Here is a 56668-nt window from a genome sequence, read left to right as displayed (position 1 = left end):
TGCTTCGGATCGATCACGAGCATGTCGCGGATAGCTTGATTAGCTTTACAAAACGCGAGCGCTTGAAGCGCAGTTGGGATAAGAAATATAGCGATTAAAGAAAGCAGGGGAGCAATGATCATTTGGAATGACATACCGGACGACCCGAATCGGTTGCCCGCATTAACGGACGACGTATTGACTGAAGTGGAAGGGCGCCTCGGGGTGAAGCTGCCGGACGATTATCTTGAGTCGCTTCGTATCCAAAACGGGGGATATGTCGTACAACGCGATTTGCCGATTATATGGAATGGACAAGATGACATCGCCCTCGTTGATTCGATTGCCGGGGTCGGATTACATAAAGGGATAATTGAATCGAAAACCTTATTGACCGAATGGGGTGTTAAGGATGAACGTTTGATTGCGTTCGCCGGGGATGGGCACTTTTTCCTCGCGTTTGATTACCGCGATGGGTCAAATCCGAACATCGCTTTCATCGATACGGACACTGAACAGATTGATATTTTATTCGATTCGTTTCACCAGTTAGCCGAAGCACTCACGACGGTCGATCTGGGAATGTATGAAGAAGTGATGCCGGAACCGGTCACGGGAATGGCTGACGGGGAGCCTTTCCCTGATTACGCGCGACGCTTACTCTATAGCAATCATCCGGAAGAAAAAATCGATGGTGCGGTTATTTGGTTCAATGGGGTGGATTCGTTCGGAGCGGACGAACTCGTTCGCGAGTTGTTGACATGGATGGATGACGAGACGTTACGAGATTCGGCGACAAGCATCATTCAAGAAATCATCATTCGCCGGAAACCGCTCAACCAACAACTGTTCGAAGCATTTTTTGAAACGCTTCTCAGGCAAGACGATACCTATAGTAAACAACGCTACGAAGAGACGATATACATTCTCGATAACGATATTCAAGTCGAATGAAACAATTTGTCGTTTACGTTCGTAAAGGAAGGCTATGAGATTCATTTAGGAGGAGTTACATGATTCCAAAGACTGAACGATTAAAACAAATGGTCGAGAACGACCGTAAAGTGAACCGGACGGCACTCCTGCTCACGTTCGCGATTTTAGGAATCGCCTTTTACTTCATCTTCACGCAAGAAATCTCGTTATTGACGTTTGCCGTCATCATCATGGCGACGCAGCTGCCAAGTCTCTATCGGGCATGGCACCGGATGAAGTTACTGCTCACCTTCAATGACGAGGCACGCTATCAAAAGTTCGTGCGCCTCGAGTTCGGTATCGTCCTCGCGAACGTCATCTTGCTAGGCATCTTTATCGCCATTGCTTGGGCGATTGAAGGCTCGCTCGTCGTCTTCGCGATCCTGCTGATTGCCTTGTTCATCCCATTCATCTTCATGTCAGTGTGGGTGAATCGGAAAATCGAGTTGATTGATTCGGAGCACGTGACGAATCACGAACTGCGGACGGCTCATCGCGACGCGTCCAATAATCGTTTCAAGTAAAACGGAGGGACGTGCAGATGAATGAGACGAAGACTAATCTTCTTTCTAATTGTCGGGTTGTTGTTTTTGAATGCGTGTAATGCGAATGGTCGTGAACTCGTCGTCGGGACGTATACAGATGAAAGCACCATCGTCTATTCTGGCGATACGCTCACGGACGAAGCAGAAATTGGACGGTTTCTTGAGTTGATTGAGACGAGTCCTTTGTCTGAATCAACAGTCACAGGTTTGCCCGACTACGTCATCACGGTGAACAACCGGTCCGAGTCGACGATGGAAGCGACGGTGAACGTCTGGGTACTAGATGATAACAAGATGCTCTTCACTCGTGGATTGGAAGGAACCGATGTATTTGAAGTCGATTCGATGTACACCGAAGAAGTGAACGAGATCTTGAGTCTAAATAACTTTTAAATGGAGTGAGTAGATTAAGGTGGATATGCGAGTGTTTGACATGCTCTGGTCGCTTGGAACCTATTCTGTCGTGTTAGGCGGAATCATTTTTGTATTGAAACTCATTGTCGGAAAATCGAATACAGGCAACTAAAAGAAGCATCTGACACGACGTCAGATGCTTCTTTTCATGAAAACATGCCCACCAAGATTCCGCAGATGACCATGCCAATCGTATAGAACTTGAAGCGGTGTCGTTCCCAAAACGAGTCGGTCATCGATTTGTGACTCCGTCACGTTTCGCAATCTTATCGCTCACTTGCTGGCCGCTCAATGTCACCATTGGCATGCCGCCGCCGGGATTGACCGTGCCGCCGACGAAGTAGAGGTTGTCATACAGCTCGCTCTGCTTCTTGTGCTTGAAGCCGCCGTTTCGTTTCTTATCGGCGACGGTCCCATAAATCGCGCCTCGATCCGAGCCGTACGTCCGCTCGATATCATGCGGCGTCCAGACGTCACGCGTCACCGTGTGTTCGCGCAACCCGTCCAAGCCCATCCGCTCGAGCTTATCGAGGACACGCTCTTCAAACGCGGCGTAGTCCTCTGGCGTGAATGGGTTGTCTTGGATGTACGGGATATGCGGCAAAATTTTAATGTTCTCGTGCCCGGGCGGTGCCTGTGTCGGGTCGGTCTTATTGACGTTCACCAAGTAAATCGTCGGGTCGTCCGGCAACTCGTGCTGCTCGAAAATCTTGTCCATCTGTTCATGCAAGTTCTCCGAGAAGAAGAAGTTGTGGTGGCCGAGCGCCGGATACTCTTTGTTCACGCCGAGGTGGAGCACGAAACCAGAACTGGCCGGCTCATATTTCTCGACGAGCTTGTCGACGAACTGTTCGTCCGCCTCGACCATCTTTTGATAGAACGGGATGACTTCCATATTGGAGACGAAATAGTCGGCCGAACGGAGCCGTCCGTCCTCGAGCTCGATTGCCGTCAGTTGACCATTCAGCGTGTGCGCGCGGACGACGCCCTGCCCGGTATGGAGCTGGACGCCAATCTCCTCCGCAAGTTTCGTCAGTCCTTCCGCCAGTTTATGCGTGCCACCTTCGACGTACCAACAGCCTTGTGCGTGCTGCATATAAATCATCATGTTGAGGACGGCCGGCGCGCTATACGGGGACGACCCGACATACTTGACGTAATACGACAACATCGTCCGTAAATGCGGATTGCTGATCCGTTTGGCGATGCCGTCGTACATCGTCGACGTCAAATCGAAGCCGAACAACGTCGAGAAGAGACCATTCTTCGCAACCGCTTCGCGCGGTGATTCAAACCCTTCTTTCAAGTACGCCTTCTCTGTCGTGTTATAAATCCGCTCGGCATATTTCAACAGCTCGCGGTATTCATACATGTCTTTCCGAGACAACGTCGGGTTAGCGCGCTCCATCTTGTCCAAGTCATGATAGAGATCGAGCACGGTGCCGTCCGGGAAGAACGAGCGCCACTCGAGGTCGAGCCGTTTGATTGGCACGTAGTCTTCCATCCGCTTGCCGCTACCTGCGAACAGCTTCTCGAAAATTTGTGGCATCGTTAAAATCGACGGGCCGAGGTCAAAGCCGAAGCCGTCTTGTTCGAGCCGATTCACTTTCCCGCCGATATGGTCGTTCTTTTCGTACAAGGAGACGTCGTATCCTTTTTGTGTGAGCGAGATGGCCGCGGAAATCCCGCCGAGCCCACCGCCAATCACAATCACAGACTTGTTCACATTTTGCATAGACGAGCCACCCTTCTTTCGCCAGTTAAATTTTATAAATCTAAGACATTCTTCTCCGTATACATACCCATTCAAGAAGTATTTTATCCAAATATTAACGTACAAGAAGGAACGGTAAAAGTTTCAATGTGCACGGAGACCACCCGCGACGAGCGGCCCTTCGAACGTGATCGTATAGATGATGCGGGCGATGTCCTCGGCCGTTTCGGGTCGGTCGTTGTACAGCCATTCGTAAATGACCCCCATATGGGCCGAGGAAATATAGGACACGAGATAATCGGCCGGCACGAGCGCCTTCGTCTCGTCGAATAAGACTGTCGGGGAACGATGGAACAGCGCCGCATGCATGTACGACCGGAGCCGGGCCTGGAACTGCGGGTCCCCGTTCGGTCTGAGGAGCGGCTTCATCAAGATTTTATTGTCTTCGATGAAACGGATGAACGGGACGAGCAATTGATAGGATGATTCACCACGCTCTTCACCGAAGACGTGAGGGAGGTTTTTGACGAGTTTAAGTTCGGCCTCATGGAAAATCGCTTCAATCGACTTCTCCATCAAGTCGAACTTATCCACATAGTGACTGTAAAACGTCCCGCGATTGATGCCGGCCCGTTCGGTGATCGCTTTCACGGTGACCGCCTCGAACCCATGCTCGTCAATCAACTCGAGGAAGGCACTTTTAATCAATTGTTTCGTTCGTGTGATGCGTAAATCTTCATGTCCCATCTGAATATTCTCCTTTATCCAACACTTGAGTGAAAACTGTCTGATAACCGACACGATGGCCGATATTGCCGATTGTTGGGCTGTCGACTGAGGTCTATACTGAACCTATAAACCAACACGGTGTCTATTAATTCAGTGTACTCGAACAAGGCATCGAAAAGGAGAATGAATATGGATATTCAACTGAACGACATCAGTAAATCGTTCGGTGACCAGTTGGCCATCGACCACGTCGGCTTCACCATCAACTCAGGGGACATCTGTTGCCTGCTGGGCCCATCCGGTTCGGGAAAGACGACGCTCATCCGGCTGATGATTGGTGCCTTGGCCGCAGACACAGGTTCGATTCAAATCGGAGAGACGATCATGCCAAACATGAGCATGCTCCACAAGATCGGCTTCATGCCCCAGAACGACGGATTGTATGACGACTTGTCGGCCGAGGGGAATCTTGAATTTTTCGGCTCCATCTATAAGCTCGGCAAACCGAAGCTCCAACAACGCATCACGGAAGTGCTCACGCTCGTCGATTTGACGGCCGACCGCAAGAAACTCGTCCGAAACTTCTCGGGCGGGATGAAAAAACGGTTGTCACTCGCAATCGCAATCCTGCATCAACCGGACGTCTTGTTTTTAGACGAGCCGACGGTCGGAATCGATCCAATCTTACGCCGTCAGATTTGGGATCAGTTTCAAGCGATTCGGGCGAACGGGACGACGATCATCGTCTCGACGCACGTCATGGACGAGGTGCTCGAGTGTGACCGGGCCGCGCTCATCTATAACGGCCGTTTGATCGCTTACGACACCGTGCCGCATCTGTTAGATCAGACGGAGAACGGTCGCGTCGAGGAACTGTTCCTCATCGCCGGTCGAGAAGGAGGGACGGATCATGCGTAACTTGGCGAAACGCGTCATCTTTCAGACGCTCAATGATAAACGGAGTGTCGCCTTGATTTTGATCGCACCACTCTTGATTTTGACGCTCGTTTACTTCCTCCTCGGTGACTCGGATTACGTGCCGGTCGTCGTGCTCGATGAGAACGCGCAAACGCAACTCGTCGAAGCGTTCGAAGCCGAGACACTCGACGTCCGGTTGGATACGGTCGACAATCCGTTCGGGTATTTAGAGGACAATAAAGACGTCGATGCGATTTTTGAAGCGACGCAGGAAGGGACGACCATCACGCTCCGAGAGCCGTCGACGAAGTCCTCGAAGGCGGTACGAGAGATTCAAGCGGCGTTGTCGGCATTGAATCCGGCGGCCGATATCGAGATGAACTATGTATATGGGGAAGAAGGCCAATCGACGTTCGATTCGTTCGGTTACGTGTTCTTGTCACTGTTCTCGTTCTTCTTCGTCTTCATTCTATCCGCGATGGCGCTCGTCAAAGAGCGGAGCGGTGGCACGCTCGAACGTCTACTCATGACACCGATTAAACGTGGACAGGTCATCTTAGGGTATACGCTCGGCTACGGCGTGTTCGCGGTCGTTCAGTCCGTTTTCATCGTTCTGTATACGATTTACGTGCTCGGGCTGACCTCGCTCGGCAATATCGGTTGGGTGTTTCTCGTGATGATTTTAATGGCGGGGACGGCCGTCTTGTTCGGCGCGACGATTTCAGTGTTCGCCCGTTCGGAACTTCAAGTCGTCCAAATGATTCCGTTCACAATCATTCCGCAAGTGTTTTTCTCAGGGTTAATCCCGCTCGACTTGATTCCGTACGGACTTGGCAACTTGAGCTATATTATGCCGATCTTTTACGGGGCGACCGCGATTAAAGAAGTCATGGTGTACGGCAGCGGGTTTGCCGGGATATGGGGCTATGTGCTCGGCTTAATCGTTTACGCCGCTGTGCTCTACTTGTTGAATATGCGGGCGCTCGGGAAGTATCGGGGGCACTAAAATGGGATTCGAGCGCTATGCTCAAATCCCGTTCAGGCGACCCATTAAAATTGTATCGTAGTAGTGACCGTCACGTAGTCGCTTGTCGTGTCGCAATCTGCCTTCCTGTTCAAAGCCGTAACGCTCATAGAGTGCGACGGCTTTTTCATTCGCCTCGATGACGCTCAAATTGATTTTATGAATTCCGTTCGTCTCGGCCCAATCGATTGAAGCGCGCAATAGTGCCGAGCCGAGGCCGAATCCCCAATAGGCTTGCAACACCCCGACGCCGAACTCGACGGCATGCACTTTCCGTTTCAACGAACTGCCTTCGCAACGGGCAAACCCGACAAGGTTTCCATCGACTTCGGCGACTAGGAAGACACGGTTGGCTGTTTCGCGGTCTAGTTGAATGAGTCGTTTGAACGCAGGAGCGTCGAGATAGCCCTCGCCCGGCTCGCGGTCTAAAAATTCGGTTTCGCTGTCGATTTGAAGACGAATCAATTCAAGTCGCTTCGCATCGTTCGTCTCGGCCAGTCGAACGGTACATCGTTGACCCTCTCGGATATACGTGCGTGGTTTCATTGAGGTAGCTCCTCTTTATTGTTGATTGCGTCAAAAAAGCATCCGGGCATTCCCGGATGCAGCTTAACGTTTAAGTAGTAAAGCGACGCCGGTCACGAGAAGTGCGAGTCCGCTAAACAATCGTACTTGGTTGCAAGTCACTATCTTTCACCCCTGTAAGTCATTGTAGTCGTTCATTTTTTGGCGACGCGAAGTTTTGTCCGTCCCATCTCTTTGTAGATTGCAAGGACGTCGTTGCCATAGTTGCCTCTCGGTTGCATCGCCCATTTGCCTTGAAGGGCAGGCCAAGTTGGTGCAGATCCTCGTTTCACGTAACGGAAGCGAGGGTCCACGAGCTTCATGTTCAGTTTGTCTTTCGAAGCGTATGCTTTCAGGTGCTGAATATGGGCCGTGACGCCTTGGAAGGGCGAGCGGAACGTATGGCCTTTTACCCCGTTACCGACCGTTCCGATGCCCGCATAATTATGTTGCCTCGGGAGCACGTCACCTTTGTAACTGAAGTAGCCGGTCTCCTTCAACGCTTGCGCGAACGCGACATCGCCACGGACACCTTCTTTTGCTCCGATGACGACGAACAGCTTGGCGAGCTCTTCGACGGTCACACCTTGAAGCCGGACGTTTTTCGGATTTTTCTTTTTGACAAAGTCCGCCATCTGTTGAGGTGTTAATGCTGACGTTCCCATAATAGCACGATTTTCTTTTTTTGACGCAGCTGAAACAGATGGCATCGATATAATCAACGAAAATAGGATTAAAGCAATTCCGATCGAATAAACGAACACGTTTTTCATCCTTGTTCCTCCCTATTCAATAAATAAACTATGCAAATAATACCATATATTAGGCTTTTTAATTATTTCATTTTGATTAAGCGGGAGGAATCATCCAAATTTATGCAACTAAATCGTGAAGTGCTATTTTGTAAGTGGCGAGTTTCCATTCATTCAGGTATTTTTGAAACAGGAAGAATCATCATCAGAAAAAGAAGCGACCGAAACGAAATTAGGAGGAATCGACTTTATGTTCAAAGCGTATCAGTTCCACATTCAACTTCTCGACAGCCCAACACCGGTCTGGCGCCGCTTTAGCATCCCGGCCGAGACGAACTTCAAACGGCTCCATGACGCGATTCAAATCGTTATGTGGTGGGACGACTCTCACTTGGCAAAGTTTGAAAATGATTTACGAAAGCCGACGTTCCGGTTCGTCTTATCTTCAGATGAAGCCGAGGAGCATAAGGCTCGGTTGTCTTACTTCAAGTCTAAGTCGCAATTACAAGCATTCGAACAACAGATTTATGAAATGTATCGGCAATTATCCATTCGCCAGATGAAGAACGTAAAATTGCCGACCGTCATCGAGTCGAATCCGAAACTTTACTATACGTATGACTACGGGGACGACTGGAAGCATGAACTGACGTTAGAGAAAGTCATCGACGACTATCCGTATCCATATCCGATGGTGACAGAATGGGAAGGGGAGACGCCATTCGAAGACGTGGGCGGGATGACTGGAAATCAGATGATTCAAGACATCCTAAACGATTCGTCTCATCCGCAACACGAGGAGTATGTGGAAGCGTCTAAAGAAGTACAATTCTATCAAAAGGATAAAATCAATTTCCTATTGCAAGAATATGTGACTGTGAAGAGAGTGAAATGAGAAAAGCGGCTAATGTCGCTTTTTTTGATGAAGAACTATAAAATTAAGTTCAACACTTCAAAATGAACACAATAAAGCCCATAACGATGGCCTCGTTTAGAATGAAGTTATCACACAAACATTCAGAAGGGGTAATCGCTATGAGCCAGATCCATATTATTACACTGAAAGGGTGAAAACAGAGAACTACCTGGAACTTGGAATGTCTATCTGGCCCATCGAGAAATGTTCAGGCGTTGAGAGCTAGACACCGTCGTCTTCGGATGTTGCAAGGTGTGCCGAAAAATACACTTTTGTTTCAAAAGTTCAAATCCATGTAAATATTTTTAAAAGGATTATTATTTGATTGAATTTGAGGAGATAGTTCGATAAACACACTATTACCTTGATTCATTAGTTCAAATCCTTGTTCAATAAGGGCAATGTCAAAACTTCTCACACCATTAAAACTATCTCGAGCCCCTTTTGCAATTTTTTCAGATGCACGCTCCAGTTTACTATGAAAAGGTTCCTCGCTTCTCGGAGGGAAGATGTTAAGTATTTCTTGATGATTTTCTTCGATTGAAAGAACTTGTGCTTCTAAAGCGTTATTCAAATCTTCATTTAAAAACATATCTAAAGATCCGTGTATGCCGTCATAAGTTTCGGACATAGCTGTCAAATCTGATGAGTATTTATCTACGACTGGAACAAGTTTCAACTGGTAGGATTCTAACTCGATTTCTTCTTCAGTTTTTTTAGGTTCAGTTTCGTATTCTTTATCTCCTATAACACTCGCTTGTAATGTTTTTAGTGGATGTTGAAATGGTTCGATCAAAAATATTGAAACAACCAATAATGTAAATAATATACCAATACCCATGAAAATACGTTTAATCCACTTATACATGAAATCAACTCCAATCATTATATGGTTATATTATACACTAATTTACATATATCTCGTTCTGGAAATTAATGAGTTAATTTTATTTCTTTCTTTTTTTGACTGATTAAGTTCTCTATAAAAAAAGACAATCTTCTCGCACAATGAGAGAAGATTGTCATTTCGACTAGGTGTATTAGTTAATTCGCTTTTTTGAGTTCTGATTCTTCTTCCTTGAAGTCGAGCTTGCGTACATCGACTCGTTTTACGAAAAATGCCAGTACAAGCGCAAGTAGGTTCATCCCAAGTGCGACATAGAACGAAACTTGAATCCCTGACAGTAACGCTTGTTGCGTCAACGCGCCCATCGCACTTTCGGTGAGTGTCGCTGGGTCGACGCCGGTCATGAGTGATTCGGCTTCTGTCTTCGTCACCGAGTTCATGATGGTGACGAGTACTGCCGTCCCAATCGCACCGGATACTTGTTGGGCCGTGTTGTTGATGGCCGTTCCGTGCGGGTTGAGGCTCGTCGGCAACTGGTTGAGACCGTTAGTCATGATCGGCATCATGACCATCGACATCCCGAACATGCGGAGCGTGTACGTCGTCACGATGTACGTGTACGTCGAATCGAGTTGAACGTTAGCGAGCATATACGTCGAAATCGCTGTGATGGTGAGACCTGTGATCGAGAGCAACTTCGGTCCGAACTTATCGAACAGTTTCCCCGTAATCGGTGACATAATCCCCATGATGATGGCACCCGGTAACAGCATGAGCCCAGAGTCGAGCGGCGAGATGCCGCGGACGCTTTGCACGTAAGCCGGTGTCAAAATCATGCCGGAGAACATGGCGACGGCGTTGACGATTGCGATGATGGAAGCGAGTGCGAACATCGGGTATTTATACGCCCGAAGGTCGAGCAGCGGTTTCTCCATGTTGAGTTGACGGATGACGAAGGCGATTAACGCGACGAATCCGACAATCATCGTCGTCAAGACAATCGGGTTGTCCCAGCCATCCGAACTCGCCGAGCTGACACCGTACAAGACGCCACCAAAACCGAGCGTCGATAAGACGAGTGACAAATAGTCGAGCGATTGATCTTTATTCTGGACCATGACGTTCTCAGCTTTCCAAATGGCGAGACCGAGACCGATGATAGCGAGCGGGAGAATCATCTCAAACAAAACGCGCCAGTCGTAATACTCGACAATGTAACCTGAAAGCGTCGGTCCAATGGCTGGTGCAGAAATCATGACGAGACCGAAAATCCCCATCGCCGTTCCACGTTTTTCACGCGGGAAACTGACGAGCATGACGTTCATGAGGAGTGGCCCCATCGTCGAGGCACCGACCGCTTGAATCATCCGACCGGCGAGCAAGATGCCGAAGTTCGGTGAAAACGCGGCGATGGCCGTCCCGACAGCGAAAATCGCCATCGAGGTGATGAAGAGGCTTCGGTTCGAGAACCGGGTGATCAAGTAGGCCGATGCTGGGACGAGCACACCCGTCACGAGCATGAAGCCGGTCGCGAGCCATTGGACGGTCGAGTAGTCGGCAATCTCCAAATCGACCATGATCGATGGGAGTGCGACGTTAAGTAACGAGTTGTTGAGGAAGGCGATGAACGCCCCGGCAAAGAGGACCGCGAGCATGAGATACGGCGGTTTCTTTTGGAATTCTGGTTTCATACGAGTTGCTCCTTTATGTTCTGAATAGTTATATACTAGTAAGTGTCGATGTAGTGATTTTATACCCGTCGTATAAATAAATCAACCATTTTGTACTATCAGTTCAAAATGATATACTGAATCTATAAATGAAACAGAACGGAGCAGGAAATGATATGAAAGATAAGAAACGAAAAGTCGCCGATGTCGCCATGAACCTCTTCATTGAGAACGGGGTGCAACAGACGTCGGTCCAAGAAATCATTGAACGGGCGAACATCTCGAAAGGGACGTTCTACAATTACTTCGCCTCGAAGACGGACTGTGTCGCCAATATCCTTGAGAACTTGCGCTATGACGCCGGCCAGCGCCGCATCGAGATGCAGATGGGGCGGGACAAGCGTGACAAGGACGTCTTTATCGAGCAGATTTCCATCCTCATTCAATTAAATGAAGAGCGGAACCTCCACGCCTTATTTGAGTCGATCATGTCGGCGAATGAGCCCGAGCTGAAGAAGCTCGTCTTGCAGCACCGTGTTTATGAGATCGAGTGGCTCGCCATGCGCTTGACCGAGATTATCGGTGAGGAGATTCGTCCGTACTCGGTCGAGTTGACCGTGCTCTTCAATGGGATGTTGCAACACATCTTGTTCACGCTCCGCATCACGAACACGGCCTATTCGATTCAGAAACTGATTCGTAACTTATACGCCTACGTCGAGCTGATGGCGGCCCGTATGGTCGAGACGAACGAGCATATTTTAAATCCGGTCACGGTCGATCAGATGCGTGGTACGACCGATAAAAACCTCGTCACAAAAGACGAACTGATTGAGATGGCGGAACGGATTCGCGCACACGTCAAGATGACCGAAGAACAAGCGGATTTGTTTGAGGCGATCACATATGAGTTGCATCAAGACCGGCTTCGTAAAATTGTCATCGAGCAATTGCTCAAGCCGTTCCAACGTCTGTTCAAAGGTGTGACGGGGGAGACGGAAGTTCAGAAATTTACGAATCTCGTTTGGCTGTATACACGGACACACTAACGACAAAAAAAGATTGGTTGCTGTAATATAGAAGAAACACGGTACGAAAATAAATCTCAAAATATTCCACGAAAAAGAATTGATTCCTACAAATTCATGCGCTACAATCAAATTACCGAAAGCGCTTTCGGGAAGAGGAGAATGACATGGGTACGATTTATGATTTAGCAAAAATAACCGGCTTTTCGATTACGACCGTCTCCAAAGCGTTGAACAACTACAAGGACGTCAGCGAAAAGACGAGAGCCAAAATATTACAAGCCGCGGCTGAGATGGACTATCTGCCGAACGCGCACGCGCAGTCGTTATCGACGAAGAAGTCGTGGGCGATCGGGGTCATGTTCTCAGAAGCGAATGAAGTCGGAATGAAACATCCGTTCTTTAACGGCATCATCGAAAGTTTCCGTCACGCGACCGAGGAGCACGGCTATGATTTGATTTTCGCCTCGCGTAACCTTCGCAATCGTGACATGAGTTACCTCGAGCACTTCAAACATCGAGCGGTCGACGGCATCGTCGTCATTTGCTCGGACCGGATGGACGAACAAGTACAAGAACTCATGCAAAGCGACATCCCGATCGTCGTGGTCGACATGGACAGCGCCAACTGTAGCGTCGTCTACTCGGACAATACGGAAGGTGCCCGCATGGCTGTGAACTACTTGTATGAGTTAGGCCATCGCCACATCGCTCACATCGCCGGAGATTCGTCGATTGACGCTGGGGCGGCCCGGGTGAAAGGGTACGAGCTCGCCATGCAAACGCTCGACTTGCCGATTCAGCCAGGATACTTGGTCAACGCCGGGTTCTTCTCGGTCGAAGAAGGCAAGCAGGCGATGGAGAAGTTGTTACAATTGGCGTCACCGCCGACGGCTGTCTTTGTGGCAGGCGATCAAATGGCAATCGGGGCAATCGAAGCCGTCCATGAACACGGTCTCCGGGTCCCGGAAGACATCTCGATTATCGGCTACGATGACATCGAGATGATCAAGTACATCACGCCGAAACTGACGACAATCCGGCAAGACACGGACGAAATTGGAGAGGCGGCGGCCGAGCTGCTCATCGAGCAGATGACAGCCAAAGAACGACGGACTGAACGTCGCGTCATCCCGGTCACATTGATTGAACGGGCATCGTGCGCGCCAGTCAAAAAGTAAACAAGTCACAATGATGTTTCGAAGTCGCTCTGTTCGCTTCAGCGGAATGGAGAGAAGAGAGCGATTTCGAAAATCATTCACCCCAAATCGAAACCGCTTTCGATATTTTATTTCGACTCTTTCGAAAGCGCTTTCGACAATTATTTACCTCTTCTTGTAAACGCTTTCTCAAAAACACTTATAAAGGATGGTTCACACATGCGTAAAAAATTAGTTAGCTTACTCTCTATCGGAGCACTATCAGTCGGTGTCTTGGGCGCATGCTCAAATGACGAAGGGTCTTCAGAATCGTCAAACGGCAAAGACGACGTACTTAAAGTTTGGTCGTTCACGGATGAGCTCAAAGAACCAATCAAAACATACGAAGAGAAGAACGGCGTCAAGGTCGAATTGACAATCGTTCCAATCGCGGACTATCCGACAAAACTTAAGCCGGCACTTGAAAGCGGCGTTGGGGCACCGGACGTCTTCACAGGCGAAATCGCGTTCCTCAAGCAATGGGTTGACGCAGGCTACTGGGAAAACCTTTCAGACGAGCCTTACAACGTCAATGAAATCTCAGACGACTATATTCCTTACGTCTTCGACCTCGGGAAAGACAAAGATGGCAACGTGCGCGCTCTCTCATGGCAAACGACACCAGGTGGCGTCTACTACAAACGTAGCTTAGCGAAAGAAGTCCTCGGTACGGACGATCCGACTGAAATCGGCAACATGATGAGCTCGATGGACGGCGTTTTCGAAGTTGCTGAGAAGATGAAGCAAAAAGGCTACAAAATGTTCCCAGACGAAGGCGCGATCCGTTGGTTCTCACAAGGCGCGAACCCAGAAGCATGGGTAAACGACAAGAACGAACTCGTGTTGACAGAAGACAAAATCAACTACATGGACTACGCGAAAGAACTTCGTGAGAAACAATACACGGCGCTCGCTCCAGAATGGTCACCATCTTGGTTCGAAGGCATGTCGAAGCCGATCAAAGTTAAAGAAGGCGGCAAAGAGACAGAGACACAAGTCTTCTCTTACGTCCTCCCAACATGGGGTCTTCACAGCGTCTTGAAAGACAGCGCGAAAGACACAGCCGGTGACTGGGCAGTCACGAACGGTCCAAGCCCGTACTTCTGGGGCGGCACATGGCTCGGCGTTTATGAAGGATCGAAAAACAAAGAAGCTGCTTATGATTTCGTTAAGCTCATGACACAAGACGAAGAGTTCTTGACTGGCTGGGCTGAAGAGACAGGCGACGTCCTCGCTTACAAACCAGTTACCGACAAAATCAAAGACGACTTCAGCGATGAGTTCCTCGGCGGACAGAACAACTATGACTTCTTCCTCGACCAAGCGGATGAAATCACACCAGGAATCGTCACGAAATACGACCAACAGCTCGACACGCTCTACGGCGCTTCAGTCCTTCAGTACGTAGAAGGTAAGAAGTCGAAAGAAGAAGCAATCGAAGAGTTCAAAAAACAAGCGAAGAACGCTTACCCAGACATTACAGTTGACTGAAGCAAGCTAACCCGTGGGGGGATTTCCCCCCTTAAGGGTTGCTATGGAAGGAGTAACACGACGTGAAAAAACTAGACCGTTACGGCTATGCGTTTATTGCCCCATTTTGGGTCGTCTTTTTGACATTCAGTATCTACCCGGTCTTCTTGACCCTGTACTACAGTTTCACCAACTATACCGGCAGCCAAGGAGAAGAGGTCGTCGGCTTTGCGAACTACACGCGCCTGTTGACAGACACATACTTCATCGAGGCGTTCGTCAATACGATCAAGATTTGGGGAATAAACTTTGTCTTGCAAATCGGTCTCGCACTGGCTCTCGCGCTCTTGTTCTCTGATTTACGTTTGAAATTGAAGGGCCTCGCGTTCTTCCGTTCATTCTTCTATCTTCCTAACTTGATCACAATCAGTTCGGTCGCGCTCTTGTTCGGAATCTTGCTCGACTGGCAGCATGGATCACTCAACATGATGCTCTTGAAACTCGGTATCATCTCTGACCCGATCAATTGGTTATCGCAACCGGTGACGGCACAACTGTCCGTCTCACTCATTTTGACATGGATGTGGTTCGGTCACTCGTTCATCATCGTCATGGCCGGTGTATCGGGGATTTCACAAGATTTCTTCGAAGCCGCCCATATCGATGGCGCGAACCGTTGGCAGATGTTCACGAACGTCACGGTCCCATTACTCAAACCGATTCTTTTGTACATCATGATCACATCGCTCATCGGTGGTCTTCAACTGTTCGATCTTCCGCTCTTATTGACGGATGGAATCGGCGCACCAGATGGCTCACTGAACACGATGGTTCTCTACTTGTACAACCAAGCATTCAAGTATAACAACTATGGCTATGCGGCAGCGGTCGCTTACGGCTTGTTCTTGATTACACTCGTCTTCTCGGCGATCGTCTTCAAAGGGATGTTCCGTAAAGAACGCGCTGCGCAGAAGGGAGCATAAGCAATGGAACAAAATGCAGAATCACGGCGTATGCTCGCCGACAGCGAAGTCCAGCCGCCGCGCGAGGAGAAACCGCTTCGCGTGCTACCGCCAAGTAAGAAACCGAAAAAGAAATGGTTCAGCCGTGGCTTGATTTACACGGGCTTGATTATCTTGACGATTGTCTGCTTCATCCCGTTCTTGATGATGCTCGTCAACGCGACGCGGACGAACGGTGAAATCATGTCTGGTTTCTCGCTCATCCCCGGATCGGCACTCGTCGACAACTATGCGATTTTGAGCGACTATATCAACATTTGGACCGGCTTCAAAAACAGTTTGATCGTCGCGGTGCTCGTGACGTTGCTCTCTGGTTATTTCTCAGCGATGACTGCATTTGGATTCGCCTTCTACAACTTCAAAGGGAAAAACGTGATGTTCATCTTCATGCTTGTCATGATGATGGTCCCAGGGCAACTCGGACTTATCGGGTTCTACGAGATTTCGAAAACGCTCGGAATTCTCGATTCGTTCATCCCGTTGATCATCCCGTCAATCGCCAGTCCGTTCGTTGTCTTCTTCATCCGTCAGTACACGCAAGCGACGCTGCACGTCAGTATGATTGAAGCGGCGCGCATCGATGGAGCGAGCGAACTGCGCATCTTCCATACGATTGCGCTCCCGATGATGATGCCGGCCGTTGCGACGATGTCGATCTTCACGTTCATCGGCTCATGGAACAACTACTTGATGCCGCTCGTGCTCTTGTTCTCACCAGAGAAATACACATTGCCGGTACTCATGGGCTTCTTGAAAGGTTCACAAGTCGCCGAGAATCTCGGTGCCCTTTACCTCGGTATCGCCATCTCGGTCGTACCGATCATGATCGCCTTCTTGTTCTTGTCGAAATACATCGTCAGCAGTATCTCGGCTGGTGCGGTCAAAGAATAACTAGAGAGAAAAGAGGAATTGACTATGCAGTTTAACAAAGACTTCGTCTTCGGGACCGCGACTTCGTCGTATCAGATTGAAGGCGCGCATAACGAAGACGGGCGCACCCCGTCGATTTGGGACATGTTCTGTGACATCGACGGACGTGTGTTCGAGAAGCATAATGGTGATGTCGCGTGCGACCACTACCACCGCTTCGAAGAAGACATCCAGCACATCAAACAGCTCGGTGTCGACACGTACCGCTTCTCAATCGCTTGGCCGCGTATTTTCCCTGCAAAGGGGGAGTTCAATCCGGCTGGGATGGCGTTCTACAAGACACTTGCGACACGTCTCCGTAAGGAAGGCATCAAGCCGGCCGTCACGCTCTACCACTGGGATCTCCCGATGTGGGCACATGAAGAAGGTGGCTGGGTGAACCGCGACTCGGTCGACTGGTTCCTCGACTACGCCAAAGTGTGCTTCGATGAGCTCGACGGCATCGTCGACTCGTGGATCACGCACAACGAGCCATGGTGTGCCGGCTTCCTCGGCTACCATCTCGGTGTTCACGCACCGGGACATCGTGACATGAACGAAGCGGTTCGCGCCGTGCACCATATGTTGCTCTCGCACGGGAAAGCGGTCGAACTGTTGAAACAAGAGTTGAAGTCGACGACGCCAATCGGCATCACGCTCAACTTGTCACCGGTCTATGCGAAGACGGACTCGGTGAATGACCGACTCGCACAAAACAACTCGGACGGTTACTCGAATCGCTGGTTCCTCGATCCAGTGTTCAAAGGTCAATATCCGGTCGATATGATGAACTTGTTCGCGAAATATGTTCACACGTACGATTTCATCAAACCAGGTGACATGGAGACGATTTCGACAGAGTGCGACTTCTTCGGCATCAACTTCTACAGCCGCGGACTCGTTGAGTTCAGCGCGGCGAACGACTTCATGACGGTGGCTGCGTACTCCGATTACGACAAGACGGGCATGGGCTGGGATATCGCCCCGAACGAATTCAAAGACCTGATCCGTCGCTTACGTAACGAGTACACAGACCTTCCAATCATCATCACAGAGAACGGCGCGGCTTACGACGACGTGCTTGAGAACGGCGAAGTCCATGACGTGAAACGCATCGACTACGTTAAAAAGCACCTCACAGCCGTATCCGACTTGAACGCCGAAGGCATGAACATCGCCGGATATTATCTCTGGTCGCTCATGGACAACTTCGAATGGAGCTTCGGTTATGAGAAACGCTTCGGCATTCTCTACATCGACTTCGACACGCAAGAGCGCGTCTGGAAAGACAGCGCGAAATGGTACGCTGGAGTCATCGGCGATCATAAAGCCAAACACGCGGATAGCGTCGAGGCGTAAGATGGATCCATCCCTGCCGCTACAGGGATGGATTTTTTGTGTGGAACGTATTCGGTCAGGGAACGTATAGAAGAGGACAACAAATGAAAGGGGCCGTTCAAATGAAACGCGAGTATGCGACGTACGAAGTGACAGGGTATGACGACAAAGGGAAAATCAAGTTCATCCATTTGAAGGAAGGTGAGTTTATCCTGCCGGTCGAGATTAAAGGAGACGACTTGACGAAAATCAAAAAGATGATGGAGCTCAACCCAGGAGTGACGGTCATCGTCCACGCAGCGGTGGATCAGAAACGGATGCGTTTGCAGGAGATTGACGGTTATTCGCTCAGGAAGGACGGATAACGATGCCCATCGCTAAATTGATGTCGCGTGACGAGTCATGTGATATGACGATCGAGAGCTATGCGTATGCCTATCCGGACGCCGACAACATCCATGATGCGGCCTGGCATCGTAATTGGGTCGGGCTCCATACGCCGGACCATCGCATCACGTTCGATGACGTCATGCTCGACAGTCTGCTCGTGGCTCACTACATACCAATGTTCGAGTCATTCGTAGCGGGCGACGTATCCGAAGTTGAGTTTGAGCCGACCGAACCGTTCGTCAGCTTGAAGGTGACGAGAAGGGACGGGGATGGGGATGAGGTCATGGTAAAGGGATATCTCGAACATCCGCTTGAAGGAGAGTCTGAGGAGCTTGCGTTCACGTTTGAGACGTCTGTGAGCAATGTGACGCGTTTTTTGGAAGGGTTACATGCCATCGCCGACGCGTACCCGATTCGTGATCTGTAATCGAAAGCAGCCAGCGCTACGAATAGGCTGGCTGCTTGTTAATGAATGATTTCTTTTCTAGCTTGAACGCCAGCTGCGAACAGAAAGACGACTCCTAGTACGAACGGGACGACAGACTCTAGAGCGATGCCGGCGAGGAACGAGGCGCTCATCAATAAGCAGAACGTGACCGTATAATTTCGTTTCATCTATGTACCAACTCTCATACTCATTTTCCTAAATATAACAGCCCTTCTCATCGCTGAGAAGGGCTGTCGTTATTTGCTTAGGCTGACGCTTTGTCTGCGTCTTCTTGTGCTTTCAACTCTTCGCCGTACGAGACGCGGTCTTGCATGCGGACGAACGGGAGGTAGACGGCTACGGCCATCGCAATCGTAACGATTTGCAAGAGCGCTGCACGCCATCCGCCGATTAAGAAACCAGAGATGATCGGTGGTGTTGTCCATGGCACTTGAAGTGCGTTGAACGGGTCGACCCAGCCCCAAAGGATTGAGAAGTACACCATGAACGATGCGATGGCAGGAACGATAACGAACGGTACGAACATGATCGGGTTGAACACGATCGGCATCCCGAAGATGACCGGCTCGTTGATGTTGAAGAGACTTGGTGCAAGCGAGAGCTTACCGAGTTGCTTCAAGTGAGCCGAACGGGCGACGATGAGTGTCGCGATGATGAAACCGATTGTGATTCCTGATCCACCGAGCTTCGTGAAGACGTCGAGGAACTGGATGGTAACGATTTTCGCGTTCTCACCGGCAACGAGTGTTTCACCCGCATCGATGAGTGCTTGGTTTTGAAGCGCGTTTGCTGTAAGGAGTGGTCCCATAATCCCCATGAGGATGGCAGCACCGTGAATTCCACACCACCACATGACTGACATGAGCACCATGATGATAACGGCTCCAGCAAGTGTGTCTGTCAAGTTTTGAAGTGGTGCTTGAAGCACGTCATAGACGACTTCTGTGAACGTACGATCTGCAACCGCTTGGAAAATCGCGAATGTCGCGACCGCCAGTGTGATAATCGCAAGACCAGGAACGAGTGCTGAGAATGAGTTCGATACGCCTGGTGGAACACCGTCAGGCATTTTGATGCTGATGCCGCGTTTGATGAACTGCGAATAAATGAATCCAACGACCAATCCGACGACGATGGCAGCGAGGACACCTTGTCCACCTGTCCATACTTTCGGGATGACTCCGCCGACTGTTTCTCCACCTTCAGAGAGGACAGACGCTTGCGTGATGATCAAGAACGAGATGATTCCGAGGATACCAGCTGGTACACCTTCGATTTTTTCGTTTTTAACATACGAGTAAGCGATTCCGAATACACCGATTAAAGCGAGAATATCGAACGTCGCACCGACGACTTGCGTGAGTGGAAGCGTCCAATCGGCTCCGAACAATCCTGACATGAAGTCAGCCCAACCTGGAATTGGGAGAGCAAGAATGAGCAAGAACAATGATCCGATGATTGTCATCGGCATCGTCAGGATGAACCCGTCCTTAATAGCAAGGACGGGCTTGGCGTTCGCGAAACGAACGAACCCTGGCGTGAATTTTTCAAATACGGTTTCTAAGCGGCTCATGGGGAACCTCCTTATAGGTTTTCAGCGCGAGTAGCGATAATGTCTTTGTACCAGTAGAACGATTTTTTCTTCTTACGAGCAAGCCCGTTGGCGTGGTCAACATAGATGAAGCCATACTGCTTCTTATATCCGTTGAGCCAGCTGAGAAGATCGATGGCCGACCAAGCGTAGTAACCTGCGACGTTGACACCCTGTTCGACAGCGTGTTTCACGGCGCGGATATGACCTTCGATGTATTCGATGCGAGCGTCGTCGACGATTTCTCCGTCTACGATCGGGTCGACATCACCGAGACCGTTCTCTGTGATGTAGATTTTCACATCGCCGTAACGATCTTTGAGCATGTGCATGCCGTCAAGGAACGCTTCCGGTGAGATTTCCCAAGCCCATTTCGTGTAGACTTTGTCATCCATCATGACCGTCTTGTAGACGCCATCGAATGATGGGTTACCCGGGCGGCCTGTCGAGTTCTCGCGGCCACCGGCCATGACGAGCGCCGAGTCATTTTTCATGACGCGTTGCGGGCTGTAGTAGTTGAGGCCGATGAAGTCGTTCATCGAAGCCGTGCGCTTCAAGAGGTCGAGCTCTTCGTCTGTCATTTCAGGGAGAAGCCCTTGCTCCTCGAGTCCTTTCACCACGTACGCTGGGTATTCACCTTTCAAGATCGGATCATAGAACCAATGCGTCGAGTAAGCGTTCGCGTGCATTTCAGCGAACTTGTTCTCTTCGGCGTCATCGATGCTGAAAGCCGGGTTGAACACGTGTGTGATTCCGATTTCGCCAACGTATCCGTTTTGTTTGAACAACTCGACGGCACGAGCGTGAGCGACGAAGACGTGGTGTGTTGTTTGGAAGTAACCTTTGACGTCGCCTTCGATGCCGGGCGGGTGTGCCCCAGTCAAGTAGCCGAGCGAGCAGAAGATGACCGCTTCGTTGAACGTGATCCAGTGACGGACACGGTCGCCGAACGATTGGAAGCAAGTATCGGCGAAACGGACGAATGCGTCAACCGTCTCTGGATTTTTCCAGCCGCCTTTTTCTTCAAGCGCTTGCGGGAGGTCCCAGTGGTAGAGTGTCACGAACGGGACGATGTTGTGCTTCAAGCACTCGTCAATCAAGTTGTTGTAAAACTCGAGTCCTTTTTCGTTCACTTCACCTGTGCCGTTCGGGAAGACACGCGGCCATGAGATCGAGAAACGGTATGATTCGAGTCCCATCTCCGCCATGAGTGCGATGTCTTCTTTATAACGGTGGTAATGGTCGACTGCGACGTCGCCGTTCGTATCTTCAAATGTTTTTCCAGGAATTTTCGAGAAGACGTCCCAGTTTGAGAGTCCTTTCCCGTCCTCGTTCCATGCACCTTCGACTTGGTAAGAAGCCGATGCGGCGCCGAACAAGAAATTGTTTGGCATTTTCAAAGTGGTCACCTCAGTTTATTTATTTGCGAGTTTTAACGCGTGGTCTAATACTTTCGTTCCGTTCATCATGCCGTAGTCGACTGTGTTGATGACGTCGATTGGAACGCCTTTAGGCTCACAGATTTGTTTGCCTTTCGCGAGCAAGTATTTGACTTGTGGTCCGAGAAGCGCGACGTCGAGGTTGTCCACGTACGTTTCCATTTCTGATTCTGGGTAAGCAGCGATTTCAGCCTCAAGGCCTCGTTCAGCGGCAACCGCTTTCATTTTTTCTACTAACATACTTGTTGACATACCTGCTGCACAGAAGAGTCCGATTTTCATCATTTTTGATCCATTCCTTTCAATTGGTTGATTTCGTTTTGCATGTTCATCATATAGCCGAGCATCTCTTTGACGAGGATTGTGTTCATTAAGTGGTCTTGCGCGTGCACCATGAGGACGCCGACCGTAGCCGTTTTCCCTTGTGCTTCGAGTGTGACGAATTTCGTCTGGATGGCGTGTGCTTCTTTCAATGTCGCATCTCCAGCTTTGACCGCTTCAGCCGCTTCCTCTGCTTTGCCTTCTTGCATCAATAGCATCGCGCGATGGTAGCTCGCCTTAGCGTCGCCTGAAAGAGCGATTAAACCGAAAATATCTTCGGGTGTAATTTCGATTGTTTCAGAAACCATAGTATCTCTCCTTTTTGTATGGATAACCAAAATTCATAGGTACAAATTCTACAAATTGATATTATCACGATACCGCTTACATGTAAACCCTTTCTTTTATAAAATATACGAACGAAAAAAACGCACACGAGAACAATCTCTCGAGTGCGTTTAGGACTTGATGTTAGAGACTTTGAGCATCTTAACATGGCGGAAATGATGTGTCGAGCGCGATACGTCGAAGATTTGACCATTCGTCAAATAGACGGTGTTGTCGACGAGAAGGGCCGGGTCATTTTCATTTAATCCAAGTAGCTCAGCATCTGCTGCGTTCAAAAAATCGGCGTAAATGACACGGTCGGCAAAGCCGATGGCGAGCTTTTGGTCGTTGCGGAAGTAGTTGTAGATCGACTTCTCCGTGATGTTCCGGTCGAGATAGACGACGAGGTCTTTTCGGAAATACGAGTCCTCGACCGAAAACGGATGGTCATCGACGAGACGGAGACGTTTGACGTAATAGACGGGTGTCCCGACGTTGCACTTCATCCGTTCAGCGACTTCATCGTTCGCTGTCGTCAATTCAAAATCAAGCACGCGCGTCTCGACTTTTCGTCCACTGAAGTCGCTCGTGAGACCTTGCAACTTCTCGAGGTTCACGTAATCGCTCATATAATGGTCACGGACGAAGACGCCGCTCCCTTGCACTTGATAGACGTAGCCTTTGTTGACGAGAATCTCGATTGCTTTTCGGACCGTGTTGCGGCTGACGCCGTACTTGGTGGCGTATTCGTCCTCGGTGAGGAGCTTGTTCGTATGTTGATAGACGTGATTCATAATATCCGTCTCAATCTGTTCGGCGACTTGTTTATACTTTGGGGACATCAGGCTCTGCACCTTTCACATGAAAATTTGTAGGTATGAATACGCTATCAGTATATCAGAAATTATATATGGGTGGAGGACAATCCTTCGGCAATTGTTGAAAAACGTCGAACGATTGTACAGAGAATCATTGAAATCTGCGAAACGAATTCAAAAGGGTTTCGTATAAAAATAGAGAAGAGTGAGGAGGAGAAGGTCATGGCACAATCAGTTCGGATGGAACGGGAACGAGAATGGAAGCGACGACATACACGCATCGGTTACGCTTTATTGGGGGTGGTCATTCTGGCGTTCGCTCTGATGTTCTTTGGACGGGCAACGTGGATCACCGTCCCGCTCGGTCTTGTCGGCGTCGCCCTGCTCGTTTCAGACGTCGCAAAATATCGGATGAGACGGTCGTTTTTGTTCGAGTCCGCCGCACAAAAAATGCTCCGTTGGCAGTTAGGATACGACACCGTGAATACGAGCGTACTCATCATCATGGTCGGCGGGCTATTGATTTTCAGTCAAGATAACATCTATTGGGCGTTCGCGGTCGTCATCTGGGGAATCATTGCCGAAGTCGTGTCGCGCCGCTTGAACCGGGCGCTACAAGCCCATGATCCAATCTTGCGCGCCCTTGAATTGGAGGAAGCGCGATGAGAGAACGCATTGAGCAGGAACGGGCGTGGTTTCGTTCGTTCCATCAACTCATCTTTGGGATTGTCGGTGTATTCTTGATTGTCGTCCTTCCAGTTATAGCATGGACGGATCATCTGTTTTGGGGAATTCTCTATATCGGACTAGCGCTCGTTCCCGTCAATGTTATGTATATTCGACGGTCCCGGATGCGGCGGACATTGAATCCGAAATTGTCGCATCTCTATCGCCGACAGGTCGGAAGTGACTGCTTCAATACGATTGCCTTCTTTATCGCTTTAAATGGTGGTGAGTTGTTTGAGTCGAACGTTCTGTATCTAGGTGGGCTGCTCATGCTTATAGTAGCAGGGTTGTTGACGATACGAATCGAAAAGCGGATGAAAGAAGAGGATGTGTGGCTTCCTACATACGAACAGCTTAGGGGGTGAGCGGATGGAATATTCTATTCAAAAAGAAGTCCAATCGATTAAACGAATTCAACGCTTTGGGGGCGCGGTTCTGGGCATCTACATTCTATTAATGATTGTTGCGCTTCTATTCGAAAAGATGTTATTGATTCCTTTAATGTGGACCATCGCCGTGTTCCTTATTTTCATGGGGCATAAACAATACCGTCTCCTTCGCTATGTCTCGACGCACTCAAAAAGCTTACAGTGGCTAAAGGTCGAATATGCGGACACTTGGATTAGCGCGATGTTGATGGGAACGTTTATGACGACCTTTCTCACAACGGAGTCGCTTGGATTTGGGATTGGACTTCTATTTGGGATTTGGGGTTTAACTGAAAATCATCGGAAACGATTCATTGAACGTCAGTTGAAAAAGCATGATCCTCATGCACCGACGTATGAAGAATTGATGGAAAGGATGAGCTAAATGGAACTGTCACCACAATCAAAACAACAGATTGATACGATTCTCCGGTTTGAGAAGTGGACGAGTTGGGGCTTCGGCATCCTGGTCGTTTCTGCGGTCGTTGGGATGTTAATTTACGCATCGTACTGGGACATGCCCGAGTCATTTATCCTTGTGCTCTTAGTGTCGGTTTTCGCCCTGATGATTAGCATCGAAACGACTCGATTTCTCATGTGGCGTCGGTTCGTGAAAAATGGACAGGCACGGAAATTGCTTACGCTCCGGTATACGATTTATTTGATTGGGGTTAGCGCAATCGGATACTACGGGATTGTCGTATTCTATGAGACGCCACAACCGCAATCATTTCAGGCGTTCTTGTTGTCGCAAGCCTTTTTCTGGGGAGCTGCCTTTTTCGGGAAGTGGCTCGATCGCATCATCCAAAAGCATGACGGCCATTATTTGACGGGGGAGGATTTAAAACTGATTCGGGAAGCGCGCGACATCGAGAAGGAGCAAGGTCATGGATAAACGGAGCCAAATGCGTGAATTGACGGCGTTCGACCAGAGAAAGCATTCTACACAAGTGTTCTTGTCAGCGGTGTTGGCCGCACTTCTATTTTTCTCATTACAGTATAATTGGCTCTCACCAATGACAGTCATATTTCTCAGCATCGCAGCGGGTCTTCCCGATTTTCGCAAGATGTGGCAACGTGAGAATATTAAAAAACAATTTTTGAAGTCGGATGCAGCAAAGCGGCTCATCCATCTTAACTCCATCTTTGGACTCGTGACGCTACCATTCTTCCTAGTGTGGATTTACGCATTGCTCACGGATTGGATTTCACTTCAAGCGTTCGCTTTGATTGGGCTAGGAGCTTACATGCTCGCCATTCTTGAGCATCGTCTTTATGAGCGGCATATGGCTCGACTCGACGAGCACTACGTCACGGAAGCCGAATTGCGAGAAGAACAAAAGTGGGGGAGCGCTTAGGCGCTTCCTCTTATATGTTAAGGAGGATAATGATGAATCGGAAAGTATGGATCATTTCAGGTCCGGCTGGTGTCGGAAAGTCGACGACGGCGAGATGGCTCGCTCAAAGCATGGAGAAGAGTGCATACGTGTCGGGGGATGACATCAGTCATATGGCAGTCTCTGGTCGTGAAAGGCCTTGGGAATCAGAGCGGGCAAACGATTTGGTTTGGAAGAATATCGTCGCGTTGACTGATAATTTTCTTGAGGCAGGGTATGACGTCGTCGTGGACTGGGTCGCCTTTTGGCAAGACGTGAAGCGTTACACGGCTCACTGGATTGAACAAGGTGTCGAAGTGCGCTACGTCATCTTATGGGCGGAGCAAGACGTTCACGTCCAACGTGATCAACACCGGCCGAGCGATGCGCAGATGGGCGAGCGGGTCATCATATTGCGGAACGAGTTTCTAAGCTCGGGTGCACCGGACCGTTACTATTTAGACAACACGGTCGGTGAGTTGAGCGAAATGATTCAACAGCTTCAAGAAAGCGAACAATTCGTGCTGACAGATTTGCAACAGAGTGGAGCCAGTACATGAGGATTGCGACGTTCAACCTCTGGAACAATCCGACATTATGGTCGAAGCGGATCGAGTCCATCTGTGCCACAGTGAAGATGATTGACGCCGATGTGCTGGCGCTTCAAGAAGTCAAAACGCATGTGGAAGGGGAGCAAGGCATCAGTGTAGCCGAGCAGATCGCCCACGAAACGGGCTATCCGTTTTGCGTATTTCTCGCCTATCCGGACTCACCCGATGAAGGGCTCGCTGTCTTAAGTCACATTCCGCTCGAGACAAATGATGCGATTTGGCAACACGAGGTAGAAGAAGCGAACTACTGTGCGATGCGGGTGACGTTTCAAGCAGGAGGTCACGCGTTCGGATTGACGAACGTCCATCTGAATTGGCGGTCGCCGGTCATTCGGGAAGCGCAAGTGCGAGCGGTTCGCGAGTGGATCGGTGGGGGAGAACGTTTCGAGTTGCTATGTGGTGACTTCAATGACAATCCGCAGTCGGAAATCTATCGTGATTTGACCGCACATCGTTGGATCGATGTCGCCACATGTCATCGTGGTGGGGATGAGCCGACGCTGGATTATGGACACAATCCGTATTTGAAGCAGGATTCTTTGCAGAAACAACCAGCACGCTACGATTGGATGTTATTGCGTCACGACGAAGGAAACGTCCCGCTCATCTCGAGCGTGGACGTGTTTGGGAAGACGTCCGATTCAATCACCGACATGCTGCCGAGTGATCACTATGGAGTCTTACTAGATCTCGACATCTCTTAAAAAAGGGGGAACGCTTAGTCGCTTCCCCCTTTTTCATTTGAACGTGCGGATGACGAAGTAGAGACAAATGAGGAACGGGATCAAGAACATACTTCCGATCCACTCGCCTTGACCGAATAGGAGCCAGGCGAAGAGCTGGAATGACAAGACGCCGCCGGCAGCAAGTCCAGCAAAACGATACGCTTTCGGGCGAAGCGACGGGTCATCCCACCATTCTTTAAAGAACGGGAAGCTGAACAAGAGCGCGAGCGCCAAGAAAAAGGCGGCCGGAAACACAAGAAAATCCCCAACTTCACTCTGTCCTTCGATTTGCAGCCATTTGGATGCGGTCGATAAGATGATACCGATGACGAGAAAGACGATATTCATAGCCATTCCTCCACTCCATCTAATAGATACTTCCATCATGCCCGAACGAGCTCGCCGGGACAAGCCTGTTCAAAAAAGTAGCTTTTTAGTGAAAGTGGTGACTTTTACATGAACAGTAAAAAAGTATCGGATTTTGTTGTGACATAAACACTTTCGGATTCAATCGAGACCGGCTAGCATGAAAGGGTATCTGGAGAAACGGCCAGCTATGAAGGGAAAAGCGCCAGAACTCTTCGGAGTTGACGAGGTTGGGGGTTATCGAGTTTTCGGCGGATGCCTCCTAGTCGCCTGTCACGACTACAAGTGTTCTTTTAAAACGTTCGGGTGACCGGACGGACAACGAGGAACACGTTGACAGCACTCTAAAAAGCCCGTTTCCTTTTTCGAGAAATCGAATCGATGAGGAGAATTGTTATGTGTGGAATTGTAGGAATGATTGGTCAAGTCGGAACGAAAGAGATTTTATTAAAAGGGTTGGAGAAGCTCGAGTATCGAGGCTACGACTCAGCCGGAATCGCGCTCGTCGGTGATGATGTCCATGTATTCAAAGAAGTCGGTCGCATCGCTGCACTTCGTGACATCGTACCGGTCGAAGCGGAAGGCGCCATCGGCATCGGCCACACACGTTGGGCGACACACGGCGTGCCGAGCGTCCCGAACGCCCACCCGCACCAGAGCACGACGGGCCGCTTCACGCTCGTCCACAACGGTGTCATCGAGAACGACGAGCAGATCAAGGCGACGCTCGACGTCCCGTTCCTCTCGGAGACGGACACAGAAGTCATCGTCCAGTTGATGGAGAAGAACTTCGTCGAACTCGGCGACGTCGAGGCGGCGTTCCGCAAGACGTTGTCTGAGCTCCACGGCTCGTACGCGATCGCGATGATCGACTCAGAGGACAAAGAGCGCCTCTACATCGGTAAGAACAAGTCACCACTCCTCGTCGGACTCGGCGACGGCACGTTCAACGTCGTGGCGTCTGACGCGATGGCGATGCTCCAAGTGACGGACCAGTACCTCGAGCTCCACGACGGCGAGATCGTCATCTTGACGCGCGAATCGGCGACGATCAAGACACTCGACGGCGAGGTCCTCGAACGTGCCCCGTACACGGCCGAGATCGATGCGTCAGACATCGAGAAAGGCACGTACGCGCACTACATGTTGAAAGAGATGGACGAGCAACCGGCCGTCATCCGCAACATCATCCAGCACTACCAGAACGACGCCGGTGACATCGAGCTCACGGAAGGCGTGCGCTCGCTCGTCTCGGAAGCGGACCGCATCTATATCGTCGCTTGTGGCACGAGTTATAACGCTGGGCTCGTTGGAAAAGACATCCTTGAGCGAATTGCCGGCATTCCGACCGAGGTCCACGTCTCGTCAGAGTTCGGCTACAATATGCCGCTCTTAAGTTCACGTCCGCTCTTCGTCTTCTTGTCACAGTCTGGAGAGACGGCTGACAGCCGGGCCGTCCTCGTCGAAGTGAAGAAGCGCGGCTACAAGGCGCTCACGATGACGAACGTGCCAGGGTCGACGCTCTCACGTGAAGCGAACGAGACGATGCTCCTCCACGCCGGCCCGGAAATTGCGGTCGCGTCGACGAAAGCATACACGGCCCAAATCGCCGTGCTCGCGATTCTTGCCTACGACATCGCTCGCGCGAACGGGAAAGACTTGCCGTTCGAGTTGATGCCGGAACTCGCGCGCGTCGCGACGATCATGGACTCGATCATGTCGCAAAAAGAACTGTTTGAAGATTTGTCGGACCGCTACTTGAAGACGACGCCGAACACATTCTTCATCGGACGTGGCCTCGATGCGTCGGTCTGTCTCGAAGGCGCGCTCAAAGTAAAAGAGATTTCGTATATCCAAGCGGAAGGCTACCCAGGTGGTGAGCTCAAACACGGTTCGATCGCCTTGATTGAAGACGGCACACCGGTCATCGCACTCATCTCGCAACCGAAGACGAACTTGAACATTCGCGGCAACGTCAAAGAAGTCGTCGCCCGTGGTGCGAACGCGTGTATCATTTCGATGCAAGGCGTCGAGCACGAGAACGATGAGTTCATCTTACCGCACGTCGAACCGATTCTCGCCCCGCTCATCACGGTGTTACCAGTTCAACTCATGGCGTATTATGCCGCGCTCGCACGTGGCTGTGACGTCGATAAGCCGCGTAACTTGGCGAAATCGGTGACGGTTGAATAATTTAAAAAAATAATGCTTACGAAGCAGGCCTCCAACTTGCTACACTATGACAATCAGTTTGTAGAGATATTGGTCATAGACCAAAAATATATGTCGCAAGATACGTCTACCCTCTGAAATCATATGTTGTATGGAGGCTTACTTATGTACCAAGAAGACCGATTACCTCAAAACCCTAAAGAAGGCGTCCTGTTCATGCTGATTATTTCGATTTTGTCCGTGAACACGATCGCGCCGATCATTGTCGGGATGGAACGTGGCTTTAGTGTCGCCCATTATATCGACACGCTCAAAATCATCCCGTTCGCCTGGATTGCGCTCATGATCTTGATTCGCTTCATCGTCAAACCGGCAGCCGGGATGCTATTCAAACGATTTGCCGGAGAAATGGATGGCTTTAACGCCCGAATCTTATTGAACATCGTGTTGAACGTCTCGCTGATCTCATTTTTCATGACGATCATCGGACCGTGGATCGGGATGGGGGAGATCAATTTTGATACGTTGCAACACTTCTTCCCGACGTGGTTCCGTAATTTTGGTATCGCGTTCTGGATTGAGTTATTGTTCGCCCAACCGATTGCCCGTGCCGTTATGAAGTCGATTTATGCACGGAATCGTCTGAAGGCCGCCTAACTTTAGACACAGCATCTTTCCGATTGAGGAAAGGTGCTTTTTACTGCTTGCCGATATCTTTGCCAACAAGCAAAATAGTAGGTGAAGTAAGCGGTTGCATCGTATGGTTAGATAAAGATAAGCGATGAAAGAAGGTCTGACATGAACGTATATATTGCCTGTCCATGCGGGTTCGTGACGAGCGCGATGGCGGCGAAGCTGTTTGCTGAAGCGTGTTCGGGAAAATTATCGTGTGTGATTCAACACGGCACGTATCGAGACATCCCGGAAGACGTGGATTGGATTATCTATCAAGCCGGGACTGAGACGGTCGATCATCCGACCGCGCACGTTCGCTCGGTCAGACACATGTTATCGCTCACGGAATATCGACAACTCGTCGAGGAATGGGTGAATGCATATGAAACATGAGTGGAGCGCCCGAGAGCGCTCGATTTTACTACATCTATTGGCAACGGAGACCTCGACCCCGCTCGCGGAAATCGCGCAAGCGGTCAATTTGTCTGAGCGGACGATTCAACGGGAACGTCAACTGCTCGAAGGAATCCTGCGCGAGTTCGAATTGGAACTCGCTTGGCAGCGCGGGCACGGCCTCAGTCTCATCGGTCGTTCCGATGCGAAGCAACAGTTGCGCGAAGACTTGATTTTGTCGGCCGAGGCGATTCCAACGGCGGAGGACCGCATCTTCGAGCTCGCCTGGAGGCTCCTGTTTGAAAAAGATACGCTTAAGCTGCAGGCGGTCGCGAAACAGATGCACGTGTCACCGAGCACGCTCACACAAGACCTTGAGAAACTCGATCGTTGGTTCGACGAGTATCACCTTGAAGTCGAGCGGAAGAAAGGGGTCGGCGCGCGGGTGCTCGGCCTCGAAGCCGAGAAGCGGAAGCTGATGATCAATGCGCTGCTCGCTCATTGGGACACGCTCGCGTTCTATCGCTTTGTCCGCGGGGAGGATGATTACATCCCGACCTTTTTGAAGACCGTCCCGTGTGACGTCATGCTCGAGGCGCTTCGTGACGGTTATGACTATTTGAAGGAACATCCGTATGAGCGGATGGACGACCGGACGATTATGCGGGTGACGTTCGCCTATGGCGTGCAACAAGCCCGTCTGGACGCTGGGTTCTTCCTCGAGATGTATACGAAAGGACGCTCGGACGATTACTTGAAAGTCGCGTTTGATATGGAGACGGCCCTCGGGACGCCGTTCTCGATGGCGGAGCGGGTCTGGTTCGCCGAGGAAGCGAATCGGCTCCGATCGTTGAAGGAACAGATGAAAGAAGATGAGGAAGAGCGTTGGGTCATGCAGATCCGTGTCCATAAACTCATCCATCACGTTTCACTGATCCACGGATTCGCCTTCACGGACGACGCCGCGCTCGAGAAAGGGCTGCTCGCCCATATCTTGTCGAGTATGAACACCCAAGCGCTCCCTGATACGGACACGGTTCGTCCGCACATCGACCGTGACTATCCGCATTTACGTTCGGCCATTCAACAAGCGGCCGATATCGTCTTCGGGACAAACACGTTCACGGAAGAAGAGACGGTGTTTTGGGCGATGCATTTCGCCGCCGCGCTCGTCAAACCGGTCCGGCGTCGGGAATATCGAGCCCTTGTCGTCTGTTCGGCGGGTCTAGGCTCTTCGAAGATGCTCGTCAACCGGGTCAAACAAGAGTTTCCAGAGATGCAGGACGTCGTCAACTCGTCGTTGTTCGGTCTCGAACAGCATCGACTCGACGACTATGACGTCATTTTGTCGACCGTGCCGTTGCCGCCGTTATCGGTGCCGACGCTCATCGTCAACCCGCTGTTGACGAACGAAGAAGTGCAACGCGTCCGCCACTTGCTGTTATCGCTCCCACAGTCGTTCCAGACGAAAGAGAAGAGCCACTCGACGATGCTCGACTTCAATGAACTCGGTGCTCTCGTCGAGACGTTCGAACGGATGGACCGGCAGTTCGATCTCGTCACGCTCGATAATAGCGACCGACTGGAAGACATTTTGCTCGATATTGGGACGCATCTAGAAGAACGTGGACTCGTCCAAAGCGGTATCCAGTTATCGGCCCAACTGCTCCGGCGTCACGAAGTGGCCGGGCTCGGGATTCCGGGCACGAAACTGGCCTTGTTCCATGGACGTCACGCCTCGATCGAACGGGCAAGCGTGTTTGCTTTCGACTTGAATCAATCGATCCCGCTCCTCATGATGGACCAATCGACCGAGCCGGTATCCCGTCTGCTCGTCTTGCTCGCACCGGAAGAGGCAGAGGACGTCGAACTCCAGTTCCTCAGTGCCGTCAGTGGATCATTGATTGAGAGCGAACAACATATGAACTTATACAGTAACGGTTCAAAGAAAGAACTGCGTCTCTTGCTTCATGAATGTATGAAGAAAATGATTCAAGACACGTTGCACGAGAAATGACCCGCCGTGGTCATTTTTTTATTTGGCAGAGAATGTTGCCAAAGTGTGAACTGGATTGAATTGAGAAAGCGCTTACGCTGAGACTACAATACGAGTGTAGAGCACAAACCGGTTAGCTACACTACAACAATCTACCTTTCACAATAATCGACTGGAGGTTTTATACATGGCGAATGCGCAAGCTGGCTCGGGCGGGGTTCGAGTCAAAGTACAACGGTTCGGGAGTTTCCTGAGCGGGATGGTCATGCCAAACATCGGCGCCTTCATCGCCTGGGGGATCATCACCGCCCTCTTCATTCCAACGGGCTGGTGGCCGAATGAAAAATTAGCAGAACTCGTCGGTCCGACGATCACGTATCTGTTACCGCTCTTAATCGGGTTCACCGGCGGTAAGTTGATTCATGATGTACGAGGCGGAGTCGTCGGGGTACTCGCCACGATGGGGGTCATCGTCGGGACGGACATTCCGATGTTCCTCGGTGCGATGATCATGGGTCCACTCGGTGGATATGTCATTAAACAATTTGACCGCCTCATCGAAGGCAAAGTCAAAGCTGGATTCGAAATGCTCGTCAACAACTTCTCGGTCGGTATCATCGGTGGTCTTCTCATGATCGGTGGCTTCGAAGTGTTCGGTCCAATCATGAGCGGCCTTGATAAAGTCATGGCAGCCGGTGTCGACTGGATCGTCGGTGCGAAACTGTTACCAATCGCAAGTCTATTCATCGAGCCAGCGAAAATCTTGTTCTTGAACAACGCCATCAACCACGGGATTTTGAGCCCGCTCGGTGTCGATCAAGTGGCGGACGCCGGGAAATCGGTCTTGTTCTTACTTGAAGCAAACCCGGGGCCAGGTCTTGGTTTACTGCTCGCTTACATGGTGTTCGCGAAAGGCGCGGCCAAACGTACGGCACCAGGGGCGGCAATCATTCACTTCCTCGGTGGGATTCACGAGATTTACTTCCCATACGTCTTGATGAAACCAATCTTGATCCTTGCGATGATCGCAGGGGGGGCAACTGGGGTCTTCACATTCGTCTTGTTCGATGTCGGTCTCGTCGCACCAGCGTCACCAGGTAGTATCTTCGCAATCCTCGCGATGGCTTCACGCGGTTCGTACCTCGGGCTCGTCACAGGGATTCTCTTGTCGGCAGCGGTCACGTTCGCCGTGGCAAGTGTCATCTTGAAATCGAGCGCGGCAGAAGAAGTGTCACTTGAAGAAGCGACACAGAACGTCAGCGCGATGAAAGGCAAGCAGTCGTATGCGTCGGCTCTCGTCCACGACCGTCTCGATAAAGTCGATCACATCATCTTCGCTTGTGACGCCGGGATGGGTTCGAGTGCGATGGGCGCGTCGGTACTTCGCAATAAAGTGAACAAGGCGAACTTGCCGATTCGAGTCACGAACACATCGATTAGCCAATTGCCGAAAGACGCCCAATTCATCATCACCCATGAGGATTTGACGGACCGGGCCGAGGCACAAGTGCCGGATGCGATTCACCGTTCGGTCACGAACTTCTTGAACGCCGACTATTACGATCAATTGATCGAAGAAATTAAAGCAGAACGCAGCAAAATCTCATAACACAAGTAGACAGAGACAAGGGTTAAGGTATAGGAGGAACTAAAATGCCATTCATTCAGACAGAGATGATTCGACTCAACCAATCGTTCAACACGTCGGCCGAAGCGATTGACGCAGCCGGTGAAGTGTTAGAAGCAGCCGGATGCGTATCTTCGGCTTACGTCAAAGCGATGCACGAACGTCAAGCGATCTCGAGCGTGTATATCGGGAACCAAGTCGCGATTCCGCACGGGACCGAGGAAGCGAAATCCGCCGTTCAAAAGACGGGGATTTCCATCCTCCAAGTGCCGGCCGGCGTCGATTTCGGTGGCCAGACGGCGAAACTCGTCATCGGGATTGCCGGTGTGGATGACGAACATTTGGAACTCCTGTCCCAAATCGCGGTCATCTGTTCAGATGAGGATAACGTCGAGCGTCTTGTACAGGCGAAGACGAAAGAAGAGATTTTGTCGCTATTCATGGAAGAGGTGGCGTAATGAAAGCCGTACATTTTGGGGCAGGGAATATCGGACGTGGATTTATCGGATTGTTGCTCAATCAGAGTGGTTACGAGGTCACGTTCGTCGATATTAACGATACCGTCATCCAAGCGTTAGAAGACAAGCGATTTTATGAAGTCGGATTCGCCGAAGAAGGCGTCGACAACGTCCTCGTCGACCGGGTCCGCGGCGTCAACAGTTTGACCGATCCGGAGCGTGTCATCGCCCTCATCGCGGAGGCCGATCTCGTCACGACCGCGGTCGGACCGACGCTGTTGCCGAAAGTCGCGCCACTCATCAGCGAAGGACTCCGTGAACGCGTGACGTCGGCACCCGTTTATGTGATTGCTTGCGAGAACATGATTGGCGGTAGCGCATCACTTCATCAAGCGATCAAAGCGTCAGGTGGTATCGGGACGGCCAATGCCTCGTTCCCGAATGCGGCCGTCGACCGGATCGTCCCGTTGCAACAACACGCGGACCCGCTATTCGTCGAGGTCGAGACATTCTACGAGTGGGTCATCGAGACGAAAGGATTGGCCGAGCGGCCCCCGCTTCAAGGTGTGACGTGGGTCGGCGAGATTGGGCCATACATCGAACGGAAGCTGTTCACGGTCAACACGGGTCACGCCATCGCGTCGTACATCGGTTCCTTGTTCGGGAAAGCGACGATTGACGAGGCGCTGAAAGATCGCCGTGTCCGTCAAGTCGTCCAAGGCGCGTTGTATGAGACTGGTTGGCTCCTCCTTGAGAAGTACGGGTTCGAGGCGAAAGAACATAGCCAATACATTCAAAAGATCATCAAGCGGTTCGAGAATCCGAAGTTGAAAGATGAAGTCTCACGCGTCGCCCGCTCACCGATCCGTAAGCTCGGACCGAGTGACCGGCTCGTCAAACCGGCCCGCGAACTCATCGATAACGGCATCGAACCGAATGAACTGGCCTATGGAATCGCGGCTGCCTTGACCTATTACAACCCTGAGGATTCAGAATCTTCTGAACTTAATCTTTCCATCGAAGAAGACGGCATCGTCTCGACGGTAGAAAAATATCTCCAACTGCATGAGGATGACACGCTGACGAAGCTAATCCTCGAACAATACCACTTGATTCGCGAGCAAGAAAAAGCGCAAGTCTCGTAAAACGATTCTCCCGTGCCTGGTGGCATGGGAGATTTTTGGCATACAAAAAGACTGCAGCGCAGGGGCTGCAGTCTGATCAAGCGCGTGTCTTTCCAAACTCGATGTACGTCGTGACTGATTTGACATGTTTCACGACGTCCTTTTCAAGAAGTGGACGACTGAAGTAATAACCTTGGACGTAATCACACTGTTCGTTCAGTAACCATTCGAGCTGATCCGACGTCTCGACACCTTCCATGAGCACTTTCATACCCAAGTTATGACCGAGTTGAATCATCGAGCGAACGATGGCTTCCTGGTTCCGATCGGTGAACAAGTTGACGATGAACGACCGGTCGATTTTCAACACTTGAACCGGTAGCTCACGCAATTGACGGAACGACGAGTAGCCCGTCCCGAAATCGTCGAGTGAGATTAAAATCCCGAACTGGTGGAGCTGGGTGAGTTTCTCTCGCGTCGATTCTTCATATGACAGCATCGACGACTCCGTTACCTCGAGCTCGAGGAACATCGGGTCCATCCCGGTCTCATCCAAGATGGCCTGGAGCGACTCGACAAAATCCTCACGCGCGAACTGGAGCGGGGAGACGTTGACCGAAAGCGTGAACGGTTTCACGCCGGACTTATTCCAACGGACCCAGGCTCGGCAAGATTCACGCATGACCCAGCTGCCGATCGGGTGAATCAGGCCGGTGTTCTCCGCGATTGGAATGAAGTCGGTCGGTGACACGTGACCGAGCTCGCAGTTGTTCCAACGCAGGAGCGCCTCAACGCCTTCGAGTCGATTTTGCGTGAGTGACACTTTCGGCTGGTACACGAGTGAAAACTCATTTCGGTCGAGCGCCTGCGCGAGCGCTTTTTCGATTTCGACGGTACGAAGGATTTGATGCTTCGACTCGTCTTCGAATTCTTTGATTTGATTCTTACCGGTCCGTTTCGACTCGTGGACGGCGAGGCGTGCGTATTGCACGAGCTCCTCGGCCGACTTCGTATCTTTCGGATAATGACTGATGCCGGCGCTCATCGTCAGTTCGACGGTTGTCCCGTCGATATCGAAAGGTTGCGAGATCGCCTTGATACACTTCTCGGCTTTCTGTTTGGCGAGCGTGCTCCGCTTATCAAACAGCAAGATGATGAATTCGGATGAACCGACGCGCGTCAAAATGTCATCCGGGTGAATGGTCACTTGCAGACGCTCAGCGATTTGCATCGTCAGTTCGTCCGAGCCGTGATGCCCGAGCATGTCACTCAAGAAACGCCAACGGTCGATGTCGATGTAGAGACAAGCGACCGGGTCTTCGATTTGAATATGTTCGGCTAAAATCCGTTCGAGCTTATGCCGGTTGGGTAGATCCGTGAGCGTATCGTGATACGCCATATGTTCGACGAGCCGCTGTGAGGCAATCGTCTCCGAGACGTCACGCAAGAACCAAAGTACTTGGTCCATCGTTTCCCCTTTGAGTGGATAACTCGTCACTTCAATCGTCCGGTCGTCGAGATCGACGCGTCTCGGTTCATAGAACGGTTGATTGATTGTGAGCGACGGATGATAGTCTTGGAAGAAGGCATCCTGCTCGACTTCATCGAACAAGCGATAGAAGGCTGTGTTCGCGTATTGAATCATCCCGTCTTTCGTCGTCGTGACGACTGCATCCGTCGTCGAATCAAGAATCGTCGCTTGAATGAATTCTCGTTTGCGGAGATGACGATCGAGCGTGAGTGATAAGAAGAAGATGGCGAACAAGAGAATCGTAATCGCCGTCACGAGCCATGCGAGCAGTGAAGGCTCAATCGCATTGGCGAAAGGTCTGTCTGTCTCAACGAACGTGAACGTCGCCGCTAGCATGCCGACGAAATGCATGCCGAAGATGGCGACACCCATCAAAAGGGAGAAGAACACCTTCAGTTCCATATGCATCTTTTTCTGTGTGTACTTCGAAAAGAAGCCAATCCATAAGGCGCCGAGCGAGGCGCCGAGCGCAATCAAAATCGATAGCGTCGCCAACCATGGATTGTAGGAAGTCGTGACGCCTTGGAGCGCTGCCATCCCGACATAATGCATGCTGGCGATACTGCCTCCCATGACTAGTCCGGCACCGATTAGGGCTGGTCGAGTCGTGCGACGCGAGACAATCAAGAAGCCGAACATACAACCGGCCATGGCGATGACGACGGACAATAGGACGAGCGGGACCGAATACGTGATCGGTCGCAATACCTCATGGGCCAGCATGGCGATGAAATGCATCGACCAAATGCCGAGACCGAGTGTCGCGCCACCAGCGATGATCCAGACGTTTTGGGTGGAACGGTTCGCTGAATTGACACGTCGGGCCAGTTCGATGGCGGCGTAAGCAGAAACGGCGGCAATCAGATAAGACAGAATCACGAGAAACCCATTGTGACTCATCGAGTGTTCAACGACTGGTTCCATATATACCTCACTATGAATGTAATTTTTTTGTAATTTCAATTATACCTTGGAATTCAAAAGTCCATCTATCATTTTGCTTCATATAATAAAAATATTTTTTGCATGAAATAGGGAAGTCGTTCGGAAAGCGGGTAAACTACGGATAGAAGGAGGGGAGACGAATGATACCGACAAAGAAAGAAATCATCTTATTTCTCCTCATCGCGTTCGGGTTCTCATGGTTGGCGTGGTGGGGACTATTTATTGGGACCGAGTTACCGATTCAAGCGATTGTGCTCATCGGAGCGTTCGGTCCAAGTCTTGCCGGGAGTTACATGGCGTTCCGGGAGAACGGTTGGGAAGGTGTCACGACGTTATGGAAGCGGGGATTCGAGTGGCGGATGGCAGGCAGATACTATGCGTTCGGCCTGTTGTTCCTTCCCTCCGTTTTCCTGATTGCCTATTGGTGGTCCGATGCGGAAGGGGCGTTGCTGTTTGAGCGTCCGTGGCTCGTCGTGCCGACGTTCTTCTACATGCTGTTCCTTGGCGGCACGATGCAAGAAGAGTACGGATGGCGCGGTTATTTGCTCAACGCGTGTCAATTGAAGACGACCCCGATCAAAGCGAGTTTGTTCGTAGGGGGCATTTGGACCGTCTGGCATACGCCACTTTTTTTGATGGAGGGGACCGGGCAATCGCTCATCCCGTTTTGGGCATACGCCATGGCGATTCTCGCGTTCACGTTCATCATATCCTGGCTCTACAATGTTACGACGATGAATTTATGGTCCGTTTTCTTGCTCCATACGATGTTCAATGTCTCGTTCGCACTCATTCCGCTGATGAAGCCGGGCATGTTTCCGATCGGCTTTCTCCATTTGACGTTATTGCTCGTCACGACTGCAATCGTCCTCATCTGGCGAACGCATGGACATCTCGGTTACGATCATCTCGAGCAGCTCGAGGCGGTGGAAGGGTCGCATCAACCGAACGTTACGCCAGAAGCGGACGCGGGTAAAGACTAGCACGTATCATTCAGGAACAGAGGGAAGTGGACAGATTGAACTTTCGCCAGCTCGAACGTGAAGATGTAAAGCCGCTCCAACGGCTGTTTATGGAGAGTCTGAGTGATTTGATTCGCCGAGAACAGTTTGAGGATGCCGACTTGTTGGATGAAGAAGTCGAACGGTTGAATACGACCGTTCAAGACAGTTTCGAGGACGAGACCGTTCAAATTTTCGTGGTGCTCCAAGACGACGTCATCGTAGGGACGGCCGCGATTTTGCCTCCGAATGACATCATTACCGCACACGTCGACATCGAGCCAAACGTTCCTGAAATCGGATGCATGTACGTCGCACCTGGTGCCCAACGCCAAGGTGTCGGTCGTTTTTTGATTGACAACATGAGACGGCAACTCGTGGCAAATCAACAAACGGCATTTTATTTAGATGCCGGCTTTCCGACATCACAAGCCTATTGGGAGAAACGGCTCGGCCCTCCGCTCGTGACGATTGAGCACTATTGGGGTCCGGGGGCGCATCATAAAATTTGGCGTTGTCCCGCCAGTGAAAAAGAGACCTGATCGCATGCGATCAGGTCTCTTGCTTATTTATAAGTGCTCATAAATTGATGAATCCCAGAAGCGGTGGCATCTGCCATCCGTTGCCGGTATGTGGTGCTCGTCAAGTGCGAGCGGTCGTTCGAGTTGCTGATGAAACCATATTCGACAAGGGTCGATGGGACGCTGTTCTTGCCGACGACATAAACGTTTTGATATTTCACACCACGGTTACGAATCGTTGGGATTCGGACACCGAGTTCACGGTTGATGGCTGCCCCTAAACTACGGCTAGCCGAGATGTATGGGTTCGTCGTATAACTTTCACCGGTCGGGACGAGGACTTCGTGACCGTGGTAAGACGTATTCGTCGACGAGTTGTTATGAATGCTGACGAAGGCGCTACCTTTATACGATTTTGTCAATTCGACGCGTTGTGCGAGCGACAAGTACACGTCGTTCGAGCGCGTCATCCGTGCGTTATAGCCATATGTATTCGAGAGCGTACTCGCGAGACGTGCGGCGATATCGAAAGCGATGACTTTTTCGTACACTGATCCGTACACAGCCCCTGGGTCATTCCCGCCGTGTCCAGCATCGATCACGATCGTCCGACCTGAACCCGTTGATGTTGTTGGTGTCGTCGTCGTGGCCGGCTTCAAATACTGCGAAGCAACATAACCCGTCTTGCCGCCGTAACTGACCTTATACCAAGAGCCGTACTTGCTGACGTATTTGACGGTCGCACCGTTTGGGATGGTCAGCAACACCGTGCTCCACGAGGCTGCCGTCAAGCGCATGTTCAAGTTGACCGTCGTTTGGTAGGAAGTGGTAGAAGTCGTCGTAGTCGGGGCTCCGGTGGCTGTTAAGTATTGCGAAGCGACATAGCCCGTCTTTCCGTTGTAACTGACTTTATACCAAGAGCCATAACGACTGACATACTTGACGGTGACGCCGTTCGGGATCGTCGTCAAGACCGAGCTCCACGAGGCTGCCGTCAATCGCAAGTTTAAATTGACCGTCGTTTTGTAGTACGAGGCTGAGCTCGGCGTCATCGTCGAGGGAGTCGAAACTTTCACGTATTGCGAAGCGACGTAGCCGGTCTTGCCACCGTAGCTGACCTTGTACCAAGAGCCGTACTTGCTAACATATTTGACGGTCGCCCCGTTTGGAATCGTCAAAAGGACAGGACTCCATGTGGCGGCACTTAAACGAAGGTTCAAGTTTGCTGTCGTCGTGTATGTAGAGGCAGCTTCGACTCGGCTCGATTCGAAACCGTTCGGCGTCAAGTCGAATGGGGCGATGGCCATGCCACCAATGACGAGGGAAGAGCTAAGCAACAGTTTCAAGTTCCAAGATGATTTCGTTTGGTTCAATCGAGATCCGCTCCTTTATTCATAAGATAGGTGAAGTAGCTGTGAAATGAAATCGTCATCATGTCTCCGTTATTATATAAGGAAACAAGAAAAAAATGGAGGTTAATATGTAAATTGTTTGACTTTTTTTCAATAAGTTTATTTCCGGAGTTTCGGAAATAAAAAAAGAGACGCACGAGGGCGTCTCTCAATAAAGGATTATGCAAGTGGTGAAACATCTGTAGAAGCAACCTGGTTGACCGGTAAGCTCCAGAGTCGTGGGAAGTCCTCGGCTGCTATCTGGTTGACTGGTAAGCTCCAGAGACGTGGGAAGTCCTCGGCTGCTACCTGGTTGACTGGTAAGCTCCAGAGACGTGGGAAGTCCTCGGCTGCTACCTGGTTGACTGGTAAGCTCCAGAGACGTGGGAAGTCTTCGGCTGCTACCTGGTTGACGGGTAAGCTCCAGAGACGTGGGAAGTCTTCGGCTGCTACCTGGTTGACGGGTAAGCTCCAGAGACGTGGAAAGTCTTCGGCTGCTACCTGGTTGACGGGTAAGCTCCAGAGACGTGGAAAGTCTTCGGCTGCTACCTGGTTGACTGGTAAGCTCCAGAGACGTGGAAAGTCTTCGGCCGCTAATTCTTCTGATGTGAACGGGTTTTCTGAAATAAGCGGCTTTGAGATTCCCAAAAGAAGAAGCAAAGCTAATGAAACAATTATGGCATTTTTGAATTTTTTCATAAATAGTACCTCTTTTCTAGGTTGTATGCTGTGTATTTTTCCGTATATAAACAATATATGACGTAAAGGTACTATTTGGCAATCATTCAAGATGTGATTGATTCAATTTTAAGGCTGTTAAAACTTGGCGTGATTGAAGGATGGCTGATTCAAACATAGAACCTTTGTAATCGCTTGAGAAAACAGGTGCATGAATTTCAATCATCTCATCAATTTCCGAATTTGTAATTGGCAAGACTGAGCATTTAGACTTTTGACTTAAAATCGCACTGCATAAAGGTTGTTCTTCGTTAGTATTATAGTCTTCCTCGACTCCAGGTTTCCACCCAAATGAAACCTCCGGTAGAACATATAACAAATCACCGTCATTCAATTTTTCTACGCAGGTTTCAATTAAGTCGTTTTCGCACTGATCTACATTCAAATATCCTACAGATGATTTGAATGGATAAATATTTTTCATACTTCGTTTTAAAATAGTTAATGAAAGTTCAGGTCCGATAACCCATATTTTCTTTGAAGAATAGGTTTCGTTTAGTACGCGTGCAATTAAAGTGGGTAAAGTTTGATAGTAATCGATATGAAACGCATTAATAATAACACCTTTAGAATCTTGTAAAAGAGTTGTGAGGTTTTCGAGGCCTCTAAACTGATTTCGATCTGAGGTAGTAAATAATGCATCAATAGTAGGTGAGTTTTTTGTTGTAAAATAAATACGTGGCTTAACATAATCTCTAGCCAGAAGATTGCTAAGTTTGCTCATTTAGATGACCTCCTTTAGTTTATGCCCTATACCTTGCTTTTTGTCATGAATGGAATAAACTTTAGATGAGACAGTCTGTCAAAACTAACAGATTTCTCTTTTTGGGATTAGTTAAATTCTATCATGGATAAAAGGACTAGTGATTTCGTACCGTTTGGGAAAATAGGTGCTTAAAACCTTTGAAAATTGATGGTTTTTAAGTTCGATTTTCCTAATTGTGATAAAAAACAACGAAAACAGGGTCTAAAGTATTAAAAAAAGAGTCCAGGAGATGCTACTGCATGCAAAATAATTATGGGAATTTGATTAAAGTAGAGCGTCTGCGTCGAAATATGAAACAGTCTGTTTTAGCCCGTGGGATATGTTCTATCTCATATTTAAGCAAAATTGAAAATAACCAGACTATCCCTAGTGAAGAAGTACTAGAACTACTTTTTAGGAAATTAGACTTAGATATTCCTCTTTACGTGACAGTAACTGAAGCCGAAATCGAAAAAATTAAAGTAGAGATTTCAAGACTAATGAAAGAAGCTGTTTTATCAAGGGATTTAAATGAAACAGCAGATAATTTGAAAAAAATAGAGCGATATAAAAAGGATCATAGAATTTATAAACATAAGCCTTTATATATATTGATGTTACTAGTGTTAGCAAGGTTTGATTTTATGCCTGGCGGAAAACAAGGTTACTTAACTGAATTAGAATGGTTACAAGATCAATTTACTTCAGAAGACCGTATAAGGTTTAATATTCTCAAAGCTTTAAAATCTTTTTCATTAAATGATAAAGATACGGCTTTAGATTTAATGCAACAAGTTAGGGAAGACTTAGATACAACTTATTTGGAAGAATGGGAAATAGCCGACATCAATTATATTATTGGTGGAATGTATTATAAATATACGGATTATCTTCAAACAATTGAACATGTGAATAGGGCGCTATCGTACTTTAAAGATAATTTTTATGTAGAGCGAGTTATAGAGTGCCATTTAATTATTGGATTAGCCTTCAAGCGAAGAAAACGATTTAATGAGGCATTAGCAAATTATCAAAAAGCAATTAAAGCTGCTGGGGCTACAGACTTAAAAGGATATTACGGGATGCTTTACAACAACACAGGAGAAATATATTCTCTACAAGGAAATAGAGAGCTTGCCTTAGAATATTTCTTAAAAGGGCTAGAATATAAAGTTGAAAGTAAAAGTAAACTATTGAGTATTCTTTCTTTAATTGAAGAATATTCTATTAGGGGAAGTTCCCAAGAAGTATTGGATTGGGTAGAAAAAGGGGAAAGAATTATTCAAGAAGAAGGGGAAAATGATAACCTATCCGAATTTATATATCATTTCGGGGTTTTTCGTAATAAGTATACACATGGAAATAGTAAAGAATTGATTGAAAGCTTAAAAAAGGCAGTACAGTATTTTGAATCTTCCGATGACTACCATTACACTAACAAATACGCCCTTTGGTTAGCGCGTGAGCTACGTGAAAATGGGAAGTACAAACTATCTACTGAGTACTATGAGAAATCCATTGCGATTATGTCTCGATGGGATTAACGCCTCCTCAGGCGTTCTTTTTTTTGCACAAAAAAAGAGACGCCCGAATCGTCTCTTGTCGTTTATGGGGTGGTGAAATAATGAATCGTCCAAATCGGTTCGTTCAACAATGCTTCGTCTTCCACATGGCCCGTTTGAACTTGTTGGAGCAGGTGAATGATATGTTTTTGTAAATTGGCATCATGAGAGCCGCTTCGCAAAATTCCATCCTCACTTGCGATGATATAAAACCCACCCAACCGCAAAGGAATATGATGTCTAACAATCGATACGGCAGCTTGCAGTTCGGCTTGCCCGCCTTGAAGTGGCACGTTTATATCAAAACGTCCCCATTGTTTAAAGTCGCCTAGTTCTGAAAACGGTGGGTCGCGGTGATCCAACTTCATGACCTCCAATCTTGTCTGTCTCTTCCTTACTAGTATAGCTCTTTTTCTAGAATTAGCCTGCGAGAAAAATGGGAAGGGTAAATCGATGAGCCTTCGTTTCTCGATGTTACTCTTTTTCTAGATTATCCCAAAACATTCCTGCAAAAAATAGAAGCTAAGGCGTAAAAAACACGACCGGAATGACTCCGGTCGTGTTCATTGATGAATCGCTTCTTTCGACGTCGGCAATTCACAAATAAATGTGCTACCTTCCCCGTAAATCGATTCAACGTGTAAATGTCCGTCGTGCGCTTTCGCGATTTCTTTACAGATGGCGAGACCGAGTCCTGTCCCTCCGATTTTACGACGGTCTGAGTTATCGACCCGGTAAAATTTGCCGAACAAGTTCGGTAAGGCAGAAGAAGGGATACCCATCCCGTTGTCTCGGACTTTCATGACGACTTGGCCTTCGAGTCGTTCCAACGAGACGAGGACGTTGCCGCCTTCTGGAGAATACTTGATGGCGTTACTGAGCAAGTTACCGAGCAACTGCCGCATCCCTTCCAAGTCGGCCTCGATTTTGAAGTCTTGTCCGACATCGGCATCAAGGTGGAGATGATGCGAATCGGTTGTCTCTTGATAAAAGCTGATACTATCGCGGGCGAGCTCGAGCAAATCGACCGTCTCCCACTCGAACGTCTGTTTTCCGGCCTCCATTTTTTGAAGGTCGAGGAAGTCGTTGACCAAGTACGAGAGACGTTTCGCCTCATCGTGAATCGTCTTCAAGTACAATTCGCGGCGGGTTGCCTTCAAGTCACGCTCGAGCATCAACTCTGTGAATCCATAGATTGATGACAGCGGCGTTCTCAATTCGTGAGAGACCGTCGAAACAAGCTCCGATTTCATCCGGTCAATTTCAGTTTCGGCCGTCACGTCGCGCAAGACGAGCATGGTGCCGTGAATCTTCCCGTCTCGGTAAATGCTCTCTGCATAGACTTGAAGGAAGCAATCACCTTGATCCAATGAAATCGATAAACCGTCTTCCGGCGGCTCTTGGTCGAAGACACGTTCGATATAACTGATGAAAAGGTCTTGTTGATCGACACGTTCGGCAAACTGTTCGATATCAATCGATAACGTTGTCAGTTCCTCATAACCGGCGTATTCGAATTGAAGTTCATCGAACATGCGGATAAAGGCGCGGTTGCCGACGATCGTGTCTTCTTCATAGTTGAAATAAAGAATCGCTTCACGGACCGAGTTGATTAATTGTGCCGTCTCTTTACGGTCTTGTTGCATCTGGCGATAAAGCCGCGTCCGTAAGAGCGAAATGGCCAACTGGTTCGCGAACGCGTTCAACTCTGATGTTTCACTCGCATCGAACGGCTCATCGTAACAGGCCAAATATAAGCAACCGATCATCGTTCCGTCTGATGGATCTTTTACCGGGATGACGGTCTCATGGATATAGTACGGGTAGCCGTGAAGCTGGTCGGCCACTTTTTTTGAACTCGCCTCTAGCGTTCTTGAAATCATAACGCGTTTGAGTAAGAGCGACTGTACTTTCAAATCTTCTTGTTGTTCAGTGGTCATCCCTTTCGGTACGACGGACGTGATTTCATCGTCTTTGACGAGCAATACGGCCCCGAACTCGGCCTCGGTCAACCAGACGATTTTTTCGATGACAGCCGAATAGTCGAGTAACGATTCCTTCGAAGCGAGTACTTCAATCAATTCGTTACGATACTGCAGTTTGGTCTCGTTTTGTTTCGACGCCTCGAGCACGGACTGCATCTCTGCTTGCTTCGCGCGCATGTTTTCGTTTTGACTGACCATTCGTGTAATCAAAGGACGTCCAATTAATAAAATAGCAGTGATAAACATGACTAGCCCGGTCATCCAGATCCAACGCAACGTCAGAAGTTCGGTCGGTGAGACGGTATCGTCCCGAACGAACCAAGCACCGATTGCTGTTAAAACGAGGCTGGCGATACAGACACCATAAAGGATGCCGAGAATTTGACGACTGTTCAATTGTTCAATCCACTTGCCCATAATACGCTCTACTTCCTTCCTTAACTAAAAACCAACTCCAATTCCATCGTCGTATAACGGAAATATACAAAAAGAAAAATTAGATGAACACCGAATTGCTCAAACAATGTGCCATCAAGCATTCTCTGTTTAAATATCATATCTAGACGGATATACCCCGGATTTCAGCATCTTACACATTCGAATGTGCTTCCGATTGACACATGCGAAGGGAACAGGATAGCTTGAAAGAGAAGAAATGACTATGGAAGAGGTGCTCTTATGCTATCGATTAAACCTTCAGCGTTAACCGAGCGAGACACGTACAAATTTTTAATCGGGAGTATCGTTCCGCGGCCGATCGCTTTCGTGACGACTCGAAACGGCGACACAATCAATGCTGCGCCGTTTAGTTACTTTAACATCGTGGCGTCCGAGCCGCCGCTACTATCGGTATCGGTTCAACGTAAGAACGGTGTCATGAAAGACACAGCCCGCAATGCGGTCGCGACAGAAGAACTCGTCATCCATATCGTCGATGAGACGAACGTGGCTCTCGTCAACGAGACCGCGGCCAATTTAGGGCCAGCGGAGAGTGAGCTTGATCGGACGACGTTCATGACCGCACCAAGTGATATCATCGAGACGCCAGGCGTGAAAGAAGCCAAAATCCGAATGGAATGTAAACTGCACCATCACGTTCCGATTGAGCATGACGGGAAAGTGACGGCTGACTTATTGATTGCGCGAGTCGTGAGGTTCCATATTGACCCGGCGCTTTATGAAGCCGGACGTATCGACGCCGAACGATTGGCACCGGTCAGTCGACTCGCCGGAAACTTCTATGCCACGCTCGGCGAAACGTTCGAAATCGAACGACCGAAATAAATGCCATGGTGCCTGCTCGAATCGGAGACAAGGCGCCTTTTTTCGGGTAAAGAATGGAGAGCCCATTGGCATGATGGTTTTCTTTCACACGAGCGCTCGAATGTGTCACAATAAAGTCAGAACATTCTAATTTCTAACGCGTCAGCGATCAGAGAAAAAAGGGGAGTCGGCTATGTCATATCGTCCAGCCATTCAATCGATCATCAATGCCATTGAGACGGTGATCGTCGGAAAAGAAGATGTCATCGCAAAGAGTTTGACTGCTTTACTTGCCGGAGGGCACGTGTTATTAGAAGATGTCCCGGGCGTCGGGAAAACGATGCTCGTCCGGACGTTCAGTCGAGCCATCGATTTGGATTTCAAACGTGTCCAATTTACACCGGACATGTTGCCTTCTGATTTGACCGGAATCTCAATGTATAACCAAAAAACGAAAGAGTTCGAATATCGGCCGGGTCCATTGATGGGTAATATCGTTTTGGCCGATGAAATCAACCGGACCTCTCCTAAAACACAATCGGCCTTGCTCGAGGCGATGGCGGAGCGCAGCGTGACGGTCGACGGTGAAGTCAAAATTTTACCGTCCCCGTTCTTCGTCATGGCGACGCAAAACCCGATTGAACATGAAGGGACGTATCCGCTCCCGGAAGCTCAATTGGATCGATTCCTCCTTAAAATCGAGATAGGCTATCCATCTTTCAATGAAGAGATTGCACTGCTGACGCGGTTTGAGAAAGCAGAACCGCTTGAGGCGTTACAGAGTGTCATTACGAAACATGAAGTCGAACAGATGCAACGCGAAGTGCGCGATGTACACGTTTCGAGTGCCGTCAAACAGTATATCGTCCGCTTGATTCACGAGTCGCGCAACGACCCGAACACGTATCTCGGGGGCAGTCCACGGGCGACACTCGCTTTGATGAAGGCGGCACAGGCGTGGGCGTATATCCACAACCGTGACTTCGTGCTACCGGATGACGTGAAGGCGCTCGCCGGTAGTGTGCTCGGTCATCGCATCTTACTGACGGCAGAAGCACGCTATAAAGGGAAGACGGCCGAACAGCTCGTCAAAGGTTGGCTCGACACACTTCCGGTCCCGATGGATCGTGAGGTCAAAGAAGTATGAAAAATTGGATGAAGCTGTTCCTTGTGTGGGCGGCGGCATTCGGACTTTACGCATTCGCCCGGATTGAAGGGAGTATCGTCGCGTCGACGCTCTGGTGGTCATTTTTCGTCCTGGCCGCCTATTGGACGATTTTCATGATTTATCCGGTCACAGCCGCGAACGTGTCGCGCCGTGTGACGACGAAACGACTCGTCTCGGGCCAAACGATGGACGTGGAACTGCAAGTGGAGCGGAAATACCCGTTTCTTGTCGGGGTCGTCACGTTAGAAGAGACACCGCCGCCGCGACTCGCGACATCCACTGATGTCATCATTACCACGGTCGATCGTTTCTTTCGACGGACAGAGACGGTCCATTACGAAATCGAACAGATTCGACGCGGCATCCACGTGTTCGATCGGACCGTCCTTCACGTGCGAGACGTGTTCGGACTGTTCGACCGCAAACGGACGTTGCGACTCGAGACGGTCGTTGAAGTCTCACCTGCTGAACTTCCGTTCGACTTACCGCGTGACGAGCAAGTCGGTGGGCGAGGCGAACAGTATCGCCGCACGCGCACATATACCGAGGTTGCCAATACGACGAGTGGTGTCCGTGAGTATGCGGCCGGGGACCGCATCGGTCGAATCGATTGGAAAGCCTCGGCTCGACGCGGAAACTTAATGACGAAAACGTTCGACCAAGAGCAGGAGAAGAAACTGTCGCTTGTCTTTGTCCCATCGACAACGGCTGGGCATGAAGAAGCGTTCGAACGTTCATTGTCGCTTCTCGTTGGTGCAATCCGACAACTCGAGCGGAAAAATCTGCCGTTCGAACTGTATGTCATCGAAGAGCAGGTCCGTCTGTTCCATTTGCCGGACCAAAGCGCAGAGGTCGGCCATTACTTGCTGACAGCGACACCGGAGCCGGAAGGGCGCCTTGTCGAACGAGTGAAGCGCAACCTGCCGCAAGAAGTGGGGAACTTGATTTTGATTAGCCCACTCGAGACGAAATGGGTGCGTGAGATCATGAATGAGACACAAGGCAGCTATCACTTGTACACGGCGAACGAGGTGACGACATGACGGCATGGTTGAAACGAATCGTCTATACGGCGCTTGCCGCCTACTTGTTGTCATTTTGGGTCGAGCCGATTGTGGGCAGTACGACATTTGATGTCAATTGGCCGTTCTTGTTCCTGCTTCTCGTTCCGATGTTTGCGAGCTTGTTGCCTTGGTATGGTTTCATTGGTGTGGTCGTCTTCAATTTCTTTATCGTCTTGTACGTGTACCACGGGAGTATCCTGGATTGGTTCGGTCTATGGTTAGAGGATTTGAGCGGGGTACTGAGCGGGGCTTTGCCGGAAGAGGCGATTTTCTTCTCGGCGATGGCACTCATCGGGGTACTGTTCGCCATCCTGGTCGGACGCACGTATCCGAGCTATGGCTTCGTTCTCGGGATGATCGTTTCGACGCTCGGACTGATGGCTTACTTTGACACGTGGACGCTTTATGACGGGGAAGGGAAGATTTTACTCGCAATTTTAGCATCGCTCTTATTGCTCTTCGTCACCGACCTGGCGAAACGACCGAGCAAATCGCTCGTCCGCTATGTCAGTATCGCGCTCCTCGCTTCGGTCGTGTTGGCGCTCGCGAGCGTGTCGCCGACAATTGAAGGGGATTGGTCCGATCGGTTGACGACGAGTTTCCAAAATGCTGGGAACGATGAAGGCTCAGGCAGCGGTCGAGTCGGCTATGGGGTGAACGATGAACAACTCGGCGGACCGTTTGAGCAAGATGACGGCATCGTCTTCATCGCCCGTGGTGTGCCGGCGCGCTATTGGCGCATCGAGTCAAAAGAGATTTATACGGGGAAAGGCTGGGTCGAGTCCCCGGTCCTCGATTCCGAATATAACCGCGGACAACTCGTCGACCAAGCTGTCGATACGACACCGGAACAGGCGTTGCTCCGATTTGACCGGCGCCAAACGTTCGTCCCGTATGGTGGAGAATACCCACAGGCGACGGAGACGGACAATGGCACCGAATTCCGAGTCGGGAATATCGAAGAACCGTTTCCGAACGAGACGATTCACATCCGACCGTCCGGGAAAATCGTGTTCGACAATGACGGGCAAACGACGCCTCAGACGATTCAACTTCGCTACAGTGTCCCTTCCTTCACAGAAGAGCAACTGGCGTTGAATGAGCCGGTGACGACGTTGACGGAAGAAGAGCGGCAGGCGTACTTACAATTGCCGGATTCACTTCCGGATCGGGTCCGCGACTTGTCGGCCGATATCACGGGCGACAGTGAGACACCTTACGACCAAGCCCAAGCAGTCAAAGCCTACTTCCAATCTGGAGATTTCCAATACAATACGGAAGATGTAGCCGTCCCGGAAGGTGATACGGATTACGTCGATCAATTTTTGTTCGATACGTTAATCGGGTACTGTGACAACTTCTCGACCTCGGCTGCCGTCCTTCTCCGGGCGAGCGGAGTGCCGACGCGTTGGGTCAAAGGTTTCACGATGGGTGATGCGCGCGGGATTATCCAAGGGGAAGAAGAATACACGGTCCGGAACCGTCACGCTCACTCATGGGTAGAATATTTCGTGGAAGGCGCAGGCTGGGTCCCGCTCGAGGCGACCATCAGTTTCTCGGACGCCAACTTGCTTCAAGTCGAGACGGAGGACGAAGCGAATGCAGACGATCCAGCGGCCAATGATCCACAAGCGTCGCAAGACGACGAGCCCACGAATCGTCCGCAAGAAGATTTGGCACTCGATGATGTGACGTCGGGAGAGGCGGCAACGGAGAACTGGAATATGCCGGTATGGGGTTGGATTGTCATTGTCTTTACGGTCGCCGTTCTCGTATGGAACCGAAAATCGATTGAACGCCTCGTCATGATGCTTTGGTGGACACGGCGTCCATTGAATGAAAATCGACTTGTCGCCATGCATCGATATCTAGTGAAACGACTCCGCGGAGCAGGTTTCAAAGTCGACGGGCGCACGCCGTCCGAACTCGCCGCAGAGGTCGATGCTTATTATGAATCGACGGAAATGACGAGATTGACCCGTTTGTTTGAACAAAGTATCTATGCCGAAAAAACGCCGAATTCAAAATATAAAGAATATTGGAAAATCATGATTCGTCGAATTATGAGTTGAAGTAGGCGGATGCATACAGTAAGATAGACGCATTAGTTAGATAATTGAACAGCATTCCTTCGTATATACTCGCGAATTGGCGCGAGAGTCTCTACCGGACCACCGTAAATGGACCGACTATGAAGGAGCACGTTTCGTATACACAGAAAAGGGCGTGCTTCTTCTTCGGTTAAGTGAATCCGTGGGAGAAGCTCGCTCTTTTTTTGAGAAGAAGGCAGAAAGGTGGAGGTTTTGTGAAAATAGAACAAGAGATGATTTTGGTGCTCGACTTTGGAGGCCAGTACAACCAGTTGATCACACGTCGTGTGCGTGACCTTGGCGTATATAGTGAGCTTCATTCCCACAAGATGACCGCTGCTGAGATTCGTGAATTGGCTCCGGCCGGGATTATTTTCTCGGGTGGACCGAACAGTGTGTACGCGGAAGGCGCATATCGCTGTGACCCGGAAATTTTCGAACTTGGCATTCCGATTTTCGGAATCTGCTACGGCATGCAACTTATGACGCATCACTTCGGTGGACGTGTCGAACGAGCGGCACATCGCGAATACGGAAAAGCGACGCTCTTCTCGACACCGGAAGCGTCGGCGCTCTACAAAGGTCTCCCAGTGGAACATACGGTTTGGATGAGCCATGGCGACCTCGTCATGGAAGCACCGCCAGGATTTATCGTCGATGGGACGAACCCATCATGTCCGGTCGCTTCAATCAAGAGTGATGAACTCAAAATGTACGGCGTACAGTATCACCCGGAAGTCCGTCACTCTGAGTACGGCAACGACATCTTGAAAAACTTCATCTATGAAGTGTGTGGTGCCAAAGGTGAGTGGTCAATGGAGAACTTCATCGACATCGAAGTCGAGAAGATTCGCGAGATTGTCGGCGACAAGCAAGTTCTTTGCGCGTTGTCAGGCGGCGTCGACTCATCGGTTGTCGCAGCGCTCGTTCATCGTGCCATCGGCGACCAATTGACATGTATGTTCGTCGACCATGGTTTGCTTCGTAAAAATGAAGCGGACAGCGTCATGAAGACGTTCGCGGACGGTTTCAATATGAAAGTCATCAAGATTGACGCGCAGGAGCGTTTCATGGCGAAACTTGCCGGCGTTTCAGATCCAGAACAAAAACGAAAAATCATCGGCAATGAGTTCATCTACGTGTTTGACGAAGAAGCGTCTAAACTTGTGGACATGGACTTCCTTGCCCAAGGTACGCTTTATACGGATATCATCGAGAGTGGAACGGACACGGCTCAAACAATCAAGTCGCACCATAACGTCGGTGGACTACCAGAAGACATGAACTTCACGTTGATTGAGCCACTTAACACGCTCTTTAAAGATGAAGTGCGTGAACTCGGGACTGAACTCGGGTTACCGGACTATATCGTTTGGCGCCAACCGTTCCCGGGACCAGGTCTTGGCATTCGTGTTCTCGGTGAAATCACAGAAGAGAAACTTGAAATCGTGCGTGAGTCAGATGCGATTCTGCGCGAAGAAGTGAAGAAAGCCGGTCTCGAACGTGATATTTGGCAATATTTCACGGTCCTTACACCAATTCGTTCAGTTGGTGTCATGGGCGACGAGCGGACGTATGACTATGCGGTCGGCGTACGTGCCGTCACCTCGATTGATGGAATGACTTCAGATTGGGCCCGCATTCCATGGGATGTACTCGAGAAAATCTCGGTTCGTATCGTCAATGAAGTCAGTCACGTCAACCGTGTCCTGTACGACATCACATCGAAGCCACCAGCAACAATCGAGTGGGAATAACCACCAGAGGGGAGAAATCCCCTCTGTTTTTATTTGTTAAATCCGAACAATAGATCGAAATATTTGATTAAAATCCGTCATTTGTGTTGACATTCGATTTTGCCGTTGTTAAGATAAAAACGTTCTTATCATATCCGAACAATTAAAAATTATTTTGCCGTATAATATCGGGAATATGGCCCGAGAGTCTCTACGAAATCACCTTAAATGATTTCACTACGGCGAGACATAGATCAGGGACTTATGTCCCTGTATGTTTCGCGTGGGGTCTCCGGTTATCAATCGGGGACCTTTTCTCGTTTTACGGCGAGCCAAGGAGGAAAACCAATGAGCACACAGCTCAAGCAAGAACCAAATCACCAACCATCAGGAAACCGGATTGAACGTTACTTCCAGTTGAATGAACTTGGAACGAACATCAAAACGGAATTGATCGCAGGATTCACTACGTTCCTGGCAATGGCTTACATCTTGTTCGTTAACCCGAACGTGTTAGGTGCAGCAGGAATGGACATGGGCGCTGTTTTCGTGGCAACCGGTCTTGTCGCCCTCGTCGGTTCTGTCATGATGGGCTTGTTCGCCAACTATCCGATTGCGATCGCTCCGGGTATGGGGCTTAACGCCTTCTTCGCGTACAGTGTAGTTCTCGGCATGGGTATTCCATGGCAAACGGCACTATCAGGGGTTCTCGTTTCTGGTTTGTTCTTTATCGTTTTAACACTGTCAGGTATTCGTGAGACAGTCGTCAACGCAATTCCGGGACCACTCAAAATGGCGGTCGCGGCAGGGATTGGTTTCTTTATCGCCTTTATCGGTTTGAAAAATGCAGGTATCGTCGTCGCCAACGAAGCGACGCTCGTCGGTCTCGGTTCACTCGGAACAGGGACGACACTCCTTTCAGTGTTCGGTCTTGTAGTGACAGCATTGTTAATGGTTCGAAATGTAAAAGGTGGTATCTTCATCGGGATGCTTCTCACGGCAATTGTCGGGATGATCTTCAATCTTGTACCGACACCGACTGCCATTTCAGACATCATCTCGGCACCACCGAGCATGTCATCGACGTTCGGACAAGCGTTCATCAATTTCTCAGAAGTCTTCACGGTCCAAATGCTAGTCGTCATCTTGACGTTCTTCTTCATTGATTTCTTTGATACAGCGGGTACGCTCGTAGCGGTAGCTCGTCAAGCAGGAATCATGAAAGACAACAAAGTGCCACGTGCGAGTAAAGCGCTCATGGCTGACTCAACAGCAACAGTGGCAGGTGCAATCTTTGGGACATCGACTGCGACGTCATATGTAGAATCGTCGGCTGGTGTAGCGGCCGGTGGTCGTTCGGGCTTGACGGCTGTATTCGCAGGTTTGTTCTTCGGATTGGCGCTCTTCTTCTCGCCACTCTTGGCAGTCGTCACATCGGCGGTCACAGCCCCTGCATTGATTATCGTAGGAGTACTCATGGCTTCGGCTTTACTCGATATCGACTGGAGAAAGCTAGAAATCGCGATTCCTTCATTCATGACGATTCTGATGATGCCCCTCACTTCGTCGATTGCGACGGGGATTGGGCTCGGATTCATCTTGTATCCGCTCATGATGATCGCGAAAGGGAAGACGAAAGAGATTCATCCAATCATGTACGGCATGTTAGTAATCTTCTTGGCTTACTTTATATTCTTGCCGCACGCGTAATGAAATGAAGCCGACTCGGTTTATGAGTCGGCTTTTTTGTATGTAGTGTTTTCAGGTAAGAAGGGGTCGTACATGGTTAAAGCATGGTTTTCTGTGATGAACTCATTTCGGATGAATGTGCCATCTTGGGAGAAGACGCTTCTAAATATTTGGTTATGCCGAACTGTTCCACCCCACCATTCATTCGTGAAGTGGTGGTTTTCTTCATATATCTCATATTGAACGGTTGGTGGGATATTGGACCGCCATTGCCCTACGAGATAATCCCCCTCTATATATAGAAGGAGTTGAAACGTCTGTGCCGTCCGATTGGTGATTTGAAGGTCTAAATAGTTGTAGGAACATGTGGCGCCACTCCCAAAAGGTTGGTCCCTTCGTGAATCAGGGAAGACATCATAACTGTGGCGGTAACGCTCGGTCACTGTGAGTGGGCTATGGAGCGTGATCCAATAAATCAAGTTGGATAATTGGCACAATCCGCCCCCGGTTCCAGTCGTGACCTTTCCGTAATGCAAAATCATTCCGTCCACATAGCCCTTTCGTTTTGTAGGTCGCCCGATGGCTTTCCAATATGAGAGCACTTCATTTGGAGAAACGATGATGCCATTTAACTGTTTAATGGCGATATTAAGATTAATGACTTTATTCTGTTGCATTTTGAGATCGATATCTCGTAATTTTCGGTAGAGTGGGGTGCGGTGCTCATAGATGAGGTGGGGCAGTGGTGCAGTATCTCGTTTAGAAGTGTACCGCTTATTATCCGTCATCCATTGTGTTCGGCGTTTTAATATGTAATACTGTGTTCCTGCCCAGATGCGCAGGTTCGATCGTTTCTTTGGCTGCAGTTGGAGCATCAAGTGTCACCTTCTTATAAGTTGGTATTGATGAGTATTCGTCGACAGGGAAAAATTCCCTTCTCCAATACAATAGATGCGAGTAAGGGGACGAGAAAAATCTTTTAAAGTTTTTTTAGAATAATGCTTGCCATGTGATAGAAAGGGATGCTATAGTTATCTCTGTTGCCAGCGCTGCTTACAACTTAGTAAACAAACTGGTTGACACACAATAATGATAAATGTTATTATCATTTAGTCGCCAAGAGCGACAGACGAACTTTGAAAACTGAACGATGAGGCAAAAAAGTTTTACAATTTTTGAATGAAGCGCAAGCTTCGTCATTTTTAAAGAGCTATA

The 56668-nt window shown here is 49.6% G+C and carries 58 protein-coding genes and 2 riboswitches (1 of these 60 cut by a window edge); of the genes, 38 read left to right on the top strand and 20 right to left on the bottom strand.

What is annotated here, in order from left to right; all coding sequences use genetic code 11:
- The 4 genes in view from KNP95_RS13275 to KNP95_RS13260 are tightly spaced (at most 59 nt apart) and all read left to right on the top strand, a layout consistent with a single transcriptional unit that may run on beyond the window.
- A protein-coding gene (locus tag KNP95_RS13275; RefSeq protein ID WP_214837688.1) for a hypothetical protein crosses the window boundary here: on the top strand, positions 1 to 98 show its end. 403 nt of this gene lie to the left of the window's left edge; the window shows 98 of its 501 coding nt (coding positions 404-501); its start codon lies off the left edge, out of view; the stop codon is at positions 96 to 98.
- A gap of 16 nt (positions 99 to 114) precedes the next feature.
- Complete coding sequence (locus KNP95_RS13270; RefSeq protein ID WP_214803544.1) at positions 115 to 933, top strand: SMI1/KNR4 family protein; 819 nt, start codon at positions 115 to 117, stop codon at positions 931 to 933.
- A 59-nt stretch (positions 934 to 992) separates the two neighbouring features.
- A complete protein-coding gene (locus KNP95_RS13265; RefSeq protein WP_214837686.1) occupies positions 993 to 1478 on the top strand; it encodes a hypothetical protein in 486 nt (161 codons plus the stop codon).
- 21 nt (positions 1479 to 1499) lie between these two features.
- On the top strand, positions 1500 to 1892 hold the full coding sequence (locus tag KNP95_RS13260; RefSeq protein ID WP_214803538.1) for a hypothetical protein: 393 nt from the start codon (positions 1500 to 1502) through the stop codon (positions 1890 to 1892).
- Between the two features lie 253 nt (positions 1893 to 2145).
- Here the strand turns inward: KNP95_RS13260 and KNP95_RS13255 are convergent, their stop codons facing one another.
- A complete protein-coding gene (locus tag KNP95_RS13255) occupies positions 2146 to 3648 on the bottom strand; it encodes a phytoene desaturase family protein (protein ID WP_214837683.1) in 1503 nt (500 codons plus the stop codon).
- A gap of 123 nt (positions 3649 to 3771) precedes the next feature.
- Positions 3772 to 4374: a TetR/AcrR family transcriptional regulator gene (locus KNP95_RS13250; protein ID WP_214837681.1), complete on the bottom strand. Its 603-nt coding sequence runs from the start codon at positions 4372 to 4374 to the stop codon at positions 3772 to 3774.
- Positions 4375 to 4545: 171 nt separating this feature from the next.
- Between KNP95_RS13250 and KNP95_RS13245 the strand changes: the two genes are divergently transcribed.
- Both KNP95_RS13245 and KNP95_RS13240 read left to right on the top strand, forming a co-directional pair.
- Positions 4546 to 5274: an ABC transporter ATP-binding protein gene (locus KNP95_RS13245; RefSeq protein ID WP_214756828.1), complete on the top strand. Its 729-nt coding sequence runs from the start codon at positions 4546 to 4548 to the stop codon at positions 5272 to 5274.
- Positions 5267 to 6280, top strand: a complete 1014-nt coding sequence (locus KNP95_RS13240) for an ABC transporter permease (RefSeq protein ID WP_021065321.1) — start codon at positions 5267 to 5269, stop codon at positions 6278 to 6280. The genes KNP95_RS13245 and KNP95_RS13240 overlap by 8 nt, the downstream gene beginning before the upstream one ends.
- A 21-nt stretch (positions 6281 to 6301) precedes the next feature.
- Here KNP95_RS13240 and KNP95_RS13235 read toward each other — a convergent pair whose 3' ends face one another.
- Both KNP95_RS13235 and KNP95_RS13230 read right to left on the bottom strand, forming a co-directional pair.
- On the bottom strand, positions 6302 to 6844 hold the full coding sequence (locus tag KNP95_RS13235) for a GNAT family N-acetyltransferase (protein ID WP_058765643.1): 543 nt from the start codon (positions 6842 to 6844) through the stop codon (positions 6302 to 6304).
- Positions 6845 to 7017: 173 nt separating this feature from the next.
- Entirely contained in the window at positions 7018 to 7527 is a 510-nt protein-coding gene (locus tag KNP95_RS13230) for a glucosaminidase domain-containing protein (RefSeq protein ID WP_251138563.1), read from the bottom strand.
- 337 nt (positions 7528 to 7864) lie between these two features.
- On the opposite strand from KNP95_RS13230, the gene KNP95_RS13225 reads away from it, so the two are divergent.
- Positions 7865 to 8509 (top strand): plasmid pRiA4b ORF-3 family protein, encoded by a 645-nt coding sequence (locus KNP95_RS13225; protein ID WP_214803520.1) that lies wholly within the window; start codon positions 7865 to 7867, stop codon positions 8507 to 8509.
- A gap of 298 nt (positions 8510 to 8807) precedes the next feature.
- On the opposite strand, the gene KNP95_RS13220 is transcribed toward KNP95_RS13225, so the two are convergent.
- Both KNP95_RS13220 and KNP95_RS13215 read right to left on the bottom strand, forming a co-directional pair.
- Complete coding sequence (locus tag KNP95_RS13220) at positions 8808 to 9398, bottom strand: hypothetical protein (protein WP_214837677.1); 591 nt, start codon at positions 9396 to 9398, stop codon at positions 8808 to 8810.
- 176 nt (positions 9399 to 9574) lie between these two features.
- The gene (locus tag KNP95_RS13215; protein WP_214756888.1) at positions 9575 to 11068 is read right to left on the bottom strand and encodes a DHA2 family efflux MFS transporter permease subunit; all 1494 of its coding nucleotides are present in this window, start codon (positions 11066 to 11068) and stop codon (positions 9575 to 9577) included.
- A 155-nt stretch (positions 11069 to 11223) separates the two neighbouring features.
- On the opposite strand from KNP95_RS13215, the gene KNP95_RS13210 reads away from it, so the two are divergent.
- The 8 genes from KNP95_RS13210 (at position 11224) to KNP95_RS13175 (ending at position 18830) form a co-directional block, all read left to right on the top strand.
- A complete protein-coding gene (locus tag KNP95_RS13210) occupies positions 11224 to 12096 on the top strand; it encodes a TetR/AcrR family transcriptional regulator (RefSeq protein WP_021065313.1) in 873 nt (290 codons plus the stop codon).
- Positions 12097 to 12242: 146 nt separating this feature from the next.
- Complete coding sequence (locus KNP95_RS13205) at positions 12243 to 13256, top strand: LacI family DNA-binding transcriptional regulator (RefSeq protein ID WP_058765645.1); 1014 nt, start codon at positions 12243 to 12245, stop codon at positions 13254 to 13256.
- Positions 13257 to 13454: 198 nt separating this feature from the next.
- Entirely contained in the window at positions 13455 to 14765 is a 1311-nt protein-coding gene (locus KNP95_RS13200) for an ABC transporter substrate-binding protein (RefSeq protein ID WP_029596151.1), read from the top strand.
- A 62-nt stretch (positions 14766 to 14827) separates the two neighbouring features.
- Positions 14828 to 15727 (top strand): carbohydrate ABC transporter permease, encoded by a 900-nt coding sequence (locus KNP95_RS13195; RefSeq protein WP_214837674.1) that lies wholly within the window; start codon positions 14828 to 14830, stop codon positions 15725 to 15727.
- Between the two features lie 3 nt (positions 15728 to 15730).
- Positions 15731 to 16657 (top strand): carbohydrate ABC transporter permease, encoded by a 927-nt coding sequence (locus KNP95_RS13190; RefSeq protein WP_021065309.1) that lies wholly within the window; start codon positions 15731 to 15733, stop codon positions 16655 to 16657.
- 24 nt (positions 16658 to 16681) lie between these two features.
- Positions 16682 to 18034, top strand: a complete 1353-nt coding sequence (locus tag KNP95_RS13185; RefSeq protein ID WP_214837672.1) for a GH1 family beta-glucosidase — start codon at positions 16682 to 16684, stop codon at positions 18032 to 18034.
- Between the two features lie 101 nt (positions 18035 to 18135).
- A complete protein-coding gene (locus KNP95_RS13180) occupies positions 18136 to 18378 on the top strand; it encodes a hypothetical protein (RefSeq protein ID WP_144060641.1) in 243 nt (80 codons plus the stop codon).
- A gap of 2 nt (positions 18379 to 18380) precedes the next feature.
- Positions 18381 to 18830: a WapI family immunity protein gene (locus tag KNP95_RS13175; protein WP_214837670.1), complete on the top strand. Its 450-nt coding sequence runs from the start codon at positions 18381 to 18383 to the stop codon at positions 18828 to 18830.
- A 38-nt stretch (positions 18831 to 18868) separates the two neighbouring features.
- Here the strand turns inward: KNP95_RS13175 and KNP95_RS13170 are convergent, their stop codons facing one another.
- From KNP95_RS13170 to KNP95_RS13145, 6 genes are all read right to left on the bottom strand, one after another.
- Positions 18869 to 19018: a hypothetical protein gene (locus tag KNP95_RS13170; RefSeq protein WP_158570788.1), complete on the bottom strand. Its 150-nt coding sequence runs from the start codon at positions 19016 to 19018 to the stop codon at positions 18869 to 18871.
- 77 nt (positions 19019 to 19095) lie between these two features.
- Positions 19096 to 20424: a PTS sugar transporter subunit IIC gene (locus KNP95_RS13165; RefSeq protein ID WP_214754629.1), complete on the bottom strand. Its 1329-nt coding sequence runs from the start codon at positions 20422 to 20424 to the stop codon at positions 19096 to 19098.
- 11 nt (positions 20425 to 20435) lie between these two features.
- Positions 20436 to 21842, bottom strand: a complete 1407-nt coding sequence (locus KNP95_RS13160) for a GH1 family beta-glucosidase (protein WP_058765650.1) — start codon at positions 21840 to 21842, stop codon at positions 20436 to 20438.
- 15 nt (positions 21843 to 21857) lie between these two features.
- Complete coding sequence (locus tag KNP95_RS13155; RefSeq protein WP_021065302.1) at positions 21858 to 22166, bottom strand: PTS sugar transporter subunit IIB; 309 nt, start codon at positions 22164 to 22166, stop codon at positions 21858 to 21860.
- On the bottom strand, positions 22163 to 22510 hold the full coding sequence (locus tag KNP95_RS13150; RefSeq protein WP_214837667.1) for a PTS lactose/cellobiose transporter subunit IIA: 348 nt from the start codon (positions 22508 to 22510) through the stop codon (positions 22163 to 22165). Before KNP95_RS13150 ends, KNP95_RS13155 begins: the two co-directional genes overlap by 4 nt.
- Positions 22511 to 22660: 150 nt before the next feature.
- Entirely contained in the window at positions 22661 to 23371 is a 711-nt protein-coding gene (locus KNP95_RS13145) for a GntR family transcriptional regulator (RefSeq protein WP_021065300.1), read from the bottom strand.
- Positions 23372 to 23569: 198 nt separating this feature from the next.
- On the opposite strand from KNP95_RS13145, the gene KNP95_RS13140 reads away from it, so the two are divergent.
- From KNP95_RS13140 to KNP95_RS13110, 7 genes are read left to right on the top strand one after another with little or no spacing between them, the layout of a single operon-like run.
- The gene (locus KNP95_RS13140) at positions 23570 to 24013 is read left to right on the top strand and encodes a hypothetical protein (protein ID WP_214837664.1); all 444 of its coding nucleotides are present in this window, start codon (positions 23570 to 23572) and stop codon (positions 24011 to 24013) included.
- On the top strand, positions 24010 to 24438 hold the full coding sequence (locus tag KNP95_RS13135; RefSeq protein ID WP_214830677.1) for a hypothetical protein: 429 nt from the start codon (positions 24010 to 24012) through the stop codon (positions 24436 to 24438). Before KNP95_RS13140 ends, KNP95_RS13135 begins: the two co-directional genes overlap by 4 nt.
- A 4-nt stretch (positions 24439 to 24442) precedes the next feature.
- Entirely contained in the window at positions 24443 to 24886 is a 444-nt protein-coding gene (locus KNP95_RS13130; protein ID WP_214837661.1) for a hypothetical protein, read from the top strand.
- Entirely contained in the window at positions 24887 to 25396 is a 510-nt protein-coding gene (locus KNP95_RS13125; RefSeq protein ID WP_214803468.1) for a hypothetical protein, read from the top strand.
- Positions 25389 to 25859 (top strand): hypothetical protein, encoded by a 471-nt coding sequence (locus KNP95_RS13120; protein ID WP_214837658.1) that lies wholly within the window; start codon positions 25389 to 25391, stop codon positions 25857 to 25859. The genes KNP95_RS13125 and KNP95_RS13120 overlap by 8 nt, the downstream gene beginning before the upstream one ends.
- 32 nt (positions 25860 to 25891) lie before the next feature.
- Positions 25892 to 26437, top strand: coding sequence for a P-loop nucleotide/nucleoside kinase family protein (locus tag KNP95_RS13115; protein ID WP_251138562.1), 546 nt, complete (start codon positions 25892 to 25894; stop codon positions 26435 to 26437).
- Entirely contained in the window at positions 26434 to 27192 is a 759-nt protein-coding gene (locus KNP95_RS13110) for an endonuclease/exonuclease/phosphatase family protein (RefSeq protein ID WP_214837653.1), read from the top strand. Before KNP95_RS13115 ends, KNP95_RS13110 begins: the two co-directional genes overlap by 4 nt.
- 33 nt (positions 27193 to 27225) lie before the next feature.
- Here KNP95_RS13110 and KNP95_RS13105 read toward each other — a convergent pair whose 3' ends face one another.
- The gene (locus tag KNP95_RS13105) at positions 27226 to 27561 is read right to left on the bottom strand and encodes a hypothetical protein (RefSeq protein ID WP_021065292.1); all 336 of its coding nucleotides are present in this window, start codon (positions 27559 to 27561) and stop codon (positions 27226 to 27228) included.
- Between the two features lie 414 nt (positions 27562 to 27975).
- On the opposite strand from KNP95_RS13105, the gene glmS reads away from it, so the two are divergent.
- The 7 genes from glmS to KNP95_RS13070 all read left to right on the top strand — a co-directional run bounded on the left by glmS (position 27976) and on the right by KNP95_RS13070 (position 36045).
- A complete protein-coding gene (glmS, locus tag KNP95_RS13100; protein WP_214837650.1) occupies positions 27976 to 29772 on the top strand; it encodes a glutamine--fructose-6-phosphate transaminase (isomerizing) in 1797 nt (598 codons plus the stop codon).
- A 144-nt stretch (positions 29773 to 29916) separates the two neighbouring features.
- Positions 29917 to 30408, top strand: a complete 492-nt coding sequence (locus KNP95_RS13095) for a DUF2798 domain-containing protein (protein ID WP_214837647.1) — start codon at positions 29917 to 29919, stop codon at positions 30406 to 30408.
- Between the two features lie 141 nt (positions 30409 to 30549).
- Complete coding sequence (locus KNP95_RS13090) at positions 30550 to 30819, top strand: PTS sugar transporter subunit IIB (protein WP_021065180.1); 270 nt, start codon at positions 30550 to 30552, stop codon at positions 30817 to 30819.
- Positions 30809 to 32836: a BglG family transcription antiterminator gene (locus KNP95_RS13085; RefSeq protein ID WP_158406021.1), complete on the top strand. Its 2028-nt coding sequence runs from the start codon at positions 30809 to 30811 to the stop codon at positions 32834 to 32836. The genes KNP95_RS13090 and KNP95_RS13085 overlap by 11 nt, the downstream gene beginning before the upstream one ends.
- Before the next feature lie 166 nt (positions 32837 to 33002).
- A complete protein-coding gene (locus KNP95_RS13080) occupies positions 33003 to 34424 on the top strand; it encodes a PTS mannitol transporter subunit IIBC (protein WP_214716155.1) in 1422 nt (473 codons plus the stop codon).
- Between the two features lie 44 nt (positions 34425 to 34468).
- Entirely contained in the window at positions 34469 to 34900 is a 432-nt protein-coding gene (locus KNP95_RS13075; protein ID WP_214837644.1) for a PTS mannitol transporter subunit IIA, read from the top strand.
- Positions 34900 to 36045 (top strand): mannitol-1-phosphate 5-dehydrogenase, encoded by a 1146-nt coding sequence (locus KNP95_RS13070; RefSeq protein ID WP_214837640.1) that lies wholly within the window; start codon positions 34900 to 34902, stop codon positions 36043 to 36045. The genes KNP95_RS13075 and KNP95_RS13070 overlap by 1 nt, the downstream gene beginning before the upstream one ends.
- Positions 36046 to 36121: 76 nt before the next feature.
- On the opposite strand, the gene KNP95_RS13065 is transcribed toward KNP95_RS13070, so the two are convergent.
- Positions 36122 to 38479 (bottom strand): bifunctional diguanylate cyclase/phosphodiesterase, encoded by a 2358-nt coding sequence (locus tag KNP95_RS13065; protein ID WP_251138561.1) that lies wholly within the window; start codon positions 38477 to 38479, stop codon positions 36122 to 36124.
- 161 nt (positions 38480 to 38640) lie between these two features.
- Between KNP95_RS13065 and KNP95_RS13060 the strand changes: the two genes are divergently transcribed.
- Both KNP95_RS13060 and KNP95_RS13055 read left to right on the top strand, forming a co-directional pair.
- The gene (locus tag KNP95_RS13060; RefSeq protein WP_214803435.1) at positions 38641 to 39483 is read left to right on the top strand and encodes a CPBP family intramembrane glutamic endopeptidase; all 843 of its coding nucleotides are present in this window, start codon (positions 38641 to 38643) and stop codon (positions 39481 to 39483) included.
- Positions 39484 to 39518: 35 nt separating this feature from the next.
- Positions 39519 to 40043, top strand: coding sequence for a GNAT family N-acetyltransferase (locus KNP95_RS13055; RefSeq protein WP_214837637.1), 525 nt, complete (start codon positions 39519 to 39521; stop codon positions 40041 to 40043).
- Positions 40044 to 40066: 23 nt separating this feature from the next.
- Here KNP95_RS13055 and KNP95_RS13050 read toward each other — a convergent pair whose 3' ends face one another.
- From KNP95_RS13050 to KNP95_RS13040, 3 genes are all read right to left on the bottom strand, one after another.
- Positions 40067 to 41395, bottom strand: a complete 1329-nt coding sequence (locus tag KNP95_RS13050; protein WP_214837634.1) for an N-acetylmuramoyl-L-alanine amidase family protein — start codon at positions 41393 to 41395, stop codon at positions 40067 to 40069.
- Positions 41396 to 41593: 198 nt separating this feature from the next.
- Entirely contained in the window at positions 41594 to 42061 is a 468-nt protein-coding gene (locus KNP95_RS13045; protein ID WP_214837631.1) for a hypothetical protein, read from the bottom strand.
- Between the two features lie 133 nt (positions 42062 to 42194).
- Entirely contained in the window at positions 42195 to 42875 is a 681-nt protein-coding gene (locus KNP95_RS13040) for a hypothetical protein (protein WP_214837628.1), read from the bottom strand.
- A gap of 281 nt (positions 42876 to 43156) precedes the next feature.
- Between KNP95_RS13040 and KNP95_RS13035 the strand changes: the two genes are divergently transcribed.
- Positions 43157 to 44440, top strand: a complete 1284-nt coding sequence (locus KNP95_RS13035; RefSeq protein WP_214837625.1) for a helix-turn-helix domain-containing protein — start codon at positions 43157 to 43159, stop codon at positions 44438 to 44440.
- 62 nt (positions 44441 to 44502) lie between these two features.
- Here the strand turns inward: KNP95_RS13035 and KNP95_RS13030 are convergent, their stop codons facing one another.
- The gene (locus KNP95_RS13030) at positions 44503 to 44820 is read right to left on the bottom strand and encodes a hypothetical protein (RefSeq protein ID WP_214837623.1); all 318 of its coding nucleotides are present in this window, start codon (positions 44818 to 44820) and stop codon (positions 44503 to 44505) included.
- A gap of 201 nt (positions 44821 to 45021) precedes the next feature.
- Entirely contained in the window at positions 45022 to 46860 is a 1839-nt protein-coding gene (locus KNP95_RS13025; RefSeq protein WP_251138560.1) for an ATP-binding protein, read from the bottom strand.
- Positions 46861 to 47121: 261 nt separating this feature from the next.
- On the opposite strand from KNP95_RS13025, the gene KNP95_RS13020 reads away from it, so the two are divergent.
- The 6 genes from KNP95_RS13020 (at position 47122) to KNP95_RS12995 (ending at position 55474) form a co-directional block, all read left to right on the top strand.
- Positions 47122 to 47727: a flavin reductase family protein gene (locus KNP95_RS13020; protein ID WP_214837620.1), complete on the top strand. Its 606-nt coding sequence runs from the start codon at positions 47122 to 47124 to the stop codon at positions 47725 to 47727.
- Positions 47728 to 47899: 172 nt separating this feature from the next.
- Positions 47900 to 48853, top strand: coding sequence for an AAA family ATPase (locus KNP95_RS13015; RefSeq protein ID WP_214837617.1), 954 nt, complete (start codon positions 47900 to 47902; stop codon positions 48851 to 48853).
- Positions 48850 to 49917 carry a DUF58 domain-containing protein gene (locus KNP95_RS13010; RefSeq protein WP_021065164.1) on the top strand — a complete coding sequence of 356 codons (1068 nt, stop codon included), beginning with the start codon at positions 48850 to 48852 and terminating at the stop codon, positions 49915 to 49917. The genes KNP95_RS13015 and KNP95_RS13010 overlap by 4 nt, the downstream gene beginning before the upstream one ends.
- On the top strand, positions 49914 to 52010 hold the full coding sequence (locus KNP95_RS13005; protein WP_214837614.1) for a transglutaminase domain-containing protein: 2097 nt from the start codon (positions 49914 to 49916) through the stop codon (positions 52008 to 52010). The genes KNP95_RS13010 and KNP95_RS13005 overlap by 4 nt, the downstream gene beginning before the upstream one ends.
- Positions 52011 to 52049: 39 nt before the next feature.
- Positions 52050 to 52150: riboswitch (purine riboswitch) on the top strand.
- Positions 52151 to 52261: 111 nt separating this feature from the next.
- On the top strand, positions 52262 to 53785 hold the full coding sequence (guaA, locus tag KNP95_RS13000; protein ID WP_029596121.1) for a glutamine-hydrolyzing GMP synthase: 1524 nt from the start codon (positions 52262 to 52264) through the stop codon (positions 53783 to 53785).
- 137 nt (positions 53786 to 53922) lie between these two features.
- A riboswitch (purine riboswitch) is annotated at positions 53923 to 54024 on the top strand.
- A gap of 88 nt (positions 54025 to 54112) precedes the next feature.
- On the top strand, positions 54113 to 55474 hold the full coding sequence (locus KNP95_RS12995) for an NCS2 family permease (protein WP_021065161.1): 1362 nt from the start codon (positions 54113 to 54115) through the stop codon (positions 55472 to 55474).
- Between the two features lie 20 nt (positions 55475 to 55494).
- On the opposite strand, the gene KNP95_RS12990 is transcribed toward KNP95_RS12995, so the two are convergent.
- Positions 55495 to 56328 carry a VanW family protein gene (locus KNP95_RS12990; RefSeq protein WP_214837611.1) on the bottom strand — a complete coding sequence of 278 codons (834 nt, stop codon included), beginning with the start codon at positions 56326 to 56328 and terminating at the stop codon, positions 55495 to 55497.
- Between the last annotated feature and the right edge of the window lie 340 nt (positions 56329 to 56668).

The sequence above is a fragment of the Exiguobacterium sp. s36 genome (assembly GCF_018618345.1).
GTDB classification, from domain to species: Bacteria; Bacillota; Bacilli; order Exiguobacteriales; family Exiguobacteriaceae; genus Exiguobacterium; species Exiguobacterium chiriqhucha.
This window is presented reverse-complemented; position numbering and strand designations above follow the sequence as displayed.

Bases quoted from the DNA above. Each gene is read 5' to 3' on its own strand.
- KNP95_RS13065 (WP_251138561.1), bottom strand. From the start codon at position 38,479: ATGGAACCAGTCGTTGAACACTCGATGAGTCACAATGGGTTTCTCGTG.
- KNP95_RS13255 (WP_214837683.1), bottom strand. From the start codon at position 3,648: ATGCAAAATGTGAACAAGTCTGTGATTGTGATTGGCGGTGGGCTCGGC.
- KNP95_RS13010 (WP_021065164.1), top strand. From the start codon at position 48,850: ATGAAAAATTGGATGAAGCTGTTCCTTGTGTGGGCGGCGGCATTCGGA.
- KNP95_RS13250 (WP_214837681.1), bottom strand. From the start codon at position 4,374: ATGGGACATGAAGATTTACGCATCACACGAACGAAACAATTGATTAAA.
- KNP95_RS13155 (WP_021065302.1), bottom strand. From the start codon at position 22,166: ATGATGAAAATCGGACTCTTCTGTGCAGCAGGTATGTCAACAAGTATG.
- KNP95_RS13260 (WP_214803538.1), top strand. From the start codon at position 1,500: ATGAGACGAAGACTAATCTTCTTTCTAATTGTCGGGTTGTTGTTTTTG.
- KNP95_RS13120 (WP_214837658.1), top strand. From the start codon at position 25,389: ATGGATAAACGGAGCCAAATGCGTGAATTGACGGCGTTCGACCAGAGA.
- KNP95_RS13220 (WP_214837677.1), bottom strand. From the start codon at position 9,398: ATGTATAAGTGGATTAAACGTATTTTCATGGGTATTGGTATATTATTT.
- KNP95_RS13115 (WP_251138562.1), top strand. From the start codon at position 25,892: ATGAATCGGAAAGTATGGATCATTTCAGGTCCGGCTGGTGTCGGAAAG.
- KNP95_RS13005 (WP_214837614.1), top strand. From the start codon at position 49,914: ATGACGGCATGGTTGAAACGAATCGTCTATACGGCGCTTGCCGCCTAC.
- KNP95_RS13180 (WP_144060641.1), top strand. From the start codon at position 18,136: ATGAAACGCGAGTATGCGACGTACGAAGTGACAGGGTATGACGACAAA.
- KNP95_RS13130 (WP_214837661.1), top strand. From the start codon at position 24,443: ATGGAATATTCTATTCAAAAAGAAGTCCAATCGATTAAACGAATTCAA.
- KNP95_RS13200 (WP_029596151.1), top strand. From the start codon at position 13,455: ATGCGTAAAAAATTAGTTAGCTTACTCTCTATCGGAGCACTATCAGTC.
- KNP95_RS13145 (WP_021065300.1), bottom strand. From the start codon at position 23,371: ATGTCCCCAAAGTATAAACAAGTCGCCGAACAGATTGAGACGGATATT.
- KNP95_RS13225 (WP_214803520.1), top strand. From the start codon at position 7,865: ATGTTCAAAGCGTATCAGTTCCACATTCAACTTCTCGACAGCCCAACA.
- KNP95_RS13190 (WP_021065309.1), top strand. From the start codon at position 15,731: ATGGAACAAAATGCAGAATCACGGCGTATGCTCGCCGACAGCGAAGTC.
- KNP95_RS13185 (WP_214837672.1), top strand. From the start codon at position 16,682: ATGCAGTTTAACAAAGACTTCGTCTTCGGGACCGCGACTTCGTCGTAT.
- KNP95_RS13215 (WP_214756888.1), bottom strand. From the start codon at position 11,068: ATGAAACCAGAATTCCAAAAGAAACCGCCGTATCTCATGCTCGCGGTC.
- KNP95_RS13205 (WP_058765645.1), top strand. From the start codon at position 12,243: ATGGGTACGATTTATGATTTAGCAAAAATAACCGGCTTTTCGATTACG.
- KNP95_RS13165 (WP_214754629.1), bottom strand. From the start codon at position 20,424: ATGAGCCGCTTAGAAACCGTATTTGAAAAATTCACGCCAGGGTTCGTT.
- KNP95_RS13080 (WP_214716155.1), top strand. From the start codon at position 33,003: ATGGCGAATGCGCAAGCTGGCTCGGGCGGGGTTCGAGTCAAAGTACAA.
- KNP95_RS12990 (WP_214837611.1), bottom strand. From the start codon at position 56,328: ATGCTCCAACTGCAGCCAAAGAAACGATCGAACCTGCGCATCTGGGCA.
- KNP95_RS13015 (WP_214837617.1), top strand. From the start codon at position 47,900: ATGTCATATCGTCCAGCCATTCAATCGATCATCAATGCCATTGAGACG.
- KNP95_RS13240 (WP_021065321.1), top strand. From the start codon at position 5,267: ATGCGTAACTTGGCGAAACGCGTCATCTTTCAGACGCTCAATGATAAA.
- KNP95_RS13040 (WP_214837628.1), bottom strand. From the start codon at position 42,875: ATGAGCAAACTTAGCAATCTTCTGGCTAGAGATTATGTTAAGCCACGT.
- KNP95_RS13175 (WP_214837670.1), top strand. From the start codon at position 18,381: ATGCCCATCGCTAAATTGATGTCGCGTGACGAGTCATGTGATATGACG.
- KNP95_RS13060 (WP_214803435.1), top strand. From the start codon at position 38,641: ATGATACCGACAAAGAAAGAAATCATCTTATTTCTCCTCATCGCGTTC.
- KNP95_RS13025 (WP_251138560.1), bottom strand. From the start codon at position 46,860: ATGGGCAAGTGGATTGAACAATTGAACAGTCGTCAAATTCTCGGCATC.
- KNP95_RS13095 (WP_214837647.1), top strand. From the start codon at position 29,917: ATGTACCAAGAAGACCGATTACCTCAAAACCCTAAAGAAGGCGTCCTG.
- KNP95_RS13085 (WP_158406021.1), top strand. From the start codon at position 30,809: ATGAAACATGAGTGGAGCGCCCGAGAGCGCTCGATTTTACTACATCTA.
- KNP95_RS13090 (WP_021065180.1), top strand. From the start codon at position 30,550: ATGAACGTATATATTGCCTGTCCATGCGGGTTCGTGACGAGCGCGATG.
- KNP95_RS13210 (WP_021065313.1), top strand. From the start codon at position 11,224: ATGAAAGATAAGAAACGAAAAGTCGCCGATGTCGCCATGAACCTCTTC.
- KNP95_RS13020 (WP_214837620.1), top strand. From the start codon at position 47,122: ATGCTATCGATTAAACCTTCAGCGTTAACCGAGCGAGACACGTACAAA.
- KNP95_RS13135 (WP_214830677.1), top strand. From the start codon at position 24,010: ATGAGAGAACGCATTGAGCAGGAACGGGCGTGGTTTCGTTCGTTCCAT.
- KNP95_RS13235 (WP_058765643.1), bottom strand. From the start codon at position 6,844: ATGAAACCACGCACGTATATCCGAGAGGGTCAACGATGTACCGTTCGA.
- KNP95_RS13070 (WP_214837640.1), top strand. From the start codon at position 34,900: ATGAAAGCCGTACATTTTGGGGCAGGGAATATCGGACGTGGATTTATC.
- KNP95_RS13140 (WP_214837664.1), top strand. From the start codon at position 23,570: ATGGCACAATCAGTTCGGATGGAACGGGAACGAGAATGGAAGCGACGA.
- KNP95_RS13150 (WP_214837667.1), bottom strand. From the start codon at position 22,510: ATGGTTTCTGAAACAATCGAAATTACACCCGAAGATATTTTCGGTTTA.
- guaA (WP_029596121.1), top strand. From the start codon at position 52,262: ATGATTTTGGTGCTCGACTTTGGAGGCCAGTACAACCAGTTGATCACA.
- KNP95_RS13270 (WP_214803544.1), top strand. From the start codon at position 115: ATGATCATTTGGAATGACATACCGGACGACCCGAATCGGTTGCCCGCA.
- KNP95_RS13075 (WP_214837644.1), top strand. From the start codon at position 34,469: ATGCCATTCATTCAGACAGAGATGATTCGACTCAACCAATCGTTCAAC.
- KNP95_RS13125 (WP_214803468.1), top strand. From the start codon at position 24,887: ATGGAACTGTCACCACAATCAAAACAACAGATTGATACGATTCTCCGG.
- KNP95_RS13245 (WP_214756828.1), top strand. From the start codon at position 4,546: ATGGATATTCAACTGAACGACATCAGTAAATCGTTCGGTGACCAGTTG.
- KNP95_RS13035 (WP_214837625.1), top strand. From the start codon at position 43,157: ATGCAAAATAATTATGGGAATTTGATTAAAGTAGAGCGTCTGCGTCGA.
- KNP95_RS13170 (WP_158570788.1), bottom strand. From the start codon at position 19,018: ATGAAACGAAATTATACGGTCACGTTCTGCTTATTGATGAGCGCCTCG.
- glmS (WP_214837650.1), top strand. From the start codon at position 27,976: ATGTGTGGAATTGTAGGAATGATTGGTCAAGTCGGAACGAAAGAGATT.
- KNP95_RS13105 (WP_021065292.1), bottom strand. From the start codon at position 27,561: ATGAATATCGTCTTTCTCGTCATCGGTATCATCTTATCGACCGCATCC.
- KNP95_RS12995 (WP_021065161.1), top strand. From the start codon at position 54,113: ATGAGCACACAGCTCAAGCAAGAACCAAATCACCAACCATCAGGAAAC.
- KNP95_RS13110 (WP_214837653.1), top strand. From the start codon at position 26,434: ATGAGGATTGCGACGTTCAACCTCTGGAACAATCCGACATTATGGTCG.
- KNP95_RS13230 (WP_251138563.1), bottom strand. From the start codon at position 7,527: ATGGGAACGTCAGCATTAACACCTCAACAGATGGCGGACTTTGTCAAA.
- KNP95_RS13265 (WP_214837686.1), top strand. From the start codon at position 993: ATGATTCCAAAGACTGAACGATTAAAACAAATGGTCGAGAACGACCGT.